Source organism: Limosilactobacillus reuteri (assembly GCF_034259105.1).
Classification (GTDB): domain Bacteria; phylum Bacillota; class Bacilli; order Lactobacillales; family Lactobacillaceae; genus Limosilactobacillus; species Limosilactobacillus reuteri_G.
Genome location: NZ_CP139478.1, coordinates 835,343 through 893,013, shown reverse-complemented (window position 1 = coordinate 893,013; position 57,671 = coordinate 835,343). Strand labels below are relative to the sequence as shown.

Annotated in this window: 50 protein-coding genes and 1 pseudogene (2 of these 51 running past the window's edge); 10 read left to right on the top strand and 41 right to left on the bottom strand. The window is 39.3% G+C overall.

Annotated elements, in window-relative coordinates:
- The 13 genes from dnaG to bsh form a co-directional block, all read right to left on the bottom strand.
- A protein-coding gene (gene dnaG / locus SH603_RS05285; protein ID WP_169472532.1) for a DNA primase crosses the window boundary here: on the bottom strand, positions 1–419 show its 5' portion. 1,447 nt of this gene lie to the left of the window's left edge; 419 of the gene's 1,866 nt are visible here — the first part of the coding sequence; the start codon lies at positions 417–419; the stop codon falls past the left edge of the window.
- Between the two features lie 134 nt (positions 420–553).
- The gene (gene glyS, locus SH603_RS05280; RefSeq protein ID WP_169471950.1) at positions 554–2,629 is read right to left on the bottom strand and encodes a glycine--tRNA ligase subunit beta; all 2,076 of its coding nucleotides are present in this window, start codon (positions 2,627–2,629) and stop codon (positions 554–556) included.
- A gap of 1 nt (position 2,630) precedes the next feature.
- Complete coding sequence (glyQ, locus tag SH603_RS05275) at positions 2,631–3,617, bottom strand: glycine--tRNA ligase subunit alpha (RefSeq protein WP_321534174.1); 987 nt, start codon at positions 3,615–3,617, stop codon at positions 2,631–2,633.
- A 260-nt stretch (positions 3,618–3,877) separates the two neighbouring features.
- The gene (recO, locus tag SH603_RS05270; protein WP_169471949.1) at positions 3,878–4,663 is read right to left on the bottom strand and encodes a DNA repair protein RecO; all 786 of its coding nucleotides are present in this window, start codon (positions 4,661–4,663) and stop codon (positions 3,878–3,880) included.
- 15 nt (positions 4,664–4,678) lie between these two features.
- On the bottom strand, positions 4,679–5,584 hold the full coding sequence (era, locus tag SH603_RS05265; protein ID WP_321534173.1) for a GTPase Era: 906 nt from the start codon (positions 5,582–5,584) through the stop codon (positions 4,679–4,681).
- 11 nt (positions 5,585–5,595) lie between these two features.
- Entirely contained in the window at positions 5,596–5,991 is a 396-nt protein-coding gene (locus tag SH603_RS05260) for a diacylglycerol kinase family protein (RefSeq protein ID WP_003671074.1), read from the bottom strand.
- Positions 5,975–6,454, bottom strand: a complete 480-nt coding sequence (gene ybeY / locus SH603_RS05255) for an rRNA maturation RNase YbeY (RefSeq protein ID WP_169472534.1) — start codon at positions 6,452–6,454, stop codon at positions 5,975–5,977. The genes SH603_RS05260 and ybeY overlap by 17 nt, the downstream gene beginning before the upstream one ends.
- Positions 6,454–7,461 (bottom strand): PhoH family protein, encoded by a 1,008-nt coding sequence (locus tag SH603_RS05250; RefSeq protein ID WP_169477574.1) that lies wholly within the window; start codon positions 7,459–7,461, stop codon positions 6,454–6,456. The genes ybeY and SH603_RS05250 overlap by 1 nt, the downstream gene beginning before the upstream one ends.
- Before the next feature lie 99 nt (positions 7,462–7,560).
- A complete protein-coding gene (locus tag SH603_RS05245; RefSeq protein ID WP_169472536.1) occupies positions 7,561–8,532 on the bottom strand; it encodes a biotin--[acetyl-CoA-carboxylase] ligase in 972 nt (323 codons plus the stop codon).
- A 13-nt stretch (positions 8,533–8,545) separates the two neighbouring features.
- The gene (locus SH603_RS05240; RefSeq protein ID WP_169477572.1) at positions 8,546–9,109 is read right to left on the bottom strand and encodes a biotin transporter BioY; all 564 of its coding nucleotides are present in this window, start codon (positions 9,107–9,109) and stop codon (positions 8,546–8,548) included.
- A 142-nt stretch (positions 9,110–9,251) separates the two neighbouring features.
- On the bottom strand, positions 9,252–10,637 hold the full coding sequence (gene argH, locus SH603_RS05235; RefSeq protein ID WP_169471944.1) for an argininosuccinate lyase: 1,386 nt from the start codon (positions 10,635–10,637) through the stop codon (positions 9,252–9,254).
- Positions 10,627–11,859: an argininosuccinate synthase gene (locus tag SH603_RS05230; protein WP_035152705.1), complete on the bottom strand. Its 1,233-nt coding sequence runs from the start codon at positions 11,857–11,859 to the stop codon at positions 10,627–10,629. Before SH603_RS05230 ends, argH begins: the two co-directional genes overlap by 11 nt.
- Positions 11,860–12,018: 159 nt before the next feature.
- Complete coding sequence (gene bsh, locus SH603_RS05225; RefSeq protein ID WP_169472538.1) at positions 12,019–12,996, bottom strand: choloylglycine hydrolase; 978 nt, start codon at positions 12,994–12,996, stop codon at positions 12,019–12,021.
- Between the two features lie 119 nt (positions 12,997–13,115).
- On the opposite strand from bsh, the gene SH603_RS05220 reads away from it, so the two are divergent.
- On the top strand, positions 13,116–14,084 hold the full coding sequence (locus SH603_RS05220) for an IS30 family transposase (RefSeq protein ID WP_003668074.1): 969 nt from the start codon (positions 13,116–13,118) through the stop codon (positions 14,082–14,084).
- 97 nt (positions 14,085–14,181) lie between these two features.
- On the opposite strand, the gene SH603_RS05215 is transcribed toward SH603_RS05220, so the two are convergent.
- Both SH603_RS05215 and rpsU read right to left on the bottom strand, forming a co-directional pair.
- Positions 14,182–14,628 carry a GatB/YqeY domain-containing protein gene (locus SH603_RS05215; RefSeq protein ID WP_065867793.1) on the bottom strand — a complete coding sequence of 149 codons (447 nt, stop codon included), beginning with the start codon at positions 14,626–14,628 and terminating at the stop codon, positions 14,182–14,184.
- Positions 14,629–14,689: 61 nt separating this feature from the next.
- Complete coding sequence (rpsU, locus tag SH603_RS05210; protein ID WP_003665847.1) at positions 14,690–14,881, bottom strand: 30S ribosomal protein S21; 192 nt, start codon at positions 14,879–14,881, stop codon at positions 14,690–14,692.
- A gap of 300 nt (positions 14,882–15,181) precedes the next feature.
- Here rpsU and SH603_RS05205 point away from each other — a divergent pair, with 300 nt between their 5' ends.
- Positions 15,182–16,693, top strand: a complete 1,512-nt coding sequence (locus SH603_RS05205; protein WP_321534172.1) for an ABC transporter substrate-binding protein/permease — start codon at positions 15,182–15,184, stop codon at positions 16,691–16,693.
- Positions 16,683–17,423 (top strand): amino acid ABC transporter ATP-binding protein, encoded by a 741-nt coding sequence (locus SH603_RS05200; protein ID WP_321534171.1) that lies wholly within the window; start codon positions 16,683–16,685, stop codon positions 17,421–17,423. Before SH603_RS05205 ends, SH603_RS05200 begins: the two co-directional genes overlap by 11 nt.
- 60 nt (positions 17,424–17,483) lie before the next feature.
- On the opposite strand, the gene aspS is transcribed toward SH603_RS05200, so the two are convergent.
- Entirely contained in the window at positions 17,484–19,286 is a 1,803-nt protein-coding gene (gene aspS / locus SH603_RS05195) for an aspartate--tRNA ligase (protein WP_321534170.1), read from the bottom strand.
- A 381-nt stretch (positions 19,287–19,667) separates the two neighbouring features.
- Between aspS and SH603_RS05190 the strand changes: the two genes are divergently transcribed.
- The 3 genes from SH603_RS05190 (at position 19,668) to SH603_RS05180 (ending at position 23,276) form a co-directional block, all read left to right on the top strand.
- A complete protein-coding gene (locus SH603_RS05190) occupies positions 19,668–20,516 on the top strand; it encodes a fructosamine kinase family protein (protein WP_169470845.1) in 849 nt (282 codons plus the stop codon).
- A 186-nt stretch (positions 20,517–20,702) separates the two neighbouring features.
- Entirely contained in the window at positions 20,703–21,833 is a 1,131-nt protein-coding gene (locus tag SH603_RS05185) for an IS30 family transposase (RefSeq protein ID WP_013923736.1), read from the top strand.
- Positions 21,834–21,944: 111 nt separating this feature from the next.
- Positions 21,945–23,276 carry an ISL3 family transposase gene (locus tag SH603_RS05180; protein WP_094128766.1) on the top strand — a complete coding sequence of 444 codons (1,332 nt, stop codon included), beginning with the start codon at positions 21,945–21,947 and terminating at the stop codon, positions 23,274–23,276.
- A 480-nt stretch (positions 23,277–23,756) separates the two neighbouring features.
- On the opposite strand, the gene ltrA (SH603_RS05175) is transcribed toward SH603_RS05180, so the two are convergent.
- The 7 genes from ltrA (SH603_RS05175) to SH603_RS05145 all read right to left on the bottom strand — a co-directional run bounded on the left by ltrA (SH603_RS05175) (position 23,757) and on the right by SH603_RS05145 (position 30,887).
- Positions 23,757–25,139, bottom strand: coding sequence for a group II intron reverse transcriptase/maturase (gene ltrA, locus SH603_RS05175; RefSeq protein ID WP_321534169.1), 1,383 nt, complete (start codon positions 25,137–25,139; stop codon positions 23,757–23,759).
- 546 nt (positions 25,140–25,685) lie between these two features.
- Entirely contained in the window at positions 25,686–26,123 is a 438-nt protein-coding gene (gene dtd / locus SH603_RS05170; RefSeq protein WP_169471550.1) for a D-aminoacyl-tRNA deacylase, read from the bottom strand.
- Positions 26,124–26,133: 10 nt separating this feature from the next.
- Entirely contained in the window at positions 26,134–28,371 is a 2,238-nt protein-coding gene (locus SH603_RS05165) for a bifunctional (p)ppGpp synthetase/guanosine-3',5'-bis(diphosphate) 3'-pyrophosphohydrolase (RefSeq protein ID WP_321534168.1), read from the bottom strand.
- A gap of 18 nt (positions 28,372–28,389) precedes the next feature.
- On the bottom strand, positions 28,390–28,716 hold the full coding sequence (locus SH603_RS05160) for a hypothetical protein (RefSeq protein ID WP_321534167.1): 327 nt from the start codon (positions 28,714–28,716) through the stop codon (positions 28,390–28,392).
- 87 nt (positions 28,717–28,803) lie between these two features.
- The gene (locus SH603_RS05155) at positions 28,804–29,544 is read right to left on the bottom strand and encodes a 16S rRNA (uracil(1498)-N(3))-methyltransferase (protein WP_169471552.1); all 741 of its coding nucleotides are present in this window, start codon (positions 29,542–29,544) and stop codon (positions 28,804–28,806) included.
- On the bottom strand, positions 29,545–30,504 hold the full coding sequence (gene prmA, locus SH603_RS05150; protein ID WP_169473255.1) for a 50S ribosomal protein L11 methyltransferase: 960 nt from the start codon (positions 30,502–30,504) through the stop codon (positions 29,545–29,547).
- 77 nt (positions 30,505–30,581) lie between these two features.
- Positions 30,582–30,887 (bottom strand): hypothetical protein, encoded by a 306-nt coding sequence (locus SH603_RS05145; RefSeq protein ID WP_003668153.1) that lies wholly within the window; start codon positions 30,885–30,887, stop codon positions 30,582–30,584.
- 197 nt (positions 30,888–31,084) lie between these two features.
- Here SH603_RS05145 and SH603_RS05140 point away from each other — a divergent pair, with 197 nt between their 5' ends.
- Positions 31,085–31,264, top strand: a complete 180-nt coding sequence (locus tag SH603_RS05140; RefSeq protein ID WP_020843065.1) for a hypothetical protein — start codon at positions 31,085–31,087, stop codon at positions 31,262–31,264.
- Positions 31,265–31,370: 106 nt separating this feature from the next.
- Entirely contained in the window at positions 31,371–32,330 is a 960-nt protein-coding gene (locus SH603_RS05135; RefSeq protein ID WP_003665815.1) for an L-lactate dehydrogenase, read from the top strand.
- Positions 32,331–32,412: 82 nt separating this feature from the next.
- Here SH603_RS05135 and SH603_RS05130 read toward each other — a convergent pair whose 3' ends face one another.
- The 3 genes from SH603_RS05130 to SH603_RS05120 all read right to left on the bottom strand — a co-directional run bounded on the left by SH603_RS05130 (position 32,413) and on the right by SH603_RS05120 (position 35,228).
- On the bottom strand, positions 32,413–32,589 hold the full coding sequence (locus SH603_RS05130; protein ID WP_003671106.1) for a hypothetical protein: 177 nt from the start codon (positions 32,587–32,589) through the stop codon (positions 32,413–32,415).
- Positions 32,590–32,663: 74 nt separating this feature from the next.
- Positions 32,664–33,740 (bottom strand): Ldh family oxidoreductase, encoded by a 1,077-nt coding sequence (locus tag SH603_RS05125; RefSeq protein WP_169473253.1) that lies wholly within the window; start codon positions 33,738–33,740, stop codon positions 32,664–32,666.
- Between the two features lie 72 nt (positions 33,741–33,812).
- The gene (locus SH603_RS05120; protein WP_321534166.1) at positions 33,813–35,228 is read right to left on the bottom strand and encodes a C69 family dipeptidase; all 1,416 of its coding nucleotides are present in this window, start codon (positions 35,226–35,228) and stop codon (positions 33,813–33,815) included.
- 472 nt (positions 35,229–35,700) lie between these two features.
- On the opposite strand from SH603_RS05120, the pseudogene SH603_RS05115 reads away from it, so the two are divergent.
- Positions 35,701–37,004, top strand: a pseudogene (locus SH603_RS05115) (ISL3 family transposase).
- Between the two features lie 68 nt (positions 37,005–37,072).
- Here the strand turns inward: SH603_RS05115 and ltrA (SH603_RS05110) are convergent.
- The 6 genes from ltrA (SH603_RS05110) to hrcA all read right to left on the bottom strand — a co-directional run bounded on the left by ltrA (SH603_RS05110) (position 37,073) and on the right by hrcA (position 45,861).
- Positions 37,073–38,455: a group II intron reverse transcriptase/maturase gene (ltrA, locus tag SH603_RS05110; protein ID WP_321534165.1), complete on the bottom strand. Its 1,383-nt coding sequence runs from the start codon at positions 38,453–38,455 to the stop codon at positions 37,073–37,075.
- A gap of 623 nt (positions 38,456–39,078) precedes the next feature.
- The gene (gene lepA / locus SH603_RS05105; RefSeq protein WP_003665812.1) at positions 39,079–40,914 is read right to left on the bottom strand and encodes a translation elongation factor 4; all 1,836 of its coding nucleotides are present in this window, start codon (positions 40,912–40,914) and stop codon (positions 39,079–39,081) included.
- 130 nt (positions 40,915–41,044) lie between these two features.
- On the bottom strand, positions 41,045–42,205 hold the full coding sequence (dnaJ, locus tag SH603_RS05100) for a molecular chaperone DnaJ (RefSeq protein ID WP_321534164.1): 1,161 nt from the start codon (positions 42,203–42,205) through the stop codon (positions 41,045–41,047).
- Positions 42,206–42,333: 128 nt separating this feature from the next.
- The gene (gene dnaK / locus SH603_RS05095; protein ID WP_003674311.1) at positions 42,334–44,199 is read right to left on the bottom strand and encodes a molecular chaperone DnaK; all 1,866 of its coding nucleotides are present in this window, start codon (positions 44,197–44,199) and stop codon (positions 42,334–42,336) included.
- 24 nt (positions 44,200–44,223) lie between these two features.
- Complete coding sequence (grpE, locus tag SH603_RS05090; RefSeq protein WP_169471046.1) at positions 44,224–44,796, bottom strand: nucleotide exchange factor GrpE; 573 nt, start codon at positions 44,794–44,796, stop codon at positions 44,224–44,226.
- 12 nt (positions 44,797–44,808) lie between these two features.
- The gene (hrcA, locus tag SH603_RS05085; protein ID WP_321534163.1) at positions 44,809–45,861 is read right to left on the bottom strand and encodes a heat-inducible transcriptional repressor HrcA; all 1,053 of its coding nucleotides are present in this window, start codon (positions 45,859–45,861) and stop codon (positions 44,809–44,811) included.
- A gap of 119 nt (positions 45,862–45,980) precedes the next feature.
- Here hrcA and SH603_RS05080 point away from each other — a divergent pair, with 119 nt between their 5' ends.
- Positions 45,981–46,352, top strand: coding sequence for a hypothetical protein (locus tag SH603_RS05080; RefSeq protein ID WP_003668175.1), 372 nt, complete (start codon positions 45,981–45,983; stop codon positions 46,350–46,352).
- Positions 46,353–46,412: 60 nt separating this feature from the next.
- On the opposite strand, the gene ribF is transcribed toward SH603_RS05080, so the two are convergent.
- The 9 genes from ribF to SH603_RS05035 form a co-directional block, all read right to left on the bottom strand.
- Positions 46,413–47,360 (bottom strand): riboflavin biosynthesis protein RibF, encoded by a 948-nt coding sequence (gene ribF / locus SH603_RS05075; RefSeq protein ID WP_169472726.1) that lies wholly within the window; start codon positions 47,358–47,360, stop codon positions 46,413–46,415.
- Positions 47,361–47,372: 12 nt separating this feature from the next.
- Positions 47,373–48,278 carry a tRNA pseudouridine(55) synthase TruB gene (truB, locus tag SH603_RS05070; RefSeq protein ID WP_169471049.1) on the bottom strand — a complete coding sequence of 302 codons (906 nt, stop codon included), beginning with the start codon at positions 48,276–48,278 and terminating at the stop codon, positions 47,373–47,375.
- Positions 48,279–48,474: 196 nt separating this feature from the next.
- Positions 48,475–48,834: a 30S ribosome-binding factor RbfA gene (rbfA, locus tag SH603_RS05065; protein ID WP_003665800.1), complete on the bottom strand. Its 360-nt coding sequence runs from the start codon at positions 48,832–48,834 to the stop codon at positions 48,475–48,477.
- 19 nt (positions 48,835–48,853) lie between these two features.
- On the bottom strand, positions 48,854–51,112 hold the full coding sequence (gene infB / locus SH603_RS05060; RefSeq protein WP_321534162.1) for a translation initiation factor IF-2: 2,259 nt from the start codon (positions 51,110–51,112) through the stop codon (positions 48,854–48,856).
- A gap of 13 nt (positions 51,113–51,125) precedes the next feature.
- The gene (locus SH603_RS05055) at positions 51,126–51,437 is read right to left on the bottom strand and encodes a L7Ae/L30e/S12e/Gadd45 family ribosomal protein (protein ID WP_003665798.1); all 312 of its coding nucleotides are present in this window, start codon (positions 51,435–51,437) and stop codon (positions 51,126–51,128) included.
- Positions 51,424–51,726 carry an RNase P modulator RnpM gene (rnpM, locus tag SH603_RS05050; RefSeq protein ID WP_321534161.1) on the bottom strand — a complete coding sequence of 101 codons (303 nt, stop codon included), beginning with the start codon at positions 51,724–51,726 and terminating at the stop codon, positions 51,424–51,426. The genes SH603_RS05055 and rnpM overlap by 14 nt, the downstream gene beginning before the upstream one ends.
- Positions 51,727–51,754: 28 nt before the next feature.
- The gene (nusA, locus tag SH603_RS05045; RefSeq protein WP_169471051.1) at positions 51,755–52,942 is read right to left on the bottom strand and encodes a transcription termination factor NusA; all 1,188 of its coding nucleotides are present in this window, start codon (positions 52,940–52,942) and stop codon (positions 51,755–51,757) included.
- 20 nt (positions 52,943–52,962) lie between these two features.
- Positions 52,963–53,436 carry a ribosome maturation factor RimP gene (rimP, locus tag SH603_RS05040; protein WP_169472729.1) on the bottom strand — a complete coding sequence of 158 codons (474 nt, stop codon included), beginning with the start codon at positions 53,434–53,436 and terminating at the stop codon, positions 52,963–52,965.
- 133 nt (positions 53,437–53,569) lie between these two features.
- Positions 53,570–57,671, bottom strand: partial view of a PolC-type DNA polymerase III gene (locus tag SH603_RS05035; protein WP_321534160.1) — the 3' portion only. 230 nt of this gene lie beyond the right edge of the window; 4,102 of the gene's 4,332 nt are visible here — the last part of the coding sequence; its start codon lies off the right edge, out of view — the gene reads right to left on this strand; the stop codon is at positions 53,570–53,572.

The following is a 57,671-nucleotide window of genomic DNA, read 5'->3' as shown; positions in this document are numbered from 1 at the left end:
AGTGCAACTTGCCCAGCCGGTGTATTTACCAATATATGGTGATAAAGTTTAGCCGCTTTATCATGAAGATCAAACAGCTCTCGATTCTCGTTATTTAATGGTTTAGCCGGAACGCTAACATATTGTTCAGGAATCTTGATATTACTATCGTTAGCGATCTCCTTAACTGCATCGACAAAATCGATATGCTTTAACTCCATCAAAAATTGAAATACATTTCCGCTCCGGTGACATCCAAAACAATAGAAAAATTGTTTTTCCTCATTCACCGAAAAAGAGGGGGTCTTTTCATCATGAAAGGGACATAACCCAATTAGATTTTTTCCAGCCTGATGCAGTTGGACATAGCGCCCAATTACATCACCAATATCAACTGAATTTCGTATTTCATCAATTACATTACGCGGTATCTTTGCCATTGATCCACCTCATTTAGTAAGCGAACAGCAACGAAATGAAAGGTCGCAACCTAACGGAATGCGACCTCCACCTATTTTTACATTTAACTAGTATCTATAATACCACAAGTTAGCAGCAATACAATTAAAACGTCTTATTTTACAATCAAGTTATCCAAGTTACCAATTAATGATGCTTGATTAGCCAAAATACTTAATTGGGCCAAACGATTATTACGAATATCTTCATTCTTATCCATAATCATATTTTCATCAAAATATTCACTAATTATTGGTGTTAAAGTCCGTAAGGCTGCAAAGTTTTCACTTACTGTCTGTTGATTTTCCTTAATCAATTTTAAAACAGCAGTATGCATCTTAGCCTCAGATGGGTTCTCAAATAAATTAGGATCTACTACAAGCTCACTAACTGGACGTTTATCCTTCTTTGCAATCCGTAATACCCGGGTAAGAGCTTCAATATCTTCTTTAAAGTTATCATCATCCTTATGATCGTCGATAGTTTGAATAGCTTCAAGGATATTAGCAATATCATTTTGACGAGTATCGGTAGCTGCATCAATGATATCATGACGAACCTTTTGACCATGAAATAATTGCTTAATCCGGTCCAAGAAGAATGAACGGACTTCATCACTATTTTTATTCAAATCAAAGGAAACATTGATTTCAGCGTTTTCAAAGGCAGGGGCAATTTCTGATTGAATACTTAATAATGGAAGGTTCCAACCACGATCGGCGATGATCCGGACAATTCCAAATGCCTGCCGACGTAAAGCATAAGGGTCATTTGAACCGCTTGGAATCATATCAACTGCAAAGAAGCTCATGATACTGTCAAGTTTATCGGCAATTGCTAAGACCGCTCCAATCTTAGTTTGTGGCAATTCTCCTTCTGCAGAGATTGGCATGTAGTGTTCACGAATAGCTGTGGCAGCATCATCTTTTTCACCGAATAGCTTAGCATAAATTTCACCCATAATTCCTTGCAACTCAGCGAATTCACCCACCATTTGCGTAGTAAGGTCAAATTTATAAATATGTGCTGCTCGATCAAGGTCTGCTAGTTCTTCATCTGAAAGATTTAGTTGCTTACCGAGAACATTCGCAATCACTGCGACCCGCTGCATTTTGTCATACATTGAACTAATCTTATCATGGAAGCTAACTTTCTTAAGCCGTTCCACATATTCATCAATTGTCAACTTCTGGTCTTCTTGATAGAAGAATTGAGCATCTTCAAGACGAGGAACAAGAACCCGTTCATTTCCTTTAATAACATTATCAAGGTAGTCTGTGTTACCGTTGCGAACAGAAATAAAGTGCGATAAGAGGTTACCATCTTTATCCCGTACACAGAAGAATCGTTGATTATCCTTCATGGAAGTAATTAGGACCGGGTCAGGTAATGCTAAGTACTTCTCATCAAAAGATCCAGCAAAGGCAGTTGGCCATTCAACTAGGTTATTGACTTCTTCTAGTAAGTCCTCATCCCAATCAACTTGCCAGTTGTTCTCATTAATAATCTTAGTAATTTGATCCTTAATTAAATTCTTTCGCTTTGTTTGATCAGCAATAACGAAATCATTATTTAAGGTTTCCTCATAATCATCAGCCTTAGCAATTTCAACTGGATGACCTAAGAACCGGTGACCTTGTGTTTCTCGACCAGCTTCAACGTCTAAAATATTAAATGGAACGACTTCATCATTTAATAATGAAACTAGCCACCGAATCGGACGAATAAATTGTAAGTTATTGTAGCCCCACTTCATCAAGGTTGGGAATGTCATCGAAGTAATAACTGCTGGTAATCCTTGAAGAACTTCAGCAACAGTTTTTCCAGCAATATGCTTTTCAACAAAAACATATTCAACGCCTTTTACTTCTTTGAATTCAATATCTTCAACAGAGGCACCTTGTCCCCGGGTAAAACCAATTGCAGCTTTGGTCCAATTACCATCAGCATCTTGCGCAATCTTTTTTGCAGGACCCTTAACTGATTCATCAATATCAGGTTGCTTATCACTTAAGCCATGGATTAGTAATGCCATCCGTCGTGGAGTAGCGAATTCTTGAATATCATCAAAAGTAATCCGTTGTTCTTTAAGGTACTTTTCTACTCGTTCGTGTAACTGTTTAATACTTGGTGTTACAACGTGAGCAGGCATTTCTTCAACACCGACTTCTAATAAGTATGTATTTGCCATCTTACTTTTCCCCCTTTTGTGCTTTCTTAGCTGCTTGCTTTGCGGCCCGTTCCTTTGCTTTTTCCGCTTTTTTTGTATATTCTTCAACTGTCTTTTGGCGAACTGCTTCGTCATGAATCAGTGGGAAGCCACGTTTACGCCGCTCTTCAACAAAGGCTTTTGCAATTGATTTTGCCATAATTCGAATACGGTGAAGATAACCAGCACGTTCGGTAACCGAAACAGCACCACGCGCATCTAGCAAGTTAAAGGTATGACTACACTTTAAAACATAATCATAAGCTGGGTGAACTAATCCAAGCTTAATTAAACGTTTAGCTTCTTTTTCGTAATCATTAAAGGCTAGCAGAAGCATATCTTGGTTACTTTCTTCAAACGCATACTTAGAATGTTCATATTCAGGTTCTTGGAAGATATCACCATACAGAACACCATCCGCCCACTCTAAGTCATAAACTGAGTCAACGTTTTGAATATATTCAGCCAACCGTTCAAGTCCATAAGTAACTTCGGCGGCCACTGGGCTCATTGGCAATTCTCCAACGACTTGGAAGTAAGTAAATTGAGTAACTTCCATTCCATCAAGCCAAACTTCCCAACCAACACCGGCACAGCCCATTGAAGGGTTTTCCCAGTTATCTTCAACAAACCGGATATCATGCTCTAAAGGATCAATTCCTAACTTTTTCAAACTTCCTAAGTATAATTCTTGAATATTATCAGGAGAAGGCTTCATTAATACCTGGAATTGGTGGTGTTGGTAAAGCCGGTTTGGGTTTTCACCATAACGACCATCAGCAGGCCGCCGTGAAGGTTCAACATAAGCCACATTCCATGGTTCAGGACCAATTGCCCGCAAGAAAGTGTAAGGACTCATTGTCCCCGCACCCTTTTCGTTATCATAAGCCTGCATTAACATACAGCCTTGATCTGCCCAATATTGTTCCAATGTAAAGATAATATCTTGCACGGTTAATTTTTTCGTCATACTTTACTTCTCCTTTCAATGAAAAGGTCCCTACAGTATCAAATAATTGATACTGTAGGGACGAAGTTAATCGCGGTTCCACCCTACTTTTTTACATCTCTGTAAAACAGCTTAGTTTAAGCGGCTGTTAGAGTGCCAAGGATAAATAAACTACAAGGCTTGCACTATCCCCTGATCGCTGATTTGGTTTATCCATAATCTCTGTCATTGCCAATATTCAATTAAACACGCTCTTATAATAGAAAAATATTTTACAAATGTCAATCGTTCATTGATAACTTTCCGATATTTTGTTCCCACTTATTCATTTGTCTAATGAACCGTTTTGCCTTCAAGTTTAGTCCAACCTCGTTATCATAAAGAGTATCCAAGACTTGTCGGAGGCGTCGTTTAGTAGCTGGATTAATCCGAATAGAATTCAATTTCTGCAAGTTAATTGTGGCAAACTGTTGGAGATAATAAACAGTTTTACGGTCAAGGTGAAGACGATGTTCATCAAGTGACCAGTGATTCTGACAAAGCATCCCTCCATATTGTTCAGAGAAGTCTAAAGCCAGATCATTGCGACCACAAACAACACACCGATCCCAAATTGGTGCTACACCAAAAGCAACTAACAGCTGTGTTTCAATAATATTTGTAATTATTTGCTCATCTAATCCTTTTTCGATTAAGTCTAAGGCTGCAGCAACTTGATTAAACCAACCACCAATGCTTCGACCGTCATTAAAAGCATTGTCAACTAATGCCAAAATATACGTAACATATGCATTTTTGCTAATGTCACTTGCAATATTCTTGTATTGGCTAGTATCACTTGCTGTATTAATAAAGCTTAAGCCATTTTCATCAAGCGAGCCAATGTATGTACCATGGGTGAATGGCAGGATATCAGCAGTCATCCGAAAGCCACGTTTTTTAGCATTTTTTACAAAAAACATTGCCGGCCCAATCTTATCAGTGAGCATTTTTACTAATAGGTCGCGTTCACGATAATCCTGTCGGTACATAATGATCCCAGTAAATTGTGTGGTTACGCGTGCCATGTAACCATCATCCTTTTAATAGTCTTTATTCCGATAACCATAGTCTTTTAGCATTGCAGACTTATCACGCCAGTCAGGAACAACTTTTACCCATAGTTGAAGAAATACTTTGTCACCAAGTAATCTTTCAATATCTTGCCGGGCCATTGTCCCAATCTTTTTCAGCATTTTTCCACCCTTACCAATAATAATTCCCTTTTGGCCCGGGCGTTCAACAATAATATTGGCTGAGATATGAATATGGTTTTCATCCTCACGCTTTATCGATGTTACATCAACAGCTACTGAATGCGGCACTTCTTGTCTCGTCAGCAAAAAGACCTTTTCACGGATCATTTCTGCAATTACAAAACGTTCAGGGTGGTCACTTACTTGATCGGCTGGGTAGTATTGCGGACCATTGGGAAGAACCTTAATAATATCATTGATTAAGTTATTCACATTATTTCCCTGCAAAGCCGAAATTGGTACAATTCCCTTAAATGGAAGGGTATCTTTATACTGATCAACAATTTCAGGCAGATCATTGGGATTGATTTGATCGATCTTATTAACAACTAAAAAGATTGGCTGATTAACTTTCTTTAAGCGTTCAATAATAAAGTCATCACCAGGGCCGCGCTTCTCAGTCGCACTAACAACAAATAAGACAGCATCCACTTCATCTAATGCTGACATTGCTGATTTTTCCATGAAATCACCTAATTTAGTAGATGGTTTATGAATTCCTGGCGTATCAATAAAAATAATCTGTGCTTCTGGGCTTGTATAAATTCCTTGAATCTTATTACGCGTTGTCTGTGCAACATTACTCATAATTGCTACCTTTTGACCGACAACATAATTCAATAAAGTTGATTTTCCAACATTTGGGCGCCCAATAATTGCCACAAAGCCAGACTTATAATTTGGATTATCCATATTAAAACTTCCTATCTAATAATTGCTAATATACGGGGAATAAAAATAATTAGACCCACCAAGACCGAAAATATCGCTGAAATCAGTACGCCACCAGCGGCAACATCTTTAGCTTTTTTTACATTTAATTCATAATGGTGATCAACAATCAAATCTGTAACAGCTTCGGTAACCGTATTAAGAAATTCAGATGTAAAAACAACAAAGATTGCTAATAAAATCCATAACCATTCCATTGCTGAAATCTGCAATAAGGCCGACATAATAATAGCCAAGCAGGCAGCTAAAAGATGATACCGCATATTACGCTCTTCACGTAATACTTGGATAATTCCATCGATTGCGTGACGCATTGCTTGAATTAAGTGATGATTTTTCTCAGTTTGATGTTTATCGCGTGAGTCCATAACCGTCTAGTATCTCCCGTTGTAATTTAAACATTTTTTCTTCATCTGCCGGCTGTTCATGATCATATCCATTTAAGTGAAGAAAACCATGAACAGCTAAAAATCCTAACTCTCGATCAACTGAATGGCCCAAAAACTTTGCTTGTTCTGCTACCTTATCGATGGAAATAAATAAGTCACCAAGATTAACAGGGATTTCAGCGGCCATTTCAGGATCCATAATAATTGGTGTTTCATCTCCCTCTTCTTCTGCGGCAAAACTTAAAACATCAGTTGCCCGGTCAACATTACGATACTGGGCATTTAATTTTTTTATCTCTGGATTATTTACAAACGTTAAAGACATTTCTGTATTTTCTGATAAGGAAAGTTCTTTAGCAGCATACTGTAATAAGTCCCTAACCATCGCCAATTGTTCATTTGGAAGCTGTGCTGTTGTTTGATCGAAAATTTCCAAGTCCATCATTTTTCCTCTTTTGTCTCTTTATCTTTTTCTGCTAATCGCTTTGATGTCTGGTCCTCGTAAGCAGTAATAATCCGTGCTACAACTGGGTGACGAACAACATCTTCTGCACTAAATTTAACAAACTTAATTGACTTAATATTATTCAAAATTCGTTGCGCGTTTACAAGACCACTACGCGTCCCATGTGGAAGGTCAATTTGTGAAACATCCCCATTAATAACCATTTTTGAACCAAAGCCTAAACGGGTAAGGAACATCTTCATTTGGGCATTAGTCGTATTTTGGGCTTCATCTAAAATTACAAATGCTCCATCAAGAGTTCGTCCACGCATATAAGCAAGAGGGGCAATTTCGATAATCCCCCGATCGATTAACCGTTGCGTATGATCAGCTCCAAAAATATCATTCAAGGCATCATAAATTGGTCGTAAATAAGGATCTACTTTTTCACGAAGGTCACCAGGTAAGAATCCTAGACTTTCACCAGCTTCAACTGCTGGTCGCGTCAAGATAATTCGTTCCACTTCGCCACGCTTTAAGGATGCCACGGCCATTGCGACTGCTAGGTAAGTTTTCCCTGTTCCGGCAGGGCCAATCCCAAACGTAATATCATTATGCTTCATCGCGTTAACATACTGCCGCTGACCAAAATTTTTTACCCGAATGGCTCTTCCCCGGCGGTCCTTAATAATCGTTTCACTGTAGAGGTCAGCAAAATATTCCAGTGTTCCACGATGTGCCATCTTCATCGCACTAACAATATCTGTACTATGGATGCGGATCCCTTGATTTAGCAACGAAATAAGGGCACGAAATACATCGATCGTAAGTTTAACGTCTTCTTCTTGTCCCCTTACTTTAAGATTTTCACCGAATGGTCGGATTTCAACATCCATTCCTTGTTCAATCAGGCTTACAAACTTATCCTGTGTTCCTAGTAAGCCAACTTCTATTTCTGGACTTTCAATTTGAAAAGTTTGTTCAATCGTTTTTTGTTCTCCCACCTATACAATCTCCTTTAATTTAGCAGACTTTATTTAATGATAATTGTATCATAGATCACTTTTAACCTCACCACTGCAAGCTTTTCTAAGGGATCTAAGTTATTTTTCAAAATTAACTTTAACTACTTCCCCACTATTAAAAGTTTTCGTTTTTCCGTCTACCAGGCGAATTGTTAACGCACCATCATTTTCTATTTTTTTAGCAGTTCCAGCAATAACCTCACCATTTACTAACAAGTTCACCTTCTGTCCTAAAATCATTGAGTCTTGGCGATATTGCTCAAGATACTGAGGATTATCATAGTCTGAATAATTATTAGCAATCGTCTCAATAAGACGGCTGACTAAAAGATTACGATCTGCTGGTGCTATTCCTGTCGCTTTATTTTTAAGGCCCAGCGGAAATTCTTTTGTAGTTATATTCAAACCAATTCCTACCACTAAGGATGCCGTTGTTCTTGATTCAAGGTCTACTACTGCCTCAGTCAAAATTCCACCGACTTTTTTATGGTTTAAATAAATATCGTTGACCCATTTGTACCGAAAGTCTTGAGCAGGGAAAAATTGTTTAAGAACTTCCCCAATTAAAACTGCAAAGGTCGTTGTCATTAACCCAGCTTGTAGTGGTCTGTCTGTTGGGCTAGGCAGAATCATACTAAAGTACAAGCCAGTTGCTGCCGGAGAGTAAAAGGACCGTCCCTGTCTTCCATAGCCAGCAGTTTGATGATCAGCGATAAATACCGTTGGCGCACTAACTAGGTGGTGACTCAAAAAAGCTTTCGCGATGCTTTGAGTTGAGCTAACCTGATTTTCAACGTAAAGACGATTCTTAAAGTGATTATGAGTATAAAAATCAATAATATCAGCACTCAACCTTGAATTTCCGTTAAAACGGTATCCAAGGTTTCTACGACTTTCAATATTATTTCCGTTTTTTCGTAAACCGTTGATGGCCTTCCAAACAGATTCACGACTAATATTAAATCGCTTTGCTAAATCATTTCCAGAAATCCATGAATCTGGTGCTGAAAGTAATTGCCATAAAATTTTCTGTGCCGTCGAATGAACCATTCTAACCATCTCCTTAACAAAAAACCTTAATGTGTCGTAAACGGCGAGTAATTGAGACAGCAATAAGTGCTTTGATTGTATCGCCAAAAACAAATAAAACATTGGAAGCCAAGGCAGAAATAAGCGTGGTATGTAATTGATTAGCTAACCAGATTACGCCGACTCCTTCCACAAAGATTACACCCCATAGCCAAACAATTAGGAATTCAGTTATCCCCTGTGTCATCCCATAATGCCAACTTAATTTTAGACTAAAACCAATCAACAATGGGACAAATAACCAAGCAAAAATATATCCGCCAGTTGGGCCTAATATTGTCACCATTCCACCGCGTCCACCAGAAAGCACTGGCAATCCAAGCACAACTAAAAACAAGAAGAGCCATACAGCAAATGTTCCTAATCTTGGTCCAAGTAATTCTCCAGCAATTATTATTCCCATGTTTTGTAGAACAATCGGCACCGGAATAACCCCCACCGGAATTCCCGGGACTGCTCCTAAAATAACAATAATTGCAATCATCATGGCAACGACAGTCATTTCATAAATTGATAAACTTATCTTTTCCCTAATCATTATCGTAAATCCTTTATTTTTGCATTAATTATATTCAATAGTAAACCCCGATTCAATATAAGGGTTACTATTGAGCAAAAAAATTGAGGCTAATCACTTTCGATAGCCTCTTTTTACGAATATTGTTACGATATCGTGGAAATTATTTACCTTCTAAAATTTTCTTAGCATCTCTAATTTGTTGACGAACTTGATCAAAACCAGTTCCACCATAAGAATTCCGCCGTTCAACCGCGACTTTAGGTTGTAAGCAGGTATAAACATCTTCTTCAATTTTGGGCGAAATCTTTTTATATTCGTCTAATGGAATATCAACAAGATTTGTCCCTGTCTTAAGTCCCTTCAATACTAGTTCACCGACAATCTCATGCGCTTCTCTAAATGGAATTCCTTTAGTAGCGAGATAATCTGCTAATTCAGTGGCATTAGAAAAGTCATGATGAGTTGCATGCTCCATGGCTTCTTTCTTTACTTGAAGGGTGGCAATCATCCCGGTCATGATCTTGATACTTGGAAGAATCGTCTTCACCGCGTCGAATAAGCCTTCCTTATCTTCTTGCATATCCTTGTTATAAGCAAGCGGAAGTCCCTTCATTGTCGTTAATAAGCCAAAAAGATCACCATAAACTCGCCCAACTTTACCACGAATCAATTCTGCCATATCAGGGTTCTTCTTTTGGGGCATAATCGAACTACCAGTCGAATATGAATCTGCCAATTCTAAATAGCCAAATTCATAACTACACCAATAAATCAGTTCTTCACATAACCGTGACAAGTGCATCATCAAAATACTTGCGTTACTTAAAAATTCAAGGGCAAAATCCCGATCAGAAACGGCGTCCAGTGAATTATGGTATGGTTCAGCAAAACCTAAATACTTTGCACTTAATTGGCGATCAATTGGGAAAGTGGTCCCAGCTAAAGCAGCCGCTCCTAGGGGTGATAAATCCGTGTGCTGCTGGTTAAATTCAAAACGTTCAACATCTCGCTGAAACATTTGGAAATAAGCCATGAGATAGTGCCCATACGAAATTGGCTGAGCATGTTGCATATGAGTGTACCCTGGCATAATCGTTTCAACATTTTCTGCTGCTTTATCTACTAATTCTGCCTGTAAGTTTTTCAATTCATTAATGATAATGGGCAACCGCTTCTTTACATATAAATGAAGGTCAGTTGCAACTTGATCATTTCTGCTCCGCCCAGTATGAAGCTTACCAGCAACGGGGCCAATTTCTTCTGTCAGCAATGCCTCAATATTCATATGAATGTCTTCATTGTCAATCGAAAATGGGAGTCCTTCACTAGTTAATCGCTCACGTAACTTCTTAAGTCCAGCAATAATCTTATCAGCATCATCTGCTGATAAAATTTGTGTTTCTTTCAGCATTTTTACATGGGCTAATGAACCTTCAATGTCTTCTTGAGCCATTTCTTGATCAAAACTGATTGACGCATTAAATTGGTTAACTAGTTGGTCACCGGCTTCTTCAAACCGGCCACCCCACATTCTCTTAATAGGCATCGCTTGTATTCTCCTTTACTTTCTTTTTATTTTTGTTTTGTACTTGAGCATAGACCTTATCTGGTAATTCCCAAAGTTTAATAAAGCCAGTAGCAGCTTCTTGGTCAAATTCATCAGCAGAAGTGTAAGTTGCCAAGTTCTTATCATAAAGTGAATTTGGTGATTTCCGACCTTCACAAATTACATTTCCCTTAAACAATTTAACCCTTACCACTCCATTAACAACCGCTTGTGATTCATCAATAAAAGCAACTAAAGATTTCATTAATGGTGAATACCAAAGCCCATTATAAATAATTTCACTCATCTTTTGTTCAATTAATGGTTTAAAGTGCGCTACTTCCCGTTCTTGGGTCAGGTCTTCCAAGTCTTTATGGGCTGCCAATAAAACAGTTGCAGCTGGGCATTCATAAATTTCCCGTGACTTAATACCAACAAGCCGGTTTTCAACGTGATCAATCCGACCAATCCCATGACTACCAGCTAATTTGTCCAGTTTCATAATTAACTGGTCAAGCGGCATTTCTTCACCATCAATTGCTGTAGGAACCCCTTCATTAAAGGTAATTTCAATTGTGGTTGGGGTATCAGGGGCTTCTTCAATTGAAACTGTCCGATCATATGCATCAGCAGGTGCCGCAGCCCATGGATCTTCAAGAATTCCACATTCATTTGCCCGGCCCCATAAGTTCTCATCAATGGAATAAGGACTAGCCTTTGTGATTGGAACAGGAATGCCATTATCCTTAGCGTATTGAATTTCTTCTTCCCGTGACCAGTGCCAATCCCGAATTGGATCTTCAATCTTCATATCTGGTGCTAAAGCATGAATACCTGCTTCAAACCGAACCTGATCATTTCCCTTTCCAGTACAACCATGGGCAATAGCAGTCGCACCGTATTGATTAGCAACTGCAACTAGTTTTTGAACGATTAAGGGACGAGAAAGTGCTGAAACTAATGGGTACTTTTGCTCATACATTGCATGGGCTTGAAGAGCTGGTAATACAAATTGTTCAGCAAAGTCACGCTTGGCATCAATCACTACTGACTTCCACGCACCAACTTGGAGACCCTTTTCCTTAATCGCTTCAAGGTCTTTTCCTTCACCCACATCAATACAACATGCAATTACGTCATACCCCTTATTTTTGAGCCACGCAATTGCAACTGAAGTATCTAAACCACCAGAGTAAGCTAAAACAATTTTTTCTTTTGACATAATCTCGTCCTCCATCTCATTTGAAATTCGTTGTTTATAAATATACGATTATTATGAATAAAAATCAATAGTTTTAGCATATTTTTTCAAAAAAACTCTTTTTATGCATAAAATATAAGTTATTCATGCATAAAAAGAGTTTAGAGATAGAATAATTATTTAATTTTGTTGGTTAATAATTTGTTTATTTTGAACTGAATAGGTAATTAATTCTGATGCTTCAAGGTCTTCCTTATGCATATCAACTGCATTAATTTGACTGTTTTCGTAAGTCTTGTAGTAAAAAATGCCCTTCTTTAGGTTTGAACCATCAGAGTAGATCGTATATTCAAAAGTATCCGGTGCTACTTCATCCAAACCCTTTTGTTGTTCGACAGATTGAAGAATGTGGAAATAGTTGGTAATATTCTCAACTTCAGAATTACCAACTGGGGCATGCATCTTAGTGAAAGTAGCCTTAACAAAACGACTTTCAGAATCCATTCCTCCCGGGAGAAAATGGGTCCCTAAGCCCCGGCTATAAACTGGTAGGTCGACATTAGGTGCAAATACGTTAGCCGGATTAGCAGGTGCAACACTACGATAGTTACTAAGATTTAATAATTGACGAGGAAACTCCGGATTATTTGTCAAAACACCAACTGGGTTATCATAAACATTCAATCCTTTTGCGGTGGATTCAACAGTCACAGAAGCACCCGTTTTATCAGCAATAATCCAGTGTAGCGGTGCAGCTTGGAGTTTATCAGAAAAATTAATATTAGCAATGTTTGCATTTGAAAGTAACTTCTTCGCTTCAGCAACTGAGGAAGCAGCCGCAAGAATATAAGGAACTAATTCAAATGATGCAATATTATCTTTTCCTTCTTGGACTGGGAAATAATGAGCTGGACCATCAAAATTAAGGCCTGCCATTCCAACACCCTTTTCATTTACCCCATCAAAATATAATGGATAATCATCGCGAACAATCGACATTCCAATAATTGCATAATGGTGTTCAAGGTTTGGTATTTCCCGAAATTCTAAAGTCTTATTACGTGGGGTGATCACTACTTCTTGACCAAGGTTGACTTCCAAATCAAGGTTACGGCCAAAGTAATAATCACCTGCTGTATAAATTACTGATGTGCACATATTTTTCTTTTGAATATACCTTAATTCTAGTCGTCGTTTGTAAAATTAAGTTAGAAAAAGTAAAAAGCCATTTGTGATAGACTTTTGAATATCCCTAATCAAAAGAAAGGCAATCACAAATGACCTATAAACATCTTACCACACGTGAATTAACTCTCATAGCTGATTTTTGGTATCAAGGTACTAAAGCTTATCGGGCTGCTAAATTACTTCAGCGTAGTCAAGAAACCATCTATCGTGTTTATCGTTTCCTCAACGACGGTAAAACCATCGACCAATATCTTCAGACTTATCAGCGACATAAGCGTCGTTGTGGTCGGAAGCAGACCCAACTGCCAACTATCGAAGTTAACTATATCCATGCGCAAATCAAGGCAGGTTGGACTCCTGATACTATTATTGGTCGTCATGAACACCCAATTAGCTGCAGTATGCGCACCCTTTATCGCATGTTTGCCCGCAATCAGTATGGCTTTTCCGTTAAACAGCTACCGATGAAAGGAAAACGCCATCCCAATGGCTATGTGGAACATCGTGGTAAAGCTGGCCAATTAGGACGCAGTATCTATCAACGATATCGTGATTTTCCGCATTACCAACATGAATTTGGGCACTTTGAAGCTGATACAGTTCAAGGTAAAGCTCACCGCGGAGCGGTAATGACGCTAGTAGAGCGACAATCCAAAGTAATGATTGTCCTTAATATTCATCATAAAACAGACGAAGCAGTGAATTGCCAGCTTGATCAATGGCTCGCTAAACTGCCACGTCACTTTGTTAAATCAATTACTTTTGATAACGGGAAAGAATTTGCTGGATGGCGAGAAATAGCCAATAAGTATGATCTTCACACCTATTTTGCGGAAGTCGGTGCTCCCAATCAACGAGGGTTAAACGAAAATAATAACGGCCTCTTGCGTCGTGATGGTCTTAGTAAAAAGCTAGATTTTCGCGATTTACCAGACGAACTAGTCACTCAGCTAATGCATCGTCGCAACAATATCCCACGAAAATCTCTTAATTATCGTACACCATTAGAAGTATTCTTGAGTCATGTCACAGAAGAACAACTTTCACCTTTTTTCTAATTTAAATTGACATTTCAGGATAAAAAGTAAAAATGTACAGTAAAAAAAGAAAGTATGAAGAAACTTTATCCCCATACTTTCTTTTTTACAGCTGATATTACTTACTCAATTGTTCTTTTACAACCTGGTTAACTAATTTTCCATCTGCTTGACCTTGAACTTTGGGCATAACTGCCCCCATTACTTGTCCGAAGTTCTTCATACTAGAAGCATTAAGCTCATCAATTACTTCCTTAACAATCTTAGTAACTTCATCTTTTGATAACTGCTTTGGCATATATTTTTCAACAATTGCTAATTCATTTTTAGCTTGGTTGATTAGATCTTCTCGTCCAGCTTTTTCAAATTCTTCAAGCGATTCTTTACGCTGTTTATATTCACGTGCCATTACCGCAATTTCTTCATTAGCGCTCAAATCGTGGCCAAGTTCAATTTGTTCATTTTGAACTGCTGCTTTAAGCATCCGGACAACGTTTAATGTTTCCTTATCACGATTCTTCATTGCTGATACCATATCTGACGTTAATTGTTGTAGTAAGCTCATTATTTATCTTTCCTTTCATATAAAAAAGCTCTCACCAGGCAACAGGTGAGAGCACACATTTTTAGTAACGACGACCGCGCTTATTCTTACGCTTCCGTGCCGCTTCAGATTTCAACTTGCGTTTTACACTTGGCTTTTCGTAAAATTCACGTTTACGATATTCTTGCAATGTTCCGTTACGTGAAACTGAACGTTTAAAGCGTCGAAGAGCGTCGTCTAAAGATTCATTCTTACGAACGACTGTTTTTGACATGTTGATCCCTCCCTCCGAGCTTAAAGTTACGTATCGAGGTAGCAGGCATACTGCTTCCTTTTCACTACAAAAATTATTTTACCCAACATGGCCTACCCTGTCAACATTACTTTTAAATAAAAATTTAAATTTCTTATCCACCTATTCTTTGACTACTCCATAAGCTAAGTAAACGCTTTTAATCATTATACAAATATATGAATATTTATTCTATTTATAGATTTTATATTGCATAAATAAACATTTAAGTGTATATTTAGTAACAATTTAATTTTACTATTCTCAAAGGAGTTATTAACTATGAAAGGTTTTAAACATTTATTACTGCTAACGGTAATTGCGTTTCCGATATTATGTACACCTATTACTGCATTAGCTGCTAACGAGAGCAGTTCAACTAGCTCTTCATCAGCCAATAATCCATCGCAAGTCGCTAGTAATGATTCAGTGCAAAAGATTAAACAAAAAGGAACATTGGTTGTGGGAATGAGTGCTGATTATCCACCCTACGAATTCACAACCAAAGAAAATGGAAAAACTAAATATGTCGGTTTTGAGGTTTCCCTTGCTAAACAATTTGCTAAAGACTTGGGAGTAAAACTAGTTATTAAAAACATGGACTTTGACTCACTTCTAGTTGCGCTGGAAACAGGTAAAATTGATGCTATTATTTCGGGAATGAACGTTACAGCTGAACGAAAAAAGAGCGTTGACTTCTCAAATACATATTATTCCGGCGATAGTTACTTCTTAATTAATAAAGGAGATAAAGATAAGCTAGTTAATGTCAAAAGTTTTAATGGGAAAAATGTGGGAGCACAAAACGGTACACTCCAATCAACCCTGATTTCAAAGGAAATGCCTAAAGCAAACGGCAAAGGGCTTGCTAAACTTTCTTCCTTAGTCATTGGACTTCAATCTCATAAATATGATGGGATTTTAATGGATGCTGCTACTGCTAAAGCCTATGCTGCCAACAATTCAAATCTTTATGCCTTTAATTCGAAATTGCCAAATACTGCTGGCGGAATTGCCATGGCCTTTCCTAAAGGTGATACCTCGTTAGTCAATGCCGCCAACCAGACAATTAAAAAAGTTAATAAAGAACAACTAATTAATAAAAAATGGATTCCTGAAGCCTCACAATACATGAAGAGCTATAAAAAACAAAATACTGTTCTTAGCTATTGGCGTTACTTTGCTAAAGGGATTAAATATACATTAATCATTACAGTTGTCTCTGTTATTTTTGGTTTCCTATTAGGAACTCTCTTTGCACTAATGCGGCTTTCAAAGAACAAATTCTTACATTCAATTGCTGTTTGCTACATTGAATTTCTTCGGGGTACGCCAATGATGGTTCAAATCATGTTTGTTTACTTTGGGATTGGCGCAATTATTCAATCACTTCCGGCCCTCCTCGCTGGGATTATTGCCGTTTCACTAAATTCCGGTGCCTACGTTGCTGAAATTATTCGTTCTGGGATCCAATCCATTCCACTTGGACAAACAGAAGCTGCTCGAAGCTTGGGGATGAGTAAAAGCAAAACATTCAGATATGTGATTATGCCCCAAGCACTTAAAAATATTTGGCCAGCATTAGGAAATGAGCTTATTACTTTATTAAAAGATAGTTCATTAGTTTCTGTGATTGGTGTTTCCGAATTGATGTATCAAACACAATTAGTGCAATCAGCAACTTATAAAGGAGTTTTACCTCTATTCATCACAATGATCATCTACTTTATCCTCACATTTACACTATCCAGGATTTTGCTTTACTTTGAAGGGAGAATGAAACATGCCCACTAAAATGATTGAAATTAAAAACTTACAGAAAAAATTCAAAAATAATATTGTCTTAAAAGATATTTCCGAACATGTTGATAAGGGCCAAGTAGTTTGTGTGATTGGCCCTTCAGGAGCAGGTAAAAGTACTTTTCTCCGTTGCTTAAATGCACTCGAACAACCAACAAGCGGACAAGTTCTTTTTGAAGGACAGAATATGATTGGCTTAAGTGATAAAAAACTCGACCAATTGCGAGAAAAGATGGGAATGGTTTTTCAAAGCTTCAATCTTTTTCCTAATATGACAGTCCTTAAAAATATCACAATTGCACCAGTTAAAGTTAAAAATATCAATGAAAAAGAAGCAACTAAAACTGCGATGGAACTACTAGAAAAAGTTGGTTTAAGCGATAAGGCTCAACAATATCCGAATCAACTGTCAGGAGGGCAAAAACAACGGGTTGCAATTGCCCGGGCCCTTGCGATGAGTCCAGCAGTAATGCTCTTTGACGAACCAACGAGTGCCCTTGATCCTGAAATGGTTGATGAGGTACTAAAAGTAATGCGCGATTTAGCTGAATCGGGAATGACAATGGTGGTTGTTACTCATGAGATGGGGTTTGCTCGTGAAGTAGCAGACCAAATCTGGTTCATGGCAGATGGGTATATTCAGGAAACTGGAGATCCAGAGGAATTTTTTGCCCACCCTACTAGCCCCCGGGCACAAGACTTTTTGAAGAAGATTTTGAAATAAAATAATCCTCGTGAACAGTACACTTCAAGTACCTTTTCACGAGGATTATTTTTGTTTTATTTATTGTTCATCTGGATCTTGATCGAGCTTGTAATCAATTTTTTCATCAAATTCAATTTTAAGATCATCAAGTTGTTGTTCACTAACTTTGCCTGGAGCTGCCGTTAATGGTTCAACTGCCTTCGAGTTCTTAGGGAATGGAATAACATCCCGAATACTATCAGCTTGAGCTAGTAACATAACCCATCGGTCCAAACCAAAGGCAAGTCCTCCCTCAGGTGGCATTCCCATTGTTAAGGCCTTAAGTAAGAATCCAAAGCGAGCTTCTGCACGTTCCTTTGTATATCCAAGAGCTTTGAGAACTTTTTCTTGAATCTTTGGATCGTGGATACGAATTGATCCCCCACCGATCTCGTTACCATTCAAGATAATATCGTAACTTTGAGCATGAGCTTTATGAGGATCTTCCCCATCTTCAAGATAATGTAAGTCTTCTTCATTTAGCATCGTAAATGGGTGGTGAGCGGCAATCCACTTTCCAAAGCCTTCATCATATTCAAACATTGGCCAATTAACAACCCATAAGTAGTTCCATTGGTCAGGCTTAATCATATCTAGCTCTTCAGCGATTGCCCGACGAAGGTAGCCAAGTGAATCTGATACAACGTGGAAACTACCAGCAACAAAGAGGATTAAGTCCCCTTCTTTGGCATCCATTTCTTTATTGATTTGGGCAACTTGATCATTTAAGAACTTAGCAACTGGACCATTGTAACCATCAGCAGTTACCTTAACCCATGCAAGGCCCTTTGCACCAAAACGCTTAATGTATTCTTCATACTTAGAAATATCTTTTCGGGAATACTTGTCTGCTCCACCAGGAACGCGAATTGCACGAACATAATTACCATCAGCAACAGTATTGGCAAAGACCTTAAATGAACTATCCTTTACAATATCAGAAAGGTCATGAATCAACATCCCAAAACGGGTATCAGGCTTATCGGAACCGTACTTGTCCATGGCTTCTTGCCATTCCATCCGTGGAAATGGGGTCTTAACATCTACCCCCACGATTCCCTTCATTACCCGCTTAATTAAACCTTCTGTAACTGTTTGGATATCTTCAGGAGTTGCAAAACTCATTTCAGTATCAATTTGCGTAAATTCTGGTTGACGGTCACCACGAAGGTCTTCATCCCGGAAACAACGTGCCAATTGATAATACTTATCAACTCCGGCTGCCATTAACAATTGCTTAAATAATTGTGGTGATTGTGGTAAAGCATAGAAATGACCAGGGTAAACACGTGATGGAACAATATAGTCACGTGCTCCTTCTGGTGTTGACCGTGTTAAATCAGGGGTTTCAACATCCATAAACCCTTCATTATCATAGTAATTGTGCACAATTGAAGCAACCTTACTCCGCAACTTCAAATTACGCATCATTTCTGGCCGCCGTAAATCAAGGTAACGGTACTTCATTCGTAAGTCTTCAGAAGCATCAACACCATCAGTAATGTCAAATGGTGTTGTTTCTGATTTTGCTAATACCTTAACCTTATCAACAGCTACTTCGACTTTTCCAGTCTTCATATCTGGATTAATTTCTTTTTCTGCCCGTAATTGAACTTTTCCTTGAACCTCAAGAACATATTGGTTACGAACCGCATTTGCAATTTCAAATGCTTCTGGATTTTCCTTTTCGTTGAATACTAGTTGAACAATTCCTTCCCGATCCCATAAATCAATAAAGATAAGTCCACCTAGGTTACGACGCTTAGCTACCCAACCCTTTAAGACAACTTCTTGTCCAACTTGCTGTTCATTTGTATCCCCAGCATAATTCGTTCTCTTCATTCTCCGCTTACCTCTTTCAATTTTTAATAACAGTTTAAATAAAAAGCACCCTTGAAATTACAAGGGTGCAAATGCACGGTACCACCTTGGTATCACTCAAAAATAACGCCTAAACGACGGAGCATATCGCCCAGCTTCAAAAGGGTCAATCGAGACTGAAATATTTGGAGCTCTCACCTTTCTCCAATCGCTGATAATTTCAAGTACCCGAGCATTCTTTATCAACAGCTATTAATATCTTTAATTTACATTTTTACCTTACTCGATACCCTCATAAATGTCAATACTAAGGTTAATTGGTGCCTTATAAATCAACTTTATTTAACAACACTTGTCTAAAAATGGTATAAATAAAGTAATTTAATAAAGGAGGAACATCAATTGGAAAGTCCAAATACAGCATGGTTTAAGCGCCTTCCATTAAAAAATCTCACTTCTGTTAAACCAGTCAGTGGTGGTGATATTAATTTAGCATATCAAGCCACAACTACTGATGGAAATAGGTACTTTATAAAGGTTCAACCTAACCATTCACAAGATTATTTTAATCATGAAATTAATGGTCTCAAAGCTATCGGTAAGGTCATTAATACCCCAACCCCGCTTTACCATGGTGAAATCGACGGGAATGCCTATTTAATTTTAAACTGGCTTGATGAGACTTGGGGTAATCAAGCTGACCTGGGATTAGCCGTTGCCAAAATGCACCAACAGCATAATGATGAATTCGGCTTTATGGACAATCATCAAACCAAGGCCCTCGTAAAAGACAATTCTTGGAACTCAAGCTGGCTTGATTTTTATATTAATCAGCGACTAGAGCCAGAAGTAAAAGTGGCAAGCCAACGTGGACGATGGAATAAATGGCGGCAAGAACATTACCAACAAATGGTTAATAAATTTACTGATTACTACCAACACCATGAAGTTATCCCTAGTCTTCTTCATGGTGATTTATGGGCCGGCAACTTCTTATTTGCTGGCGATCATAAACCATACTTAATCGATCCAGATGCATTATTTGGGGATCGTGAATTTGATTTAGCCATGACAACTGTTTTTGGCGGTTTCGATAATAGTTTTTACCAGGCATATAGCAGCATCTTTCCATTTGATGATCAGCTAGATGAACGTCTTTCATGGTATCGTTTCTATTACCTATGCATGCATTTAATCTTATTTGGCGAAAGCTATGGTGGGGCAGTCGATCAAATTTTAAGTCAATACTAAATGAGGCTGGGAGAAAACTGGCTTTACAATTTTAAGTACTGATGGATTTAACATCAGGGCTTTATTTGTTGGTGGATTATAGAATGAAGTTAGCCACCCAGTTGGTGGTAAATAAAAAACGCCATTCGGCGTGACATCAGGTATCATATTAAGTGAACCAAACCTATATGAAAGGATGTCCGTCAAATGACGCACTTAAATGATACCATGTCTACTAGTTTATTGACTACTCATAAAAAGAATGCTCATCTTACTAAAGAAGAACGTGTGATGATTGCGACTTTAAAGTCGCAAGGACTTTCCAATCGCGCAATTGGTCGCCAATTAGGAGTTAATCATCAAACAATTAATAACGAGCTCAACCGTGGTACGGTCCGCCAACTTCGTCGTCAAAAATCTAATGGTAAGATTTACGAATATTCTTACTACATCTATAGTTATGAAGCTGGTCAGGCCACATATCTTGAACATCACCGCCATTCTGGTCGTCGTCGCTTATATTATTCTTCAAAGCAATTTTTACGATTAGCTGATCAGCTAATGCTTGGTGAGTTTGACGACCACCATTACTCCCCACAAGCGGTTATTTATAAGGCTCGAGATTTAATGAATGATGGCACCCTGATCCCAAAGTCGGTTGTAACTTTATATCAATGGATTAATGAGGGTGTGCTTCGTACGTCCAATTTAGACCTCTTTGAAAAACCTAAACGTAAGCATCATCGAACTCATCCGCAAGCTAAAAGGTGCTTAGGGCCTAATATTGCTCAACGACCTCAAACTGCGGACCAACGGTCCGAAATTGGCCATTGGGAACTAGATACAGTTCAGGGACAGAAAAACGGTAATGACAGTGTTGTACTAGTAATGACTGATCGCCTTTCACGAGTTAATATCACGAGTAAAATTGCTGGTAAAACTGCGCATGCAGTAAATCAGTTCTTTATAAATTTACGCCAGAAAATGGGCACAGATGCTTACTATCGCATCTTTAAGACAATAACCTCTGACAACGGTTCAGAATTTAGTGAGTTAACACAAGTTCACGATCATGTTTTCTATGCTGATCCGTATTCCCCTTGGGAACGTGGATCCAATGAGATCAATAACCGGTTTCTCCGCAAGGAGATTACCAAAGGTGAAGCTATAAATAACTATAGTAGTGCTCAGATCATAGCGACTAATGATTGGATGAATCACTATCCACGAGCTATGTTTAATGGACATTCGTCAATGGATATCTATCGTAAGGCCTTCTACCAAGAGATATCACAGCTCCATCAACCAATAATCAATTGGTCAGTATTATTTATTTGAGTCCAGTGGCTAACTTATTCTTGAAATTTAGGGGCTTTATTTGTTTAAAATTTAAAATAAAAAAGCGAAAGATGGTTGGACCCCGTCTTCGCTAAGAAAGGACCATCTTTCATGAACAATTCTATCAAAACTATCTTAGGAATTAAAGATCCTTACCTCAAACTAGATGAAAAGAATTTTGATAACCCAATTGAAGATCAACCTAATCAAATCATTGTCCATCTTATTCAAACTTACCCCATGCATTGCCCAAAATGTGGACACTTAATGTGTAAAAATGGCTATAAAACAGTTAATTGCTTGGGACCAGAGCTTCACTTTAAGCCAACAATCTGGTCGATTAAAAAGCAAAAATATATCTGTAAAGCTTCTTCTTCTTGTCCTGAAGTGGTTACTAAATTAGCAGCCGTTGAAGATATTCATTATCGTAATCATATCTCTTTAGCGATAAAACAACGGGCAATGATGCTTCTAACAAAAAACGAATCACAAAGTGATTTAGCCAAAGAATTAAATGTCTCTGACTGGACAATTAGACGAGTCATTACAAATCTTGATCAGTTTTTTAAGCCTAACTATCATTGGTTACCTCGCCATATTGCCTTTGATGATTTTAAGTCTGGTCGCTTTGCCCCCAGCGGAATGAGTATGATTCTAATGAATATTGAAAATAAGCGGACGCTTGATATTATCTTGTCACGTAAAAATAGCTATCTGCGAAAATACTTTCTTCGATATGACCGTTCAGCACGCTTAGCAGTTCAAACAGTAACGGTTGACTTGTACACTCCTTACCGCCATTTGATTCATGAGCTTTTCCCCCACGCTTTAATTATCGCTGATCATTTTCATATTGTTGCTCAAGCATATCGTGCATTTAACAAAATTAGGATCCAAGTAATGAATCGTGCCGGTGCTGGCACTCATAAATGGCGTGCACTTAAGCACTTTTGGAAATTACTCCTAACGCCTGCTAATGAGCTTAAATATGATAATTATTGGTCAAGGCGTAACTTTAGTTACGCTCAATTAACTGATGTTGAAGTCATTCATCGTCTTCTAAGCTTTGATAATGAACTAAAAAGAGCTTATGAATACTATCAAAACTTAATTCTGGTGATTGCTCATCGTAGTAAGAAAGAATTAAAAAACTTACTCGCGATTAAATGGACGCAGCTTCCCCAAGCACTGCAAAAAGTTCAGCGTACTCTTCGCAGACATAAACAAGAAATTTACAATAGTTTTAAATATGATACCTATACAAATGGTCCCGTTGAAGGAACTAACAATAAAATTAAAGTTATTAAACGAACTGCTTATGGCTTTCGTAATTTCTTTAATTTCCGAATTAGAATCCTCCTTGCATTACCAAATACCTACATTGCAATAAACTGGAGAAATAAACAAACAGCTCATGCCAAAGTCCAGGCACAAGCTGCTTAGTAAAATTATTTTATTTTCTCATCAGTACTTCTTGACGAAGAGCCAGAAACTTTTGTTTTCTCCCAGCCTCAACTGCTTTGTGGAAAGCTATCTTATTTCCTCTTGTCGGAAACGTGTAGGTCAGGCCTCCCCGGGTAAGAATATTAACTTTCGTACCATGTCACCGTTAGCTTTACTGAAATTAGCTTCGAGTAGTATTTGACTTCAACTTGAATTGCAGTTTCATCCAGATAATTTCAGCCTTATAGCTACTTCTTGTTCATCGGTGCAGTACTTTGCTTTAGACTTCCTTCAGATTCCACCCCGCAGTGGACACCCTTGTCCTTGGCTCATGGTCCCGACTACTACGACCCATAGTTGTCTTTCACCACCTAGTTAATACCCATGCCGGGCGCAATCGAGTAGGAGATAATTGATTAGTTCAATTATCGACCTCTCACACCACCGTACGTACGGTTCCGTATACGGCGGTTCGACAACTTAATCACATTGAATTGACTGGAGCGTCTTGGACATATTCATAAGTCCGAGTTGTTCCAGTTTTCTATTAGTTAGAGAATAGCTCAAGGTCTTACTATGTGCAGTTCGCCAGTAGCCCTTTCGGGTACTAGCGAAGACATACGCATCATGCTGGGGCAGCCCCAACTTCTGTAAGTTAGTTACCTTAGTTTTAAACTTTTTCCATTGCTTCCAAATATACTGCCTTATTCGGACCCTCAACCACTTGTCAAGGCGTTGAATAAAGTTAGTTAGTTTCCCAATTGAGTAGTACTGAAGCCACCCACGCATTTTTCGATGAATTTCTTCAAACATTCTTGTCAGAGATATTCCACGATTACGTTTAGTTAATAACTTCAGTGCTTTCTTTACTCGTTGTTGCGATTGCTTAGCTGGACGGGCGTAGGCCCCATTGTGGTCTACACCCAACGAAAAGCCAAGAAACTTCAACCGTAGCGGGCTACCGACTTTGGTTTTATCTGGGTTCACTTTAACTTTCAAGCGCTTTTCTAGAAACTGGGTAATGCTTCGCATTACTCGTTCTCCGGCTCGTTGACTTTTAACATAGATGTTACAATCATCCGCATAGCGCACAAAGTGGTGACCACGTCTAGTCAACTCTTCGTCCAACTCATTTAGATAGATGTTCGCCAGTAGTGGTGACAATGGCCCTCCTTGTGGGGTTCCTTTTTCACTCTTAGCGAAAAGCCCATGGTCTAAGACTCCGCTAGTTAGAAACTTACGAATGAGTCTTAGTGTCCATGGGTCATCAATATATTGTTGGAGATACTTAATCATCAAGTCATGATTAACGTTATCAAAATAGGCTTTTAGGTCTAAGTCGACAACTCTTCGATAACCTTGATTATAAAGATCTACTACTTTTGAAATAGCGTCATGGGCCCCACGGTGGGGACGGAAGCCAAAGCTATTATCAGAGAAAATACGCTCAAAGATAGGCGTAAGAATTTGGGCTACAGCTTGTTGAACCATTCGGTCCACCACCGTTGGTATTCCAAGTCTTCTTACTCCACCATTAGGCTTCGGAATTTCTACCCGTTTGACTGGAGCTGGTTTATACTTGCCCTCACGCAAACTAGCGATCAGTTCCGTCTTATTTTCTCTGAGATATGGCAGAAGGTCATTGACTGTCATATCGTCAACGCCTGCTGCTCCTTTATTTCTCTTAACTTGCAAATAAGCCTGATTAAGGTTATTGCGATCCAAGACCAGGTCTTGGATAGTGACACTCATACCTTTACCTTCACCATAACCGGTACTACGCGCCCTTGTGTACTTTCGGTTTTCCAAACCTATCCTCGACAAGCGGTCAGCTTGTTGTTCTGTTTTCTGCGATTGTCGCACCTGATTACACCTCCGATATAAGTTACAAGTTATTGTCGTTCAGTCCTTCATCTGATTATTCAAACTACTATGACCTCGGCTGACTTCTGGCTTACTCAACACTGCATCACTGCACCGCTTGTTTCTGTGGAAATTAAACTTATTCCTCTTGTCGGAAACGTGTAGGCCAGATCTCCCCGGGTAAGAATATTAGCTTTCGTACCATGTCATCGTTAGCTTTACTGAGACCAACTTCGAGTAGTATTGGACTTCAACTTGTCTAGCAGCCTTATCCAGTTAATTTCAGCCTTATAGCTACTTCTTGTTCATCGATGCAGTACTTTGCCTTAGACTTCCTTCAGATTCCACCTCACGGTGGACACCCTTGTCCTCAGCTCATGGTTCCGACTACTACGACCCATAGTTGACTTTCACCACCTAGCTAATACCCATGCCGGGCGCACCAGTACGAACGATAATCAGCCCGTGCCGTGCTAATCATCGTCTTAGCTTAGCCAACCGCCTTGTCGAGGAGGTTATTTCCCACTCTCAATGTCTCTTTACTTTTTAGCGTTCATAAATAATCGTTGTTGGACCATCATTTTCCAGATCAATTTTCATCATCGCTCCAAAGTGTCCGGTCTCAACAGAAATACCAGTAGCAGCTAATTTTTGATTAAAAAGATCATATAACGGTTCAGCAATCTCAGGACTAGCCGCCTGTGAAAATCCAGGACGATTTCCATGCTTAGTGTCAGCATAAAGGGTAAATTGGGAGACTGATAAAATTGCACCATTAACATCCCGTAGTCCCTTATTCATCTTACCGTTTTCATCCTCAAAAACACGAAGATTAGTAATTTTATGTACTAAGTAGTCTAATTTTTCTTCGGTATCATCTGGAGCAAAACCGACTAAGAGAAAATAGCCAAGGCCAATTTTACCAACAACTTCATCATCAATTGAAACTGCTGCATGATTTACTTTTTGTAAAACAACTCGCACAAGCATCCTCCTATCGAATAATTCTTTTGACAACGTAAACATCTGGAATGTTTTTTAAACCGTCCATGATTAATTGCAACTGTCGTAAATTACGCACTCCAATAATCAAACTAATTGTTACCATCTTGTTATGGTCAACTTTTCCGTTAACTGAATTTAAGAAGCGAGTACTGTTATTTACTGAACGTAAAACATCATTTAATAAGCCATTTCGATTGTATCCCTGAACTTCCAAGTCAGCATTGTAGTTTGTTTTGTCGCCATTAGGATTTGCCCAATATACACTAACAATTCGTTCGCCATTCTTACGGGCAGCTTTAATATTCGGACAATCATCCCGGTGAACCGATACTCCCCGTCCCTTTGTAATGTAGCCAGTAATAGCATCTCCTGGGATTGGACTACAACAATGGCTTAAGCGGACAAGGAGATTGTCAACTCCTTCAACAACTACGCCCTCACTAGATGCTTTAGCCTGCTTTTGTTTTTCACGTTCATTTGGCTTCTCAAGAGTCTGGTGGTCTTCTAGTACAGCTTTTTCTGCTGCTTGTTGGCGGTCGCTTTCAACTTGCTGACGGATATCAGCAGTAAAACGATTTCTAATACCAACGGGAGCCAAGTCACCAAATCCTAAGGCCGCAAACATATCATCACTACTATTGTAATGAGTCTCTTGAGCAACTTCCTCACATTTTTCATCAGTCATTAACTCTGCTGGCGAATATCCTGCTTCACGGAGTTCGTTTTCAAGAAGTTGTTTTCCTTCTTCAATGTTCTTTTCTCGATCATGTGCACGGAAGAATTGGCGAATCTTATTACGAGCCCGCCGTGTTGAAACCAAATCAAACCAATCACGACTTGGCCCAGCTGATGATGATGAAGTCAAAATATCAACAATGTCACCATTTTTGATCTCATAGTCAAGGGGTACGATCCGTCCATTTACTTTAGCTCCAGTTGTATGATTACCAACTTCAGTATGAATTTGGTAAGCCATATCAAGTGGTCCAGATCCCTTAGGCATTTCAATTACGTCACCTTTAGGGGTAAATGCATAGACCTTATCAGTAAATATATCACTCTGAATCCCCTGCATAAATTCATCTGTGCCTTGACTTTCACTTCGTAATTCAAGGATTTCTTTGACGATATTTAGCTTTTGACTATCCTGAGTTTGTTGGATTCCATTAGTCTTACCTTCTTTGTATGCCCAGTGAGCAGCAACCCCATATTCAGCAATTTCATGCATCTTGTGAGTCCGTATCTGCACTTCTAATGGTCGTCCTTCTGGTCCAATAATTGTTGTATGCAAGGATTGGTACCCGTTAGTCTTAGGCATTGCAATATAATCCTTAAACCGTCCAGGCATTGGCTTCCAATTAGTATGGATAGCTCCAAGGGCAGCATAACAGTCACGAATTGAGTCAACGACAATTCGAACCGCGAGGAGATCATATATTTGGCTAAATTGCTTATGCTGAGTAACCATTTTACGGTAGACAGAATAAATATGCTTAGGGCGACCATAAATTTCAACGTTTGGTCCTAAATCTAAATCCGCAATTGCCTTTTTTATTAACTTAATTGACTCATCAATATAGTCAACCCGCTGATCGCGCCGTGAATTCATCAAATGAACAATTCGATAATATTGTTGTGGATTTAAATACCGTAATGACAGATCTTCTAGTTCCCATTTAATAGTACTGATACCCAACCGATCTGCAATTGGCGCATAAATTTCCAGGGTTTCATTTGAGATCCGGCGCTGTTTATCAGGTTGCAAATGCTTAAGAGTGCGCATATTATGAAGGCGGTCCGCAAGTTTGACAATCATTACCCGAATATCCTTTGACATTGCAAGTAATAGTTTACGATGAGTGGCAGCCATTTGTTCTTTATTTGATTTGTAACGAATCTTACCGAGCTTTGTATCACCATCAACAATCATTGCGATAGTTGGTCCAAAGAGTTCTTTAATATCATCCAAAGTTGCTCCAGTATCTTCCACAATATCATGTAAATATCCTGCACAAACTGTTTCTGGATCCATATGAAGATTAGCAAGGATTCCTGCCACTTGAATAGGATGAATGATATATGGTTCCCCAGATTTACGTCGTTGGTCATGGTGAGCCACTTCAGCAAAATGATATGCTTTTTCAACTAAAGCAACGTGTTCTTCATTCATATAAGAACTAACTATCTTTTGAACATCTTCATGTGTCAATTCTCTTTCTTTTGACATCGGGCGACCTCCTTTCAATTACTTTTGTTGACGCATTGCCCATGATAAGTATGCAAGCACTAAGTAAGCAAGGGCAAAATAATAAGTATATTGTGGCATAAAGAAATATGCAGTTATCAAGTAAAGGATTGGAAAAATGAACAACTCGCCCCATTTTCGCTGGTGCTTATAAATCCAATAACCGGACCAAATACTAAAAATACCATTAATAAGGATTAAGACAATCTCTACCATTACTACCCGCGTAACAAATGGAAGTTTATCGACAACAAGCGTCAATACCATACCAATTAAAATACTGGCTAGCCATAATGGTTTATCTAAATGTTCCCATGCTTTTTTCATAAAATTCATTCTCTCTCAACACCTATATTCAGTTTTAAATTACCGATTAAAGCTGTTCTTTATTTTACCATAAGTAGGCCAGCTACATTATGACAATTCCATTGCATATGAAATAGCCGCCATGAAATATAAAGGCGCCGTTTCGGTCCGCAAAATTCGTGGTCCTAAACCTGCTGCTACCACGCCAACTTCATTCATTTTAGCAATTTCATTTTCCGTTAATCCACCTTCTGGACCAAAAATGGCAAGGAGCGAGTCTCCTGGGTTAAGGGCATTAAATTGTTGCGCTAAAGCACTTATTTCACCCTGTTTAGCTGATTCTTCCCAAGCAACTATCCGTTTGGTAGCGGGATAATCGGCTAACAATTGATCAAGATTTGCACTGTATTCAACCTGCGGAATTTTATTTCGATGGGATTGTTCTGCTGCTGATTCAGCTATTTTTTGCAGACGTTCGATCTTTCGTTTCTGCTTATTTCCCTGCCAATGACTAATGGAGCGAGCAGCATCGAAGAAAACAATTTTGTCTGCCCCCAATTCAGTTGCCTTTTGAACAATTAATTCTGGTTTCTCTTTAGTCTTTGGAATTCCGCAGGCAAGCGTTACCGAAACTGGCAATTCACTATCAGCATCTAACTTCTGATTGATTTTTAATGTCGCCGTTGGTTCTGTAGTACTAAGAGTCGCAAGGTAAACACAGTGGTCGGCTAATACAAGCTCAACACTTGTTCCAACCTCTGCGCGCATTACCTTTAACAAGTGGTGGGCTGCTTCAGATGGCAATGTTACTTCATCAGCTGGAGTTACATTAACAAAATAGCGTTGCATTTATTTCACCTCGATTGGCTTGTGGGTAATCATTCCGTGCCAGTCCTTCATCTGCTGTTCATCGTCAATTATAAATCCTTGCTCTTGCAACTTTTGACGAATCAACGAAGCCTTATCATCGATAATTCCAGAAACAAGGAATTTGCCACCTGGCTTAAGATTTTCATATGCTTGAGGAATAAGAGGCACGATGATTTCCGCAAGAATATTAGCAACAATCAAGTCTGCCTGGGTATGGATCCCATCTAACAAGCTATTTACGCCAACTTTAACATCTTTAGCGATCGGGTTTAGTGCAAGATTCTTTTTTGCTGAGTTGACTGCTACTTCATCAATATCATAAGCATCAACTTTTCCTGCCCCTAAGTGCTTGGCAGCAATACTTAAAACACCAGAACCTGTCCCGACATCGATTACATATTCATTACCAACAATTGTTTTTTCAAGGGCCTCCAGCATTAAACGAGTAGTTGGATGAGTCCCGGTACCAAAAGCCATTCCTGGATCAAGAAAGATTAATTTTTCTTTAGGATCTGCTGGCTCATATTCTTCCCATTGCGGAACAATCGTTAACTGATCCGTTACTCTTAATGGGTGATAATATTTTTGCCAAACCGTTGCCCATTGTTGATTATCGACGGTCGCTGCTGAGACATCATTTTCTCCTGGATTCAGGCCGTAATCCCTTAATTTTGCTACTCGTTGATGGATAGTTGGCAATAGTTCAGGAACAAATACGTTTTGAGGAAAATATCCAGATACTGCTGCGCCATTTTTTCGATGCGGAATTGATGATGGATCAATAAATTCACCGTGGTCCCCATACTTTCCCTCATGTAAGTTTGCAAAATCAGCGGCATCTTCAATTTGAACGCCTTGTGCTCCCATATCCGTCAAAATATAGCTAACTGCTTCAACAGCCTCACTAGAAGTTATTACCTTTATTGCTGTCCAATCCATTTAATGACCTCCTTAAATAATAAAATCGTGACCACAATAAAAGTAAATGGTCACGATAAATACCAACTTAATAAAGCCTAATCATTTTCATTATCAACTTTACTAATATGTGGTCGTTCTTGTTCGCGTTTCTTTTCTTTTTCTAAATGATGACTTAAGTAATCGATTAAGTCGGACTCAGTCAAGAAAATACGGGGATGATGTTGGTGATGCAACCGAACATCAATCTCGTTAATTTTTAATCGTCCGGTCCAAGTATGGGAATAACGAACAATTACCCGATTATTTAGTCTGTGTTTACCAAAGCGGAACACATATACGTGTTGGGGTGTCATCATTGGCCGAATGTACTCTTTTTTATACATTAAATCATTGTCGCGCATAAACTGCTTAGTTCGATTCAGAATGGTAACCACCTCCTCTATTATTATTCCTGATCAATTTTAAATTAATCTCCCTAGATAGGTATATTTTAGCACAGGTCACCAACGTTCCAAAGTTTAATCTATGTTTAAACTTTAATTTTCAAAAAAATGCTATACTTATGTTCAAAATACTTTAAAGAAAGGTGATTACAATAGTGAGTCTCTTAATTGCTATTCTTATCTGCTGGTTACTATGGAAGATTGGGATTTTAACGGTTAAGTTCATTGGCCTGATCCTTCTTATTTTATTAATCGGGACATTAATTCATGTTTTACTTTGGCCAGCGATCCTTTTAGCAGTCATTATCTTAGGAGCAGGCTTATTTACTAACTAATTTATCTATAAAATCTTATAGTAATTTTTCTGCGGAATGTTATAATCATTACTGTGAGAGAAATCTCAAATAATGTATACATAAGATGAAAGGGAGACTGTTTATTATGTCTAAGAATCATCAAAAAGTTGTTCTTGTTGGTGACGGTGCTGTCGGTTCAAGTTACGCCTTCGCAATGGCACAACAAGGAATTGCTGAAGAATTTGCTATTGTTGATATTATTAAGGAACGGACTGAAGGGGACGCAATGGACCTTGAAGACGCTACTGCCTTCACCGCTCCTAAGAATATCTACTCAGCAGATTACGACACTTGCAAAGATGCTGATTTAGTTGTTATTACTGCTGGTGCTCCACAAAAGCCTGGTGAAACTCGTCTTCAATTAGTTGACAAGAACTTGAAGATCATTAAGTCCGTTGTAGAACCAATCGTTAAGTCTGGTTTTGACGGAATCTTCTTAGTTGCAGCTAACCCAGTTGATATCCTTACCTATGCTGTTCAAAAGCTTTCTGGCTTCCCTAAGAACAAGGTTGTTGGTTCAGGTACTTCACTTGATTCCGCACGTCTTCGGGTTGCTCTTGGTAAGAAGCTTCATGTTGACCCTCGTGATGTTATTGCTAACATTATGGGTGAACACGGTGATTCCGAATTTGCTGCTTACTCAAGTGCTACTGTTGGTGGCAAGCCATTACTTGATATCGCTAAGGATGAAGGTATTTCAGAAGATGAATTACTTAAGATTGAAGATGATGTTCGTAACAAGGCATACGAAATCATTAACCGCAAAGGTGCTACCTTCTATGGTGTTGCCACTGCTTTAATGCGGATTTCAAAGGCTATTCTTCGTGATGAAAATTCTGTTCTCCCTATCGGTGCCCCAATGAACGGTGAATACGGACTTAACGACCTTTACATTGGTACTCCAGCTGTTGTAAATGCTTCTGGTGTTGCAAAGGTTATCGAAGTTCCACTTAATGACCGTGAAAAGAAGGCTATGGCCGACTCTGCTAAGCAATTGGAAGAAGTTGCTAAGAATGGTATGGCAAAGTTACAAGGTAATAATTAAGCCATATCTTATAAATAAACGATAGACTATTGTGCTACTAAAAAACTCTCAGCGTTAATAACGTTGGGAGCTTTTTTTATATCTATTTTTGATCATTTTTCAAGTCACGTGCAAAATCATCAAGAAAGTCTTCTATTAATTTATCTTTATAACCCTTTTTTCTAAGTTCACTCGCTAAAATTGCCGAAGTAAGCCCCTTTCGAATTGCTAACTTATGATCACCTGCGAGCCAAAACATTACTAATTCTCGATCTTCCATTTAAGATGCTCCTTTTTCCTCATATGTTCAGTGTACCACTTTCGCTTATCAGAATTTGAAGAGTTTATCAATTATTAAGGAACATCAATACCAAGTTCAGTTCCTATTTCTTTCATTTCTTGATAGGTCTTTTCATCAATCGTGACACCTTTTTCTTTATTTTCTGCTAATAAACGGTACTCACGATCACCGGGTACCCAAATTTCTTTACCAGGAATATGTTCAAGCTGACGAATTCGATTTAACATTGATGTGGCATCTTTCTTCAATACCTCTGGATCACCAAAGAATGCTGGATTAAGAACCATTACAAATTGGCTAAAATCATGTTTGCCACTAACAGTATCGGCAGAGATAGATCCTTGGGCTAAAATACCCGTCAATAATTCAATTACAATCGAGTTTCCCATCCCCTTATAATTAGAATTTTCCTCATCATTTCCGCCAAGAGTGAGAACTCCTCCACCTTTTTGTTCCCCTTCAGTAAAGGCCGCGGTGGCAAGAATATCTTCTGCCTCTTGCGCATCAGTTACTACCTGCCGATCTTTATCAACTGCCCATTCACCTGGCAACGGTTCGCCTTTTTTAGCATGAACTTGAATTTTTCCACCGGAAACAACACAAGTAGCACCATCAAACATAAATGGATGTGGAGAAGCAGGAAAGCCAAACGCAAAGGCATTAGACCCAAGAAAAGCCTGAGTAGCATTAGTTGGGACTACCAAGGGACGAGTGTTAGTAAGGGCGACTCCTACCAATCCAGCTTCTAACGCTAATCTTGTATAGTAACCAGCGGTGCCGAAGTGATTAGAATTGCGAATAACCGCAATTGCTACCCCTGTTTTCTTAGCCTTTTCAATTATTTTTTGAGTCGCTAAAACCGTCGCGAGCTGTCCCATATTTTGGTTAGCGTCAACGAGGACAGAGCCTGGTAACTCACGAATGATTTTAGCCTTATTTTGGGGAATAATCGTTCCCTCTTTAATCATCCGGCGATACCATGCTAATCGTTGAATTCCATGAGATGAGATCCCACGTAAATCCGCATCAACTAAAGTGTCTGCTAATAATTGACTGTCATCCTGGTTAAATCCCAATTTTGTAAAAACTTCTACTAGATAATGTCGTTCATAGGTTGCTTGAAGTCTCATTTTCATCCTTCTCTCATTTTATATTAATTATATTTTAATAGCAAAGAGAAAAATGTCAATATTCAAAGTCGCTTAAAGGTTGGGATCCATCTTAAATGACATCTTTGAAAGCTCACAGCCTTCAGTTAATAATTCAAAGAAGAGTGCCTTTGTTCGTTCATTATAATGGGTAGCTATTTCATGATTTTGCCCAGTTAGATAATCAGTTAATGCCTGCCTTTCAAGACTAGCTGCTTCTTTATCAACCTGCGCAATTTTACGGCGTGCCCATTCATTTAGCTCCTTTTGGTAGTCTTCATCTTTTTCCATAAATTCTTGATAATGACTTTCAACAACCTCTGCTAAGGCTTCATTTAACCAGAATGCAGACTCTAAGTTCATTTTTTCCGGTACGTTTCGATATGATTCATCAGTATCGTCAGCATTAGCAAAAAACGGAACATAAGGGTTAAAGGCTGGGACCCCTAATTCAATCCAATGAATACTTGTTTTATATTTATTCAGATTGCGCACTTGTAAAATATGTGATTGGGCCGTCCGTGATAAAGAGATAGCCCGGTAAGTCTTACGTTCAGGAGCATCCCCCATTGGATCGTAAGGTGTCTCATTAAAATGCGATTTTAAAACATATTGGATGTCTTCATTAGCAATCTTAAATTCAGCCTTACGAATAAATGGCATTTCAGAATCTTCGGGACGTTGGCCTAATGAAGCATTAGGACTAAGGTAACGTTGAGCAAACCAGGTCCGCGGTGTATTGTAGTGACGGTCTTTTTGTGTACTAGTACCAAAAATATGGCGGAAATCCCACCGGTCATGGTCAGGGTTTAATTGGTATTCTTCAACAAACTCTTGAATTCCATCGGCCCACATATAATTATCAGGATCGTCAAAATCAATATCTTCAATCGCTACCTGGTTAGGAGTAACAGCATAACAATCATCAGGAATCCGAACTGCAACCCATTGGTGACCAGTTACTACTTCCATATACCAAATCTCATCTGCATCTGCAAATTGCATTCCGTTTCCCTCAGCAGAACCCAATTCAGCAATTAATTTTCCAGTATATTCAACTCCTTCACGGGCAGAATGAATATACGGTAATACTAAAGTACAAAGTGAGTCTTCTGCCAGGCCATTTTTTACGTATGGATCATATGCTAACACCCGATCGTTTGCATAAACACTCTCAGTAAAGGAAGCTGCCATATTTGCTTCATTAATTCCATCTTCTTCATTAGGTCCTGCTGTTTGATCAAGGGTAGGCGTAGAAGTATAACGCATTCCCTCTTCCGGCAAGGCTACAGTTACTTTATTGTAAGGTGATACGTAGGTTTTGTGGCGTCCTTTTACTGCCGGTTTTACTAAAAATCGCTTGGGTTCAATTGCTTTTACGCGATCTTCATTACGAGCAATATAATTAGCACCGTCGAGAGAAGCCTTTTTACCGACCATGATTGATGTACAAGCATCTTTATTTTGCATATTTATTTTCTCCTCAAATAATAGCGATTACATTATCTATGATACGCTAATTTGGTGAAGCCTGCAGTATTGAGCGAGTATAAAAACCCACCATGTTTAATCGAATGATGAAAAAATTTGAATGAGAATCTGTTAAATCGAGGAGAGTCCTTGTATTATTATTTATGGGGGTACCTTCTTTTCTATGTGATTTGGCGATTTTATTGTATTAGAGGGCGAGCCTCTTTTTAGTTTGAAAACAAAAAATCTGATATTGGTATAGGAAACGCGAAACCGCAAATCTATTTGATAACTTAATGAATTTTAATATTTAAAAGAAAAGTAGACTAATATTCTACCTTTCCCTTAAAATCCCGGCTTTACAATTTTAAGTACTGATGGATTTAACATCAGGGCTTTATTTGTTTAAAATTTAAAATAAAAAAGCGAAAGATGGTTGGACCCCGTCTTCGCTAAGAAAGGACCATCTTTCATGAACAATTCTATCAAAACTATCTTAGGAATTAAAGATCCTTACCTCAAACTAGATGAAAAGAATTTTGATAACCCAATTGAAGATCAACCTAATCAAATCATTGTCCATCTTATTCAAACTTACCCCATGCATTGCCCAAAATATGGACACTTAATGTGTAAAAATGGCTATAAAACAGTTAATTGCTTGGGACCAGAGCTTCACTTTAAGCCAACAATCTGGTCGATTAAAAAGCAAAAATATATCTGTAAAGCTTCTTCTTCTTGTCCTGAAGTGGTTACTAAATTAGCAGCCGTTGAAGATATTCATTATCGTAATCATATCTCTTTAGCGATAAAACAACGGGCAATGATGCTTCTAACAAAAAACGAATCACAAAGTGATTTAGCCAAAGAATTAAATGTCTCTGACTGGACAATTAGACGAGTCATTACAAATCTTGATCAGTTTTCAAGCCTAACTATCATTGGTTACCTCGCCATATTGCCTTTGATGATTTTAAGTCTGGTCGCTTTGCCCCCAGCGGAATGAGTATGATTCTAATGAATATTGAAAATAAGCGGACGCTTGATATTATCTTGTCACGTAAAAATAGCTATCTGCGAAAATACTTTCTTCGATATGACCGTTCAGCACGCTTAGCAGTTCAAACAGTAACGGTTGACTTGTACACTCCTTACCGCCATTTGATTCATGAGCTTTTCCCCCAGGCTTTAATTATCGCTGATCATTTTCATATTGTTGCTCAAGCATATCGTGCATTTAACAAAATTAGGATCCAAGTAATGAATCGTGCCGGTGCTGGCATTCATAAATGGCGTGCACTTAAGCACTTTTGGAAATTACTCCTAACGCCTGCTAATGAGCTTAAATATGATAATTATTGGTCAAGGCGTAACTTTAGTTACGCTCAATTAACCGATGTGGAAGTCATTCATCGTCTTCTAAGCTTTGATAATGAACTAAAAAGGGCTTATGAATACTATCAAAACTTAATTCTGGTGATTGCTCATCGTAGCAAGAAAGAATTAAAAAACTTACTCGCGATTAAATGGACGCAGCTTCCCCAAGCACTGCAAAAAGTTCAGCGTACTCTTCGCAGACATAAACAAGAAATTTACAATAGTTTTAAATATGATACCTATACAAATGGTCCCGTTGAAGGAACTAACAATAAAATTAAAGTTATTAAACGAACTGCTTATGGCTTTCGTAATTTCTTTAATTTCCGAATTAGAATCCTCCTTGCATTACCAAATACCTACATTGCAATAAACCGGAGAAAATCGAGTAGGAGATAATTGATTAGTTCAATTATCGACCTCTCACACCACCGTACGTACGGTTCCGTATACGGCGGTTCGACAACTTAATCACATTGAATTGACTGGAGCGTCTTGGACATATTCATAAGTCCGAGTTGTTCCAGTTTTCTATTAGTTAGAGAATAGCTCAAGGTCTTACTATGTGCAGTTCGCCAGTAGCCCTTTCGGGTACTAGCGAAGACATATGCATCACGCTGGGACAGCCCCAACTTCTGTAAGTTAGTTACCTTAGTTTTAAACTTTTTCCATTGCTTCCAAATATACTGCCTTATTCGGACCCTCAACCACTTGTCAAGGCGTTGAATAAAGTTAGTTAGTTTCCCAATTGAGTAGTACTGAAGCCACCCACGCATTTTTCGATGAATTTCTTCAAACATTCTTGTCAGAGATATTCCACGATTACGTTTAGTTAATAACTTCAGTGCTTTCTTTACTCGTTGTTGCGATTGCTTAGCTGGACGGGCGTAGGCCCCATTGTGGTCTACACCCAACGAAAAGCCAAGAAACTTCAACCGTAGCGGGCTACCGACTTTGGTTTTATCTGGGTTCACTTTAACTTTCAAGCGCTTTTCTAGAAACTGGGTAATGCTTCGCATTACTCGTTCTCCGGCTCGTTGACTTTTAACATAGATGTTACAATCATCCGCATAGCGCACAAAGTGGTGACCACGTCTAGTCAACTCTTCGTCCAACTCATTTAGATAGATGTTCGCCAGTAGTGGTGACAATGGCCCTCCTTGTGGGGTTCCTTTTTCACTCTTAGCGAAAAGCCCATGGTCTAAGACTCCGCTAGTTAGAAACTTACGAATGAGTCTTAGTGTCCATGGGTCATCAATATATTGTTGGAGATACTTAATCATCAAGTCATGATTAACGTTATCAAAATAGGCTTTTAGGTCTAAGTCGACAACTCTTCGATAACCTTGATTATAAAGATCTACTACTTTTGAAATAGCGTCATGGGCCCCACGGTGGGGACGGAAGCCAAAGCTATTATCAGAGAAAATACGCTCAAAGATAGGCGTAAGAATTTGGGCTACAGCTTGTTGAACCATTCGGTCCACCACCGTTGGTATTCCAAGTCTTCTTACTCCACCATTAGGCTTCGGAATTTCTACCCGTTTGACTGGAGCTGGTTTATACTTGCCCTCACGCAAACTAGCGATCAGTTCCGTCTTATTTTCTCTGAGATATGGCAGAAGGTCATTGACTGTCATATCGTCAACGCCTGCTGCTCCTTTATTTCTCTTAACTCGCAAATAAGCCTGATTAAGGTTATTGCGATCCAAGACCAGGTCTTGGATAGTGACACTCATACCTTTACCTTCACCATAACCGGTACTACGCGCCCTTGTGTACTTTCGGTTTTCCAAACCTATCCTCGACAAGCGGTCAGCTTGTTGTTCTGTTTTCTGCGATTGTCGCACCTGATTACACCTCCGATATAAGTTACAAGTTATTGTCGTTCAGTCCTTCATCTGATTATTCAAACTACTATGACCTCGGCTGACTTCTGGCTTACTCAACACTGCATCACTGCACCGCTTGTTTCTGTGGAAATTAAACTTATTCCTCTTGTCGGAAACGTGTAGGCCAGATCACCCCGGGTAAGAATATTAGCTTTCGTACCATGTCATCGTTAGCTTTACTGAGACCAACTTCGAGTAGTATTGGACTTCAACTTGTCTAGCAGCCTTATCCAGTTAATTCCAGCCTTATAGCTACTTCTTGTTCATCGATGCAGTACTTTGCCTTAGACTTCCTTCAGATTCCACCTCACGGTGGACACCCTTGTCCTCAGCTCATGGTTCCGACTACTACGGCCCATAGCGGACTTTCACCACCTAGCTAATACCCATGCCGGGCGCACTAAACAAACAGCTCATGCCAAAGTCCAGGCACAAGCTGCTTAGTAAAATTATTTTATTTTCTCATCAGTACTTCTTGACGAAGAGCCCTAATCCCGCATAAGGGAAAATTAAGGGAAAACTGATAAAATATTGGTCTACTTTGTGATTTTTAAATATGTTAAATCCTGTTACATCAACATTTACTTCTCATCCAATTGCTCATCGGTCTTCAAAACGGCCATAAAGGCGGCCTGAGGAATATCAACTTTTCCGACAGCCTTCATCCGTTTCTTCCCACGTTTCTGCTTATCTAATAATTTAGCACGCCGGTCTGGATCCCCTGTATGAATACGGGCAGTAACGTCTTTTCGGTAGGCTTTAATATTGGTCCGGGCAATAATTTTTGAGCCTATTGCTGCTTGAATTGGGATTTCAAAGTTTTGCCGTGGAATAATCTTCTTTAACTTAGCAGTAATTTCCCGACCACGTTCTGCCGCAAAGTCACGGTGAGCAATAAAGCTCAATGCATCCACCTTATCGCCATTGAGCAAGATGTCAATCTTAACCAAATTACTTGGCCGGTAACCATCAATTTCATAATCTAAGGAAGCGTATCCCCGTGTAGAACTCTTTAACTTGTCAAAGAAGTCAAAAATAATTTCTGACAGCGGAATATGATAAATAACGTTTACCCGGGTATCACTTAGATATTCCATCGTATCAAAGTCTCCCCGTTTCCGTTGGCAAAGCTCCATTACTGGGCCAACATAATCATTGGGTACCATGATTGAAGCGCGGACATATGGTTCCTTAATCGCTTTAATGGAAGAAGCGTCTGGCATTTCAGCTGGATTTTCCACTTCTTTTGTTGTCCCATCCGCTAATTCAACATGGTAAGTAACAGATGGTGCAGTTGTGATTAAATCAAGATTAAATTCACGTTCAAGTCGTTCTTGAATAACGTCCATGTGAAGTAATCCTAAGAAACCACAACGGAATCCAAATCCCAATGCTTGCGATGATTCCGGTTCAAAGGTTAATGCTGCATCATTAAGTTGAAGCTTTTCCAACGCATCACGTAAATCATTAAATTTAGCATTATCAGTTGGATAAAGTCCAGCATATACCATTGGCGTCATTTGCCGATATCCTTCTAACGGCTTATCTGTAGGATTATCTGCACTTGTAACCGTATCACCGACCCGAGTATCTTTAATGTCTTTAATTGCCGCGGTAATATAACCTACATCCCCAGCCATCAATACATCACGTGCCAATGGTTTAGGAGAGTTAATTCCTACTTCAGCAACTTCATATTCGGTACCACCGTTCATTAACTTAATTCGGTCACCTTTTTTAACCGTTCCTTCAACAACCCGGACACTAAGAACCACGCCCCGATAATCATCATACTTTGAATCAAAGATAAGGGCTTTTAACGGCGCAGTTAAATCTCCTGTTGGTGCTGGGACATCCTTAACGATTTTTTCAAGGACTTCATCAACGCCCATTCCAGTCTTAGCACTAATATCAACTGCCTCATCAGTATCTAAACCAATCTCGTCTTCAATCTGTTTCTTAGTACCCTCAGGATCAGCAGAAGGTAAATCGATCTTATTGATAACAGGTAAGATCTCAAGGTCATTGTCAAGCGCTAAAAAGACGTTAGCAAGGGTCTGTGCTTCTACCCCTTGCGTTGCATCGACCACTAAGACGGCACCTTCACAGGCAGCAAGAGACCGTGATACTTCATAAGAAAAATCGACGTGGCCTGGTGTATCGATTAAATGGAAAATGTAATCTTCACCGTCTTTAGCATGATATGTCAAGGCGACGGCATTTAATTTGATTGTAATGCCCCGTTCACGTTCTAGAGGCATATCATCAAGAATCTGGTTTTTCATTTCACGTTTGCTGATTGAATCAGTCATTTCTAAAATACGATCAGCAAGCGTTGATTTTCCATGGTCAATGTGGGCAACAATCGAGAAATTCCGAATGTGTTTTTGTCGCTCTTTCATTTCTTCTAGGTTCATTTAAAAAGACTCACTTTCAACGAATATTCTTTATCTAGTATACCAAATCCTCGTTTAGAATGGGAAATCTTCTACTAGATATACAAAAAGCAGGAAAAATATTAAGCTTTTCCTGCTTCATAAAAATTATTTACTTATCCTCAAAGGCATCACGTAACTTATCAAGAACTGTCTTCTTCACACCCTTAACATCTTCACCACTAGCAGCCGCAAAAGCTAACATTGCTTCACGCTGACGCTTGTTAAGGCTCTTAGGTGTCTTAACATGGACAGTAACGTGTTCATCCCCGTTACCATTACCGTTAAGATGTGGAACACCTTTGCCACGCAAGCGGAAATTAGTTTCTGATTGGGTTCCGGCAGGAATTTTAAGGTTGACATCACCATGAACCGTTTTAACTTTTACTTCGTCTCCCAAGGCTGCTTGAGCAAACGAAATATCACGATCAACGTAAATTGTTGAACCGTCACGACGGAATTCTCGACTTGGTGTTACCCGGAAGACAATATACAAATCTCCGGCTGGGCCACCGTTCTCACCAGCGTCTCCTTGGTGTTGGAGCCGCATTTGTTGACCATCATCAACACCGGCAGGCACCTTCACTTCTAGCTCATGACGTTCGTGAACATGTCCTGCACCATGGCAAGTATCACAACGATCTTCTGGCTTAATAATCTTTCCAGTTCCATTACATTCTGGACAAGTGGTTTGAGTTTGCATATTGCCTAGTGGTGTTTGACGAACACTCGTAATCACGCCGGCACCATGACACCGTGGACAAGTTATTGGCGATTTACCAGGCTTTGCTCCGGTTCCATGACAAGTCTTACATTCTGCATCACGGTCATACTTGATAGTAGTTGTTTTACCAAAAACCGCATCCATAAAATCAAGAGTCATTGCATATTGTAAATCACGTCCTTGACGCGGGGCTGTTGGGTCCCGACGAGTACGACCGCCGCCACCAAAGAATTGACTAAAGATGTCGTCAAAGCCGCCGCCAAAGTTAGAATAAGCTTGACCACCACCAAAGCCGCCAAAGCGGCCAAAGCCTTGACCGCCAGCATCTTGTGGGCCAGCTGAACCAAATTGATCATATTGAGCACGTTTTTGACTATCACTTAATGTCTCATATGCTTCATTAATCTTCTTAAACTTTTCTTCTGCACCAGGCTCGTGGTTAACATCTGGGTGGTATTTTGCCGCAAGCCGACGATATGCACGCTTGATGTCTTTTTCGGATGCATCCTTAGAGACACCTAAAATGTCATAATAATCTTGTTCTGCCATATAATAAATACCTCATTACTTTATTGCTTGTTTAGTTATACCACAGCCAGCAAACGAAAGTAAAAGCCAAAGTCCTTTTTTCTGGCCTTTGGCTTTTACACTAACATTTTAAGACTGTTTACCGCAGGCTATTTCTTGTCGTCTGGTGTAACGTCCTTAAAATCACCATCAACAGTATTGTCATCATTACCGTTGTCATTACCATTTTGTTGGTTATCACCAGGTTGACCATTAGCAGCGCCACCTTGTGCACCTTGAGCTTGTTGGTAAAGCTTTACGCTAAGGTCTTGAATAACTTTGTTCAAAGCATCCTTCTTAGCTTTCATTTCATCAAGGTTGCCGCTTTCTTTAGCCTTCTTTAATTCGTCACGAGCACTTTCAGCCTTCTTGATATCATCTTCAGGAACTTTACCCTTAACTTCCTTCAAAGTCTTATCAACTTGGAAGAGTTCTTGGTCAACTTCATTCTTTAAGTCAACTTCTTCCTTCTTCTTCTTGTCGGCTTCAGCATGCTCTTCAGCATCCTTCTTCATCCGTTCAATTTCTTCATCACTTAAGCCTGAGTTAGACTTGATAGTGATGTTTTGCTTCTTGTGAGTTCCTTGATCTTCAGCAGAAACATTAACAATACCGTTCTTATCGATATCAAATGTAACTTTGATTTGAGGAACACCACGAGGAGCAGCAGGAATATCAGTTAGTTGGAAGTTACCCAAAGTCTTATTATCTGCTGCCATTGGACGTTCACCTTGAAGAACGTGAATGTCAACAGCTGGTTGGTTATCAGCAGCAGTTGAGAAGATTTGGCTCTTTGAAGTAGGAATAGTTGTGTTACGGTCAATCAACTTAGTGAAGACACCACCCATAGTTTCAATACCAAGTGAAAGTGGAGTAACATCAAGCAATACGACATCCTTAACATCACCAGTAAGAACCCCACCTTGAATAGCTGCACCAAGAGCAACGGCTTCGTCAGGATTAATTGAGTGGTTAGGTTCCTTACCAGTTAATTCCTTAACCATTTCTTGAACGGCAGGAATACGAGTAGATCCACCATTTAAGATAACCTCATCAATGTCATCGAAAGTAAGATCAGCATCTTTCAAAGCATTCAATACCGGTTGCTTTGTCCGTTCAACTAAGTCATTAGTTAATTGGTTAAATTGTGCCCGACTTAATGTCTTTTCCAAGTGCAATGGGCCGTTTTCACCAGCTGAAATAAATGGTAAGCTGATTTGCGCTTCTTGAACACCTGACAAGTCTTTCTTAGCCTTTTCAGCAGCATCCTTCAAACGTTGAAGAGCCATCTTGTCTTGAGAAAGATCAACACCGTGTTCTTCCTTAAAGCCATCGATTAACCAATCCATAATCTTTTGGTCAAAGTCATCCCCACCTAAATGAGTATCACCATTAGTAGAGAGAACTTGGAAGACACCGTCACCTAATTCAAGGATGGAAACATCGAATGTACCACCACCAAGGTCATAAACAAGGATCTTTTCATCTTTGTCCTTCTTATCAAGACCGTATGCTAATGATGAAGCAGTAGGTTCGTTAATAATCCGCTTAACATCAAGGCCCGCAATTTTACCGGCATCCTTAGTAGCTTGACGTTGAGCATCGTTGAAGTATGCAGGAACAGTGATAACTGCTTGAGTAACAGTATCACCAATGTAATCTTCAGCATATTTCTTAAGGTATTGCAAAATCATTGCTGAAATTTCTTGTGGAGTATATTTCTTACCATCAACTTCAACAGTGTATCCTGCCTCACCCATGTGACTCTTGATTGATGAAATAGTGTTAGGATTAGTAATTGCCTGACGCTTTGCTACTTCTCCAACTTGAGTTTCACCATTCTTAAATGAAACAACAGATGGTGTTGTCCGACTTCCTTCTGGGTTGGTGATAATCTTAGGTTCATTACCTTCCATAACAGCAACCGCAGAGTTAGTAGTACCTAAATCAATACCAATAATCTTATTACTTGCCATAATTTATTTCCTTCTCTCACAAATTTATTGAGCTACAACAACCATTGCTGGGCGTAATACCCGGTCTTTGAGTTGATATCCTGCTTGAAGAACATTAACAACAGTTTCAGGCTTCTGACCTTCTTCGACCGGAACAGTTTGAACTGCTTGGTGAAGAGTAGGATCAAATGTTTCACCATCAGATTTGATTTCAGTGATGCCATGATCATTTAATGCCTTTACAAGGTGATCATGGACCATTTGAATGCCCTTTTTAAGTTGCTTGCCATTATCGTCTACAACTTCAATTGCTAATGCCCGTTTAAGGTTATCAAGCACTGGTAAAATTGACTTTGCTAAATCCTGACCATCATATTTAAGGATTTGAGCCCGTTCTTTATTAAAACGATTAGTCATATTTTGAATTTCTGCTTCTGCTCGTAAATATTTGTCATCTTTATCAGCGAGCTGCTTCTTTAAGTCAGCGATCTCTTCTTTTAATTTAGAAGTTTGATCATCTTTCTTATCTGAAGCCTCTTTTTTTATATCTTTTTTAGGTGCCTTTTCATTTTCAGGCGCAGTTTGTTTTTGTTGTTCTTCTTGTTTTTCCTTGGCCAATTAACTCGCCTCCTATGAATCATAATAGTGACGGTAGAAATCTAATAGCCGTTTTGCTAATTCTTGGCGAAAGGCATTTACAATTCCAATCGTCCGTGAATAAGGCATCCTTGTTGGACCAAAAACTGCAATAATTCCTCGTCCATATTGTTCAACATTATAACTTGCAGTAATCAAGCTATAGTCATCAAGAAGCTTATTCTTAGAGATTTCTTGACCGATTTTAACATTAACTCCATTATCTGAGGTAAGTGTCGAATCCAAGATATTCGATAAGTTGTCGTTCTTATCTAACAAGCCATACAGTGATTGGATTGCGTGAGGATCATGAGTACTTGCAAAATCCAGTAAGTTCAATCGACCACCAACGAAAAACCGCTCCCGTGCTGCTTGAGATAAGACATTATCAAAAATGTCAAGGAAACCATCGGGACTATGCATATAATGCAGAATCTGGAGTGGGATATCATCTTTTAGTCGTTTTACCACTTCTGATAGCGGTAAACCAACTAATTGATCATTAATCATTCTAATTACTGCCTGCATTGCATCTGTGTCAATGTCCGGCGGCAAAGTGAATGACTGATTTTCAACCTCACCGCTATCGGTAACCAAGATCGCAATAACCTTATGATTCCCCAGTGGTACAACGCGAAAGCCACTCAAACGAACACTTTCTTGCTCAGGCTTTAATGTAAAAGCAGTATATGAAGTTAAGTTTGATAAGATATCTGCTGAATGTGAAATAATCTCGTCAATCTTTTGAAAACCGGTTCCAAGTGAGTTTTGAATTACTACCAGGTCATTATCAGTAACTGCTTGTGGATCAAGCAAATTATCAACATAATAACGGTAACCTCGTTTCGATGGAATCCGGCCTGATGAAGAGTGCTCTTTTAAGATCAAATCATTGTCCTCTAAAACCGCCATCTCATTACGGACAGTTGCTGAACTGACCTTAAAAGGCAACTTTTCTACTAAATGTTTTGATCCAACCGGTTGACCAGTTGATGTGTATTGACGTACAATCGCTTGCAGAATCTTTTTCTGTCGTTGTGTTAGCATCGTATATCACTTCCCCTTTTAGCACTCATTAGGGTCAAGTGCTAAACACACTGTATAATATACCAATTACTCCCCTAAAAGTCAAGAAACGTCAAATATTTTTAAAAGGAGCTTTATCCATGAAACATAAAGAACATCGCTATATTCAACCTCAGAATACTCAAGAAGCAATGTTATTAATTCAGAAGTTATTTAATAAATACCGCAATGCGCCCCTAACGAATGAACTATTAGAATACCATAACAACCTAATCTATCGCTTGCAGTCAGATATTAAAGACGAAGCAATTAAGGAGAACAATCCTAATCAACTTAAGGCACTTGCTTCCATGACCGAAATTATGCGTAACTGGACAACAGTACGCTTAAACGGCCAGCCTTTTAACGGGAAAATGCGGCATTTCAAATTAGTGACTGATGGCGGATTCAAATTTGAACGAAATATTCATAAAATTAACCAGACTACCAGTCATCGGGGAAGTCGGCATTAAAAAAGAGGTTTGATGAATCTTGGTGGCGAAATTGCCACGAAAGATCAATCTAAACCTCTTTTATTTATATTTTTCTAAAATACAACGGGCGTTTTGTTCATCTTGCTTCATCTGTGCTACTAATGCATCCGCTCCCGTGAACTTTTCTTCGCCACGAAGGTACTGATACCAGCGCACAACTACTTCTTCACCATACACCATTTGTTGAAAATCAAATAGATTAATCTCAACCGTTAATTGATTAGCATCGCCAAATGTTATGTTATGGCCAACACTTGCCATGCCGTCATACCACTTCTTACCGAGCTTAACTTTGACAGCATAGACCCCAATCCCAGGAATTCGCTCCTCTTCTGGATGCTCAACATTGATTGTAGGAAAACCAAGTGTTCGTCCACGAGCTAAGCCATGAACTACTAAGCCAGTTGTTTGATAAGGATACCCTAGTGCTTGGTTGGCTGCTTCTACATTACCAGCATCAATTAATTTCCGAATTTCTCGCGAACCGACCTTTTCTTGACTTCCATCCTCAGTAAATTTGGGCACAGTTACAACTTCAAACCGTCCCGCTGCATACTTAGGAAGCAACTTCATTGATGCAATATCTTCTTTTCCATAAGTATGATCAAAACCTGCTACGACCGTTTGAGCATGAAAACCTACCAAATACTCATCAACAAATTGCTGAGGAGAAAGACTTGAAAAAGACGAGGTAAAGCTTATTAAATAAACCCGATCGACATCAAGGTCATTTAATAACTCAAGCTTCCTATCGACCGTTGATAGATATTTAAAGCCGCCCTTATATTGACGATAAACAATTCCTGGAGCATGATCATACGTCAAAACTACTAATGGCAATCCTTTTTCACGGGCAATTTCACGGGCACGTTTGATTACTGCCTGATGTCCCCGATGAACACCATCAAAGAAACCCATTGCAAGTACAATTGGTCCCGCAGGAATTAGTCTTTTTTCCAAAGGATGGTGAATTTTTATAACTTGCAACTCCTACACTCCTCAATTAACTGCAAACATTTTAGTTGGCTTATACATTTTATTTTTCGGATCAAAATGATACAGTGCTTTTACTTGTCCATCAAATGATAACACAATTTCCTTCTCGCTAGTATTAAGTTCACTTGGAGAAAACCATCCCCCATTTTGAACCTTTTTCCATTGAGCTACTTGAATCGTTAATTGTGGATAGTCTTTTAAAGCATAATCTAAAGGATACAAGTATTGCTGGAGAGTTTGGGTTGCAACAGCATCGCGAACGTCGTCTAAACTTAAAGTCTGATCAAGAGTAAAGCCTCCGCTCTTCAACCGCGTTAACAAACTCATTACTCCTGGATACCCTAATTTATGGGCAAGGTCAACAACAAGTGTCCGAATGTAAGTACCCTTACTACATTCAACATTAAAGCGGATTCGTTGTTGTTTATTTTTCTCATCATACTTTGAGCTCAGTAATTCAAATTTACTAATAGTTACTTGTCGTTTGGGCCGTTCAACAGTTTCACCAGCTCTTGCATATTCATAAAGCTTTTTTCCATTTACTTTTACAGCCGAATACATCGGTGGGATTTGTATTATTGTCCCCGTTAATGAATTCATAGCTGCTAATATTTCACTAGTGGGAATTTCATCTGTAACTACTTTTTCTTCAATTTTGTCTCCATCAAGGTCTTGGGTAGTAGTCGCAAACCCAATTAAAAGCTCACCTTGATATTGTTTTCCTGATTGCATCAAATAGTCAACAACTTTGGTAGCATTTCCAACACAAATTGGTAAAACGCCTGCTACACCTGGGTCAAGCGTCCCTGAATGACCAATCTTTTTAGTTTTTAAAATTTGTCGTAGTCGACTAACACAGGCAAAACTAGTCATCCCACGTTCTTTATATAAGGGTATTATTCCATCCATCGTTATTCCTCCAAGGGGCTGTGATATAAGTCAAGTTACTTTCACAAAAGACAAATAACGCACTACAACAATGGCCTCCATCGCTCGGAAAACCGAACGTTGGAGGCCTATTGTTGCTTGCGGGGGCTCACAGAGGCTAGCTTTGCGTCGAAAAACGAACTCACAAGTAGCTTCTGTCTCACTCCCTTTTTGCTAATTATTTTTCTTTTTTGTGTAAGTCGTTAATGAGTTGATCAATTCGACTACCGTAAGCAACTGATGGGTCTCTTACAAATTTTATTTCTGGAGTCTTAAAAATATTAAGACGTGCGCCTAATTCACTACGAATTAACCCAGTCGCCTTATCTAATCCAGCCTGTGCCTTTTCGGCATCAGAAGCAAGATCTGACAAGATACTATAATAGATAGTTGCTTGCTGGAGATCACCAGTAACATCCACACCTGTAATTGTAACGTTTTGTACACGTGGATCACGAACACGTTTTAACAAGATTTCATCAACATCTTTTTGAATTTCTTGAGCTAAACGATCTACTCGATATTGTTTACTTGGCATCTTTATCTCTCCTCAGCTTTTACTTAACTGGAACTTCTTTCATCTTGTAGGCTTCAATAACATCCATTTCCTTAATGTCATTGTAGTTTTCGATTGTCAAACCACATTCGTAACCCTGCTTAACTTCTTTGACATCATCTTTGAAGCGCTTAAGACTACCTAATTCACCTTCGTAAATAACAACGCCATCACGAACTAAGCGAACCTTTGCATCACGAGTGATCTTACCGGATGTAACCATTCCCCCGGCAATTGTACCAACCTTTGATGCCTTATAGATTTGACGAACTTCTACTTGACCAATTGTTTCTTCCTTGTATACCGGTTCAAGCATCCCTTTCATCGCATCTTCAACTTCTTCAATTGCATCGTAAATGACACGGTGAAGACGGATATCAATACTATTAGAATCAGCCAATGTCTTAGCTACGGCAGTTGGACGGACATTAAAGCCAATGATAACCGCATTAGATGCTTCAGCTAAGGTAACATCACTTTGATTAATAGCACCAACGGCTTGATGAATAATATCAACACGAACACCGTCAACTCTAATCTTTTGAAGACTTTGACTTAAAGCTTCAACTGATCCTTGAACATCGGCTTTAATGATAATTGGTAAGGTCTTCATTTGCCCCTTCTTCATAGTAGCAAAAAGGTTGTCTAATGTAACGTGAGAAGTCTTTTGACGTTCCTTATCCATGGCACGTTTAGCCCGTTCTTCACCTGCTGCACGGGCAGTCTTTTCATCATCAAAGACAACGAACCGGTCCCCAGCTTCTGGTACTTCATTTAGCCCAGTAATCTCAACAGGAGTAGATGGGGTAGCTTCTTTAATCCGACGACCATTTTCATTTGTCATTGTCCGCACACGACCAAATGTGTTACCAACAACAATTGGGTCCCCAACATGAAGAGTACCTTGTTGAACTAAAACAGTAGCAACTGATCCCCGACCTTGATCAAGACGGGCTTCAACAACTGATCCAGCCGCATTTTGATCTGGATTAGCCTTCAATTCCAGCATTTCAGCTTGGAGTAGAATCATATCAAGCAATTCATCAAGATTCTTGCCAAATTTAGCAGAAATCTTAACAAAAATCGTATCTCCACCCCAGTCTTCAGGAATCAAGTTATACTTTGCTAATTCTTCAGTTACACGATCTGGATTTGCACCTGGCTTATCAATCTTGTTCACTGCAACAATGATTGGTGTCTGGGCAGCTTGCGCGTGGTGAATAGCTTCAACTGTCTGTGGCATAACTCCATCATCAGCTGCAACAACGAGGACCGTGATATCAGTAATATTAGCTCCTCGTGCACGCATTTCAGTAAAGGCAGCGTGTCCTGGCGTATCAAGGAACGTAATTAATTGATCGTTATAGTGAACTTGGTAAGCACCAATTTCCTGGGTGATCCCCCCCGCTTCATGTTCAGTAACATGAGAGTGCCGTAACTTATCAAGCAAGGTTGTCTTACCATGGTCAACGTGTCCCATAACGGTAACAACAGCTGGCCGCATTACTTGATGTTCAGTATTATTTTGTTCATCTTCAAACATCTTATCAATGTCTGAAACATCAACTTGAACTTTTTCCTTAGCCTCAATACCGTAATCAGTTGCTAATAATTCAATTGTATCCTTATCAAGTGACTGATTTTGGTTGATCACTACACCAAGCATAAATAACTTTTTAACGATTTCTGCTGGTGAACGGTGTAGGATCTTTCCTAAGTCTTGGGCATTCATCCCATCAGTATATTCTAATACTTCTGGAAGCGGCTTATCTTTTCGTTGTGTTGGTTGCTTATGAGCTACCTCACGTAACCGCTTGTTCTTATTGTGTTTCTTGTTCTTCTTATTTTTCTTATTAAAGCGTTTTCCATTACGGCCTTGATCGTTATTCAAGCTGCCGCCAAACCGACCACCGTTGTTTTGGTGTTGATTATTTTCTTTTGTTCCATTGTTTGGCCGGCTATTGTTTTTCTTTTGTGGACGCTCATTTTGAGTTTTATCATGATCATGGTGTTGATTATGATTTTGTGCTTGATGGTTATTTTGCTTATTGTGACCATCATTTTTCTTTACTGGTTGGTGTTGATTATTAGTTGTTTTTTGTCCACCCTTTGCAAGTTGACGTAATTGTTGCGCTTGATCTGGGGTAACAGAAGACATGTGACTTTTAACTCCCATTCCTTGCCGATTGGCCATATTAACTAAGTCTTTGCTAGGCATTTTTAATTCCTTAGCTAATTCATAAATTCGTTCTTTGGCCATATGCTCACACTCCTTATCTCATAGTTAGTAGTTCCTCAAACTTTCTTGCAAAACCTGATTGCATTACACAAAAAACTGTTCGTGCTTGCCCTGTTGCCTGGCTAAGCTGTTCTCTAGTAAAATCTGTTGAAAAAGGAATGCCATAAAACTTACATTTATCAGTAATCTTTTTTGCACTAGCCTTTCCAGCATCTGAAGCTAGGAACACAAACTTTGCCTTCTTAGTTTGAATATTTTTTAAGACAATCTCTTCCCCACTTTGAAGTTGCCGGGCGCGCCGAGCGATTCCAAGGAGGTTTAAGACCTGTTCTTTATTTTTGATCATTACCAAATAACTCTTGTCGTGCCTGTAGGTGGTCTGCATACTTGATTAATTCATCATAAAATGATTCATCAAGTTGAACGTGAAAAGCTTTTTCAAAAGTTTTTTCTTTCTTGGCGCGCTTTGCAATATCCACATCTACTGCAACATATGCTCCACGACCAGGCTTCTTACCGGTTGGGTCTAAGGATACTTCATTTTTCTTATTCTTAACTACCCGAATTAATTGCCGTTTGGGCATCATTTCACCGGTAACAATGTCTTTACGCATCGGTATTTTTCTCTTTTTCATTATTTTCACCCCGCTGCTTAATTTTTAGTTATTCTTCGTTATTGTCAATATTTTCTTCTGAATCAGCTACTTCTTCAGATTCTTGATCATTTTCCGCCATTTCAGATTCAGACTTGATATCAATCTTGTACTTAGTCAAACGAGCAGCGAGACGAGCATTTTGTCCCCGCTTACCGATGGCTAAGGATAATTGGCTATCAGGAACAACGACAGTGCATGAACGTTCTGTTTGTCCTTCAGTCGTTTCTTCCCCTTCGCTATCCTCAGTTTTGCTTGCTGCCTTCTCTTCGTTAAAGATTACATCAAGGACTTCTGCTGGGTTCAAAGCATTAGCGATAAACTTAGCGGGATCCTTAACATACTCCACAATATCCATATTCTCGCCATCAAGTTCATTAACGATTGCTTGGACACGAGAACCTCGTGGACCAACGCAAGTCCCAACTGGATCAACATTAGGATCATTTGAGTATACCGCAACCTTAGCACGATCACCTGCTTCACGAGCAATATTTTCGATTAAGACAGTCCCATCCTTGATTTCTGGTACTTCCCGTTCAAATAATCGCTTCAAAAGTTCTGGAGCAGTCCGGCTAACAAAGATTTGTGGTCCCCGACGATCATCATTTACTTTCGTTACGTATACTTGAATCCGATCATGGACATGGTAGTGCTCATTAGGCATCTTATCTCTAAAGCCCATGGCACCTTCTACACCATCCCCTAAATCAACGTATGTGAAACGCTTATCTTCTCGTGAAACTTCACCAGTGATAATCTCGTTTTCATAAGTCTTGTACTTGTCGTAAATGATTTTCCGTTCTTCTTCACGGAGACGTTGCATTACCACTTGTTTAGCAGTTTGGGCAGCAATCCGGCCAAAGTCACGAGGGGTAACTTCTTCGCGAATTTCATCACCAATCTCATAGCCTTGACCATGAGGGAGCTTCCGCGCATCAGCTAAACTCATGAATTCGTTGCTATCTGCTTCGACTGCTTCTTCATCATCAGTAATTGTTTTTACAGCGTAGACTTTAATATTACCAGTCAATGAATTGAATTCTACTTCAACATTCTTATCACCGTAATTTTGCTTGTATGCTGATTCAAGTGCTTGTTCTAACGCTTCAATAACAATCTCTTTCTTGATACCCTTTTCTTTTTCAAGATAATCAAGGGCGCCAATCATCTCAGTGTTAATTTTTGGCTTACTCACCTTTCGACACTCCTTTAATACTAGAATTTAATCGCTAATCGGGCCTGGGCAATTTTCTGACGATTAATCGTAATTTGCCGATGACGAGTCTTATCTAAATAATCCAACGTAATTTCTTTATCAGATAATTGCGTTAATGTACCCTCATAGACCTTTTGACCATTAATCTGTTGGTAAAGAGAGATGTGAATATAATGGTCAATTGCTCGTTGATAATCTTCCTCTTTCTTCAGTGGGCGTTCAGCACCTGGTGAGGAAACTTCTAAAAAGTAAGCCTGTGGAATTGGATCAGGTTCAACATTATCTAATGCTTCACTTAATTCATCACTGACAAGTGCGCAATCTTCTAGCGCAATCCCACCGTCTTTATCAATATAAACGCGGAGGTACCAGCTTTTACCTTCTTTTACAAACTCTAAGTCATATAAGTAAAAATCATGGTCCTGTAAAATCGGCGTTACAAGATCTGTTACAGTTTCTACAACACTGCTCAAACGTGTCACCTCCATTATTTGCAATAAAAAGAGCGAGCATCTCTGCTCACTCCCACGAGTTATTTACCATAATCTATTGTAGCATGTACCATCGCTACTGGCAAGCAATGAAGCATGTTTTCATTACTATTCCTTAAAACAAGCTAAGTTGATTTTCGTCAGGCAGCTTATCTAATACATGATTATCTGTCAAGAAATCAATCAGTGTCTGCGAAACCTTTCCGCGCTCTGCCAAATCTTCTTTAGAAAGGAATGGCCGTTCTTCACGTGCGGCAACAATTTGCTTAGCAACGTTTAGTCCTAATCCAGGAACTGCCCGGAATGGTGCAATTAATGAATCACCATCAATCAACCAATCGGAGGCATCTGATTTTTCAATATCAACCATCTTAAATTTAAATCCCCGTTCCAGCATCTCATTAGCTAGTTCAAGAATTGTTAAGAGATTCTTCTCTTTTGCACTGGCATCATTTCCCTTATCATTGATTTCTTTCATCCGTTGCTTAACCGCATCTTTACCGTGAGACATCGCTACTACATCAAAGTCATCTGCTCGCACGGAGAAGAATGCACAATAATAAACTAACGGGAAGTAAACCTTAAAGTAAGCAATTCGCAGGGCCATCAAGACATAAGCAGCCGCGTGCGCCCGAGGGAACATGTACTTGATCTTCAAACATGAGTCCATATACCATTGTGGAACATTAGCTTCATGCATCTTTTCTTGCCACTCGTCTGGAATTCCGCGACCCTTCCGTACGTGTTCCATAATTTGGAAAGAAATTTCTGAGTCCATTCCATAGTGGATTAAGTCGGTCATGATGTTATCACGACAACCAATCACATTAGCGATAGTGGCAATTCCCTGTTTGATTAGTTCCTGGGCATTATCTAGCCACACACCAGTCCCATGTGAAAGACCAGAAATTTGTAGTAATTGCGAGTAGTTTTTCGGATGAGTATCCTCCAGCATCCCTCGGACAAATCGCGTCCCGAATTCCGGCAATCCTAGTGTACCAGTTTTACTTTGAATTTGTTCTTCAGTTACACCCAATACCTTAGGACTAGAGAATAAGGCCATCACCCCTGGATCATCCATTGGAATCGATTGAGGATCAATTCCTGATAAATCTTGCAAGGCACGAATCATCGTTGGATCATCATGCCCTAAAATATCCATTTTAAGAATATTATCGTGAATCGAGTGGAAATCAAAGTGGGTTGTTTCCCAGGCAGCTGTTTGATCATCAGCAGGATACTGAACAGGTGTAAAGTCATAAATATCCATGTCATCAGGAACAATAATAATCCCCGCTGGGTGCTGACCAGTAGTTCGCTTAACACCAGTAGCTCCTTTTGCTAAGCGATCCTCCTCTGCCTTTCTAAATTCCTTTTCTGTATCTCGTTCGTAAGCCTTCACATATCCATACGCCGTCTTGTCGGCAACCGTACCAATCGTCCCGGCACGGAATACATTTTTTTCACCGAATAAGACTTTCATATAGTTATGGGCAATTGGCTGGTAGTCACCAGAGAAGTTTAAATCAATATCTGGCACCTTATTACCCTTAAATCCAAGGAAGGTTTGGAATGGAATATCATGACCGTCTTTTACCATAAGAGTGCCACACTTTGGACATTTTTTATCTGGCAAATCGAAACCTGAACTATATTCCCCTTGTGTATAGAAGTGGGTAAATTGACAATTTGGACAACGGTAATGTGGTGGCAACGGGTTAACTTCTGTAATTCCCGAAAGCGTTGCCACCACACTTGAACCAACAGATCCCCGCGAACCTACTAAGTATCCATCTTTATTGGACTTAGCTACTAGTCGTTGGGCAATTAAATAGTGAACAGAGAAACCGTTCTTAACAATACTGTTCAACTCTAATTCAATCCGGTCCTGAACTAGTTGTGGCAAAGGATCACCATACCATTTTCTCGCAGTATTCCATGTCCGGTCTTGGATTTCCTGTTCGGCTCCCTTCATATGCGGTGGATAAAGTTTATCTTTTACTGGCCGAATATTGTCATCAATCTCAGCTGCAATCTTATTACTATTTTCCACAACTAATTCGTGGGCTTTTTCTTCACCGAGAAAAGCAAATTCATTTAGCATTTCATCAGTCGTTCTAAAGTGAACTTCTGGACGCTCAGTTCGATTTAACGGGTTTGCGCCACCTTGCGAGTTAATCAGGATCTTACGGTAAATTCCATCATGTGGATCAAGGTAATGGACATCTCCAGTGGCAACCACTGTTTTTTCCAATTCATCCCCCAGTTTGACCATATTTTTGAGGATATCTTCGAGGTGACCTTCATCTGCAATCACGTGTTGTTCAAGCAACGGTGCATAGTTTGGCTTGGGCTGAACTTCAATAAAATCATAGTAGCGAGCCTTTTCTAGTGCTTGATCGTAACCCTTCTCCATCATTGCGGTAAATACTTCTCCCGATGAACAAGCAGTTCCCAAAAGCAGTCCTTCACGATATTTCGTCAGCACTGTTCGCGGAATTCGCGGTACCCGGTAGAAATATTCAACGTTTGATAGCGATACTAACTTAAATAAGTTTTTCAAGCCAGCCTGGGTCTGCGCAAAAATCGTTACATGAAAAGGCCGAGCATGACGGTAAGCATTATTTTCTTCCATATGCTTGTTTAAATCATCCACATACTTCACATCATAACGGGCTTCAGCATCTTTCAAGAACTTATAAAGCAAGTGTCCTGTAGCTTCCGAATCATAGTTAGCACGGTGGTGATGTTCCAACGCTACCTTAAATTTTTTACTAAGCGTGTTTAATCGGTATCCTCGCATATCAGGATATAAGAATCGCGCCAGTGGTAATGTATCGATTACTGGTTCCGCGATTTTTCCCATTTGGTGACGTTCATAGCCAGTATTCATAAAGCCCATATCAAATGAAACGTTATGACCAGCAATAATACAGCCCTTACAAAAGTCCTTGAACATCTGAAAAACTTCTTCTTCAGTTTTTGAACCCTGCACCATTTCAGTGGTGATACTAGTTAAATTAGTTGTTTGTTCTGACAACGGGAAACCAGGATCGATAAATTCATCAAAACGTTCTAAGACATTTCCATCTTGCATTTTAACTGCAGATAATTCAATTACCTTATCATAAATTGCCGATAACCCTGTCGTTTCCACGTCAAAAATGACATAGGTCTGATGAGCGAGTTCTTCATGATTCTCGTTATATACCAATGGAATTCCATCATCAACAACATTAGCTTCCATTCCATATAGCATTTTAATGCCCGTTTTTTGGGCCATGCTAAATGCTTCCGGAAAAGCCTGGACATTCCCATGATCGGTTACCGCAATTGCTGGATGTCCCCATTTATGAGCACGAGTTGCAAGTTCAGTAATCGAATTAGTGGCATCCATCTGACTCATCGTTGTATGCGTATGAAGTTCAACTCGTTTATCATCTTGAGGAGCTTTATCTTGACGCGCTGTATGAGTTACTTCATTAACATCATAAGCCGTGATTACCAAGTCTCGCATCCAGGTATCTTCCTGTACAGGCCCGCGAACTTTCAACCACATTCCTGCTTTGATATTGGCAAATTGTGCTTCTTCATCGCTGTTACGTGAGAATTTCTTGACAGCAAAAGAAGAAGTATAGTCCGTAATTTCAAACGTTAATAACTGACGACCTGAGCGTAGTTCGCGAATTTCTGCATTAAATACATATCCTTCAACAACTACGGACCGTTCTTCACCCTCAATGTCTTTCATTTGAATAACATTCTGCTTACTATCAATCATCCGGCCAAGTTGGACTGGACCATCAGCAGGGGCGACTGGTGCACTTTTCTTTGCTGTCTTCTTTGCGGCCTCACTTTTCTTGATCCGGGCAGCCGCCTTGGCAGCAAGTGCAGCATTGGCCTTCTCGTGTTTAGCCTTTAATTCTTCAATTTTTGCTTGCGAGGCTGACTGGTCAACAAACGGGTGAATCCTAAATTTAGGAAATCCTAGCTCTTGGTATGATTTTTCAATCTTATCTAATGCTTTCTGTGCTAGTAAGTCTTTAATTACCTCATTTTCGACAACCAGTGTCACACGCCCATCCTTAACCTCAGGAGCCGTTTGTAAGCAAGCTTGTTGGAGCATTGGTGTATCACTAATTGCCTTATTAATGACGAACTGCCAATAATTAGCTATCTGTGATTCATCAAGTTCTGTCATGGGAGTACTAATCTTT

Bases quoted from the DNA above. Each gene is read 5' to 3' on its own strand.
- SH603_RS05215 (WP_065867793.1), bottom strand. From the start codon at position 14,628: ATGAGCTTACTACAACAATTAACGTCAGATATGGTATCAGCAATGAAG.
- era (WP_321534173.1), bottom strand. From the start codon at position 5,584: ATGGATAATCCAAATTATAAGTCTGGCTTTGTGGCAATTATTGGGCGC.
- infB (WP_321534162.1), bottom strand. From the start codon at position 51,112: ATGGCCAAAGAACGAATTTATGAATTAGCTAAGGAATTAAAAATGCCT.
- glyS (WP_169471950.1), bottom strand. From the start codon at position 2,629: ATGGCAAATACATACTTATTAGAAGTCGGTGTTGAAGAAATGCCTGCT.
- rbfA (WP_003665800.1), bottom strand. From the start codon at position 48,834: ATGCCAAGTAAACAATATCGAGTAGATCGTTTAGCTCAAGAAATTCAA.
- SH603_RS05130 (WP_003671106.1), bottom strand. From the start codon at position 32,589: ATGGAAGATCGAGAATTAGTAATGTTTTGGCTCGCAGGTGATCATAAG.
- aspS (WP_321534170.1), bottom strand. From the start codon at position 19,286: ATGAAGAGAACGAATTATGCTGGGGATACAAATGAACAGCAAGTTGGA.
- glyQ (WP_321534174.1), bottom strand. From the start codon at position 3,617: ATGACGAAAAAATTAACCGTGCAAGATATTATCTTTACATTGGAACAA.
- rnpM (WP_321534161.1), bottom strand. From the start codon at position 51,726: ATGAAAAAGAGAAAAATACCGATGCGTAAAGACATTGTTACCGGTGAA.
- SH603_RS05120 (WP_321534166.1), bottom strand. From the start codon at position 35,228: ATGCAAAATAAAGATGCTTGTACATCAATCATGGTCGGTAAAAAGGCT.
- SH603_RS05245 (WP_169472536.1), bottom strand. From the start codon at position 8,532: ATGGTTCATTCGACGGCACAGAAAATTTTATGGCAATTACTTTCAGCA.
- dnaK (WP_003674311.1), bottom strand. From the start codon at position 44,199: ATGGCAAGTAATAAGATTATTGGTATTGATTTAGGTACTACTAACTCT.
- SH603_RS05240 (WP_169477572.1), bottom strand. From the start codon at position 9,109: ATGATTAGGGAAAAGATAAGTTTATCAATTTATGAAATGACTGTCGTT.
- SH603_RS05165 (WP_321534168.1), bottom strand. From the start codon at position 28,371: ATGTCAAAAGAAAGAGAATTGACACATGAAGATGTTCAAAAGATAGTT.
- hrcA (WP_321534163.1), bottom strand. From the start codon at position 45,861: ATGCTAACACAACGACAGAAAAAGATTCTGCAAGCGATTGTACGTCAA.
- SH603_RS05125 (WP_169473253.1), bottom strand. From the start codon at position 33,740: ATGAGACTTCAAGCAACCTATGAACGACATTATCTAGTAGAAGTTTTT.
- SH603_RS05135 (WP_003665815.1), top strand. From the start codon at position 31,371: ATGTCTAAGAATCATCAAAAAGTTGTTCTTGTTGGTGACGGTGCTGTC.
- SH603_RS05180 (WP_094128766.1), top strand. From the start codon at position 21,945: ATGAACAATTCTATCAAAACTATCTTAGGAATTAAAGATCCTTACCTC.
- ybeY (WP_169472534.1), bottom strand. From the start codon at position 6,454: ATGGACTTGGAAATTTTCGATCAAACAACAGCACAGCTTCCAAATGAA.
- SH603_RS05200 (WP_321534171.1), top strand. From the start codon at position 16,683: ATGCCCACTAAAATGATTGAAATTAAAAACTTACAGAAAAAATTCAAA.
- SH603_RS05155 (WP_169471552.1), bottom strand. From the start codon at position 29,544: ATGCAACGCTATTTTGTTAATGTAACTCCAGCTGATGAAGTAACATTG.
- SH603_RS05205 (WP_321534172.1), top strand. From the start codon at position 15,182: ATGAAAGGTTTTAAACATTTATTACTGCTAACGGTAATTGCGTTTCCG.
- truB (WP_169471049.1), bottom strand. From the start codon at position 48,278: ATGGATGGAATAATACCCTTATATAAAGAACGTGGGATGACTAGTTTT.
- SH603_RS05080 (WP_003668175.1), top strand. From the start codon at position 45,981: ATGAAACATAAAGAACATCGCTATATTCAACCTCAGAATACTCAAGAA.
- SH603_RS05055 (WP_003665798.1), bottom strand. From the start codon at position 51,437: ATGATCAAAAATAAAGAACAGGTCTTAAACCTCCTTGGAATCGCTCGG.
- SH603_RS05160 (WP_321534167.1), bottom strand. From the start codon at position 28,716: ATGAAAAAAGCATGGGAACATTTAGATAAACCATTATGGCTAGCCAGT.
- lepA (WP_003665812.1), bottom strand. From the start codon at position 40,914: ATGAACCTAGAAGAAATGAAAGAGCGACAAAAACACATTCGGAATTTC.
- argH (WP_169471944.1), bottom strand. From the start codon at position 10,637: ATGCCTATTAAGAGAATGTGGGGTGGCCGGTTTGAAGAAGCCGGTGAC.
- SH603_RS05185 (WP_013923736.1), top strand. From the start codon at position 20,703: ATGACGCACTTAAATGATACCATGTCTACTAGTTTATTGACTACTCAT.
- SH603_RS05260 (WP_003671074.1), bottom strand. From the start codon at position 5,991: ATGGACTCACGCGATAAACATCAAACTGAGAAAAATCATCACTTAATT.
- SH603_RS05220 (WP_003668074.1), top strand. From the start codon at position 13,116: ATGACCTATAAACATCTTACCACACGTGAATTAACTCTCATAGCTGAT.
- SH603_RS05145 (WP_003668153.1), bottom strand. From the start codon at position 30,887: ATGCGCGACAATGATTTAATGTATAAAAAAGAGTACATTCGGCCAATG.
- rpsU (WP_003665847.1), bottom strand. From the start codon at position 14,881: ATGTCAAAAACAGTCGTTCGTAAGAATGAATCTTTAGACGACGCTCTT.
- bsh (WP_169472538.1), bottom strand. From the start codon at position 12,996: ATGTGCACATCAGTAATTTATACAGCAGGTGATTATTACTTTGGCCGT.
- SH603_RS05230 (WP_035152705.1), bottom strand. From the start codon at position 11,859: ATGTCAAAAGAAAAAATTGTTTTAGCTTACTCTGGTGGTTTAGATACT.
- dnaJ (WP_321534164.1), bottom strand. From the start codon at position 42,205: ATGGCAGAACAAGATTATTATGACATTTTAGGTGTCTCTAAGGATGCA.
- prmA (WP_169473255.1), bottom strand. From the start codon at position 30,504: ATGGATTGGACAGCAATAAAGGTAATAACTTCTAGTGAGGCTGTTGAA.
- recO (WP_169471949.1), bottom strand. From the start codon at position 4,663: ATGGCACGCGTAACCACACAATTTACTGGGATCATTATGTACCGACAG.